This window comes from Xenorhabdus kozodoii (genome assembly GCF_002632875.1).
GTDB classification, from domain to species: Bacteria; Pseudomonadota; Gammaproteobacteria; order Enterobacterales; family Enterobacteriaceae; genus Xenorhabdus; species Xenorhabdus kozodoii.
Genome location: NZ_NJCX01000001.1, coordinates 163866 through 221536, shown reverse-complemented (window position 1 = coordinate 221536; position 57671 = coordinate 163866). Strand labels below are relative to the sequence as shown.

General features: G+C 43.0%; 49 protein-coding genes (1 of these 49 only partly in view). 14 read left to right on the top strand and 35 right to left on the bottom strand.

The features are described 5' to 3' along the window. Positions 1-535: the 5' portion of a beta-N-acetylhexosaminidase gene (gene nagZ / locus Xkoz_RS00955; protein ID WP_099140333.1), read on the bottom strand. Its footprint begins 485 nt before the window's first position; 535 of the gene's 1020 nt are visible here — the first part of the coding sequence; it begins with the start codon at positions 533-535; its stop codon lies beyond the left edge, outside the window. Positions 536-1244: 709 nt separating this feature from the next. Between nagZ and Xkoz_RS00950 the strand changes: the two genes are divergently transcribed. The 3 genes from Xkoz_RS00950 to Xkoz_RS00940 all read left to right on the top strand — a co-directional run bounded on the left by Xkoz_RS00950 (position 1245) and on the right by Xkoz_RS00940 (position 4241). Then, positions 1245-2771, top strand: coding sequence for a hypothetical protein (locus Xkoz_RS00950; RefSeq protein ID WP_099140332.1), 1527 nt, complete (start codon positions 1245-1247; stop codon positions 2769-2771). Positions 2772-2856: 85 nt separating this feature from the next. Next, positions 2857-3828, top strand: coding sequence for an Ig-like domain-containing protein (locus Xkoz_RS00945; RefSeq protein ID WP_099140331.1), 972 nt, complete (start codon positions 2857-2859; stop codon positions 3826-3828). A 14-nt stretch (positions 3829-3842) separates the two neighbouring features. Then, complete coding sequence (locus tag Xkoz_RS00940) at positions 3843-4241, top strand: hypothetical protein (protein ID WP_099140330.1); 399 nt, start codon at positions 3843-3845, stop codon at positions 4239-4241. A 119-nt stretch (positions 4242-4360) separates the two neighbouring features. Here the strand turns inward: Xkoz_RS00940 and Xkoz_RS00935 are convergent, their stop codons facing one another. The 17 genes from Xkoz_RS00935 to yceD all read right to left on the bottom strand — a co-directional run bounded on the left by Xkoz_RS00935 (position 4361) and on the right by yceD (position 22087). After that, positions 4361-9343, bottom strand: coding sequence for an autotransporter outer membrane beta-barrel domain-containing protein (locus Xkoz_RS00935; RefSeq protein ID WP_099140329.1), 4983 nt, complete (start codon positions 9341-9343; stop codon positions 4361-4363). A gap of 297 nt (positions 9344-9640) precedes the next feature. Beyond that, positions 9641-10519, bottom strand: coding sequence for a phosphotransferase (locus Xkoz_RS00930; protein WP_244183358.1), 879 nt, complete (start codon positions 10517-10519; stop codon positions 9641-9643). Further along, entirely contained in the window at positions 10503-11072 is a 570-nt protein-coding gene (lpoB, locus tag Xkoz_RS00925) for a penicillin-binding protein activator LpoB (RefSeq protein ID WP_099140327.1), read from the bottom strand. The genes Xkoz_RS00930 and lpoB overlap by 17 nt, the downstream gene beginning before the upstream one ends. A gap of 66 nt (positions 11073-11138) precedes the next feature. Then, positions 11139-11489 (bottom strand): purine nucleoside phosphoramidase, encoded by a 351-nt coding sequence (gene hinT, locus Xkoz_RS00920; protein WP_099140326.1) that lies wholly within the window; start codon positions 11487-11489, stop codon positions 11139-11141. A gap of 53 nt (positions 11490-11542) precedes the next feature. Continuing rightward, entirely contained in the window at positions 11543-12328 is a 786-nt protein-coding gene (locus Xkoz_RS00915) for a metal-dependent hydrolase (protein ID WP_099140325.1), read from the bottom strand. 22 nt (positions 12329-12350) lie between these two features. After that, complete coding sequence (gene holB / locus Xkoz_RS00910) at positions 12351-13340, bottom strand: DNA polymerase III subunit delta' (protein WP_099140324.1); 990 nt, start codon at positions 13338-13340, stop codon at positions 12351-12353. 19 nt (positions 13341-13359) lie between these two features. After that, positions 13360-13992, bottom strand: coding sequence for a dTMP kinase (tmk, locus tag Xkoz_RS00905; RefSeq protein WP_099140323.1), 633 nt, complete (start codon positions 13990-13992; stop codon positions 13360-13362). Next, a complete protein-coding gene (gene mltG, locus Xkoz_RS00900) occupies positions 13989-15005 on the bottom strand; it encodes an endolytic transglycosylase MltG (protein ID WP_099140322.1) in 1017 nt (338 codons plus the stop codon). The genes tmk and mltG overlap by 4 nt, the downstream gene beginning before the upstream one ends. A 36-nt stretch (positions 15006-15041) precedes the next feature. Further along, entirely contained in the window at positions 15042-15872 is an 831-nt protein-coding gene (pabC, locus tag Xkoz_RS00895) for an aminodeoxychorismate lyase (RefSeq protein WP_099140321.1), read from the bottom strand. Positions 15873-15939: 67 nt separating this feature from the next. Next, positions 15940-17181, bottom strand: a complete 1242-nt coding sequence (gene fabF, locus Xkoz_RS00890; RefSeq protein WP_099140320.1) for a beta-ketoacyl-ACP synthase II — start codon at positions 17179-17181, stop codon at positions 15940-15942. A 74-nt stretch (positions 17182-17255) separates the two neighbouring features. Further along, complete coding sequence (gene acpP / locus Xkoz_RS00885) at positions 17256-17492, bottom strand: acyl carrier protein (RefSeq protein ID WP_012989255.1); 237 nt, start codon at positions 17490-17492, stop codon at positions 17256-17258. A 150-nt stretch (positions 17493-17642) separates the two neighbouring features. After that, the gene (gene fabG, locus Xkoz_RS00880; protein ID WP_099140319.1) at positions 17643-18377 is read right to left on the bottom strand and encodes a 3-oxoacyl-ACP reductase FabG; all 735 of its coding nucleotides are present in this window, start codon (positions 18375-18377) and stop codon (positions 17643-17645) included. A gap of 11 nt (positions 18378-18388) precedes the next feature. Beyond that, on the bottom strand, positions 18389-19318 hold the full coding sequence (gene fabD / locus Xkoz_RS00875; RefSeq protein WP_099140318.1) for an ACP S-malonyltransferase: 930 nt from the start codon (positions 19316-19318) through the stop codon (positions 18389-18391). A gap of 18 nt (positions 19319-19336) precedes the next feature. After that, positions 19337-20290 carry a beta-ketoacyl-ACP synthase III gene (locus tag Xkoz_RS00870; protein WP_099140317.1) on the bottom strand — a complete coding sequence of 318 codons (954 nt, stop codon included), beginning with the start codon at positions 20288-20290 and terminating at the stop codon, positions 19337-19339. A gap of 6 nt (positions 20291-20296) precedes the next feature. Next, on the bottom strand, positions 20297-21349 hold the full coding sequence (gene plsX, locus Xkoz_RS00865; protein ID WP_099140316.1) for a phosphate acyltransferase PlsX: 1053 nt from the start codon (positions 21347-21349) through the stop codon (positions 20297-20299). Positions 21350-21379: 30 nt separating this feature from the next. After that, complete coding sequence (rpmF, locus tag Xkoz_RS00860) at positions 21380-21550, bottom strand: 50S ribosomal protein L32 (protein ID WP_004253223.1); 171 nt, start codon at positions 21548-21550, stop codon at positions 21380-21382. 12 nt (positions 21551-21562) lie between these two features. Beyond that, the gene (gene yceD, locus Xkoz_RS00855; RefSeq protein ID WP_099140315.1) at positions 21563-22087 is read right to left on the bottom strand and encodes a 23S rRNA accumulation protein YceD; all 525 of its coding nucleotides are present in this window, start codon (positions 22085-22087) and stop codon (positions 21563-21565) included. 144 nt (positions 22088-22231) lie between these two features. On the opposite strand from yceD, the gene Xkoz_RS00850 reads away from it, so the two are divergent. Beyond that, on the top strand, positions 22232-22816 hold the full coding sequence (locus tag Xkoz_RS00850) for a Maf family protein (RefSeq protein WP_099140314.1): 585 nt from the start codon (positions 22232-22234) through the stop codon (positions 22814-22816). A gap of 2 nt (positions 22817-22818) precedes the next feature. On the opposite strand, the gene rluC is transcribed toward Xkoz_RS00850, so the two are convergent. Then, positions 22819-23778 carry a 23S rRNA pseudouridine(955/2504/2580) synthase RluC gene (gene rluC / locus Xkoz_RS00845; RefSeq protein WP_099140313.1) on the bottom strand — a complete coding sequence of 320 codons (960 nt, stop codon included), beginning with the start codon at positions 23776-23778 and terminating at the stop codon, positions 22819-22821. Between the two features lie 555 nt (positions 23779-24333). Between rluC and rne the strand changes: the two genes are divergently transcribed. Then, a complete protein-coding gene (gene rne, locus Xkoz_RS00840) occupies positions 24334-27531 on the top strand; it encodes a ribonuclease E (RefSeq protein WP_099140312.1) in 3198 nt (1065 codons plus the stop codon). A 170-nt stretch (positions 27532-27701) separates the two neighbouring features. Beyond that, on the top strand, positions 27702-28328 hold the full coding sequence (locus tag Xkoz_RS00835; protein ID WP_099140311.1) for an SDR family oxidoreductase: 627 nt from the start codon (positions 27702-27704) through the stop codon (positions 28326-28328). A 59-nt stretch (positions 28329-28387) separates the two neighbouring features. Here Xkoz_RS00835 and tmaR read toward each other — a convergent pair whose 3' ends face one another. Then, entirely contained in the window at positions 28388-28708 is a 321-nt protein-coding gene (gene tmaR, locus Xkoz_RS00830; RefSeq protein WP_099140310.1) for a PTS system regulator TmaR, read from the bottom strand. A 355-nt stretch (positions 28709-29063) separates the two neighbouring features. Here tmaR and sbcB point away from each other — a divergent pair, with 355 nt between their 5' ends. Next, positions 29064-30494 carry an exodeoxyribonuclease I gene (gene sbcB, locus Xkoz_RS00825; RefSeq protein ID WP_099140309.1) on the top strand — a complete coding sequence of 477 codons (1431 nt, stop codon included), beginning with the start codon at positions 29064-29066 and terminating at the stop codon, positions 30492-30494. A gap of 89 nt (positions 30495-30583) precedes the next feature. Here the strand turns inward: sbcB and dld are convergent, their stop codons facing one another. Then, the gene (gene dld / locus Xkoz_RS00820) at positions 30584-32329 is read right to left on the bottom strand and encodes a D-lactate dehydrogenase (RefSeq protein WP_099140308.1); all 1746 of its coding nucleotides are present in this window, start codon (positions 32327-32329) and stop codon (positions 30584-30586) included. 319 nt (positions 32330-32648) lie between these two features. On the opposite strand from dld, the gene Xkoz_RS00815 reads away from it, so the two are divergent. After that, positions 32649-34133 (top strand): PhoPQ-activated pathogenicity-related family protein, encoded by a 1485-nt coding sequence (locus Xkoz_RS00815; protein ID WP_099140307.1) that lies wholly within the window; start codon positions 32649-32651, stop codon positions 34131-34133. A gap of 159 nt (positions 34134-34292) precedes the next feature. Here the strand turns inward: Xkoz_RS00815 and Xkoz_RS00810 are convergent, their stop codons facing one another. From Xkoz_RS00810 to yieE, 8 genes are all read right to left on the bottom strand, one after another. Further along, positions 34293-35279: an Rpn family recombination-promoting nuclease/putative transposase gene (locus Xkoz_RS00810; protein WP_099140306.1), complete on the bottom strand. Its 987-nt coding sequence runs from the start codon at positions 35277-35279 to the stop codon at positions 34293-34295. Between the two features lie 481 nt (positions 35280-35760). Further along, positions 35761-37152: an APC family permease gene (locus Xkoz_RS00805; protein ID WP_099140305.1), complete on the bottom strand. Its 1392-nt coding sequence runs from the start codon at positions 37150-37152 to the stop codon at positions 35761-35763. A 661-nt stretch (positions 37153-37813) separates the two neighbouring features. Next, positions 37814-39793, bottom strand: coding sequence for a ligand-gated channel protein (locus tag Xkoz_RS00795; RefSeq protein ID WP_099140303.1), 1980 nt, complete (start codon positions 39791-39793; stop codon positions 37814-37816). Positions 39794-39946: 153 nt separating this feature from the next. Next, entirely contained in the window at positions 39947-40735 is a 789-nt protein-coding gene (locus Xkoz_RS00790; protein WP_099140302.1) for an ABC transporter ATP-binding protein, read from the bottom strand. Continuing rightward, a complete protein-coding gene (locus Xkoz_RS00785) occupies positions 40732-41817 on the bottom strand; it encodes a FecCD family ABC transporter permease (RefSeq protein WP_099140301.1) in 1086 nt (361 codons plus the stop codon). Before Xkoz_RS00785 ends, Xkoz_RS00790 begins: the two co-directional genes overlap by 4 nt. 19 nt (positions 41818-41836) lie before the next feature. Then, the gene (locus Xkoz_RS00780) at positions 41837-42970 is read right to left on the bottom strand and encodes an ABC transporter substrate-binding protein (RefSeq protein WP_099140300.1); all 1134 of its coding nucleotides are present in this window, start codon (positions 42968-42970) and stop codon (positions 41837-41839) included. A gap of 228 nt (positions 42971-43198) precedes the next feature. Continuing rightward, a complete protein-coding gene (locus Xkoz_RS00775) occupies positions 43199-44683 on the bottom strand; it encodes an amino acid permease (protein ID WP_099140299.1) in 1485 nt (494 codons plus the stop codon). 138 nt (positions 44684-44821) lie between these two features. Then, a complete protein-coding gene (gene yieE / locus Xkoz_RS00770; protein WP_099140298.1) occupies positions 44822-45685 on the bottom strand; it encodes a DNA-binding transcriptional regulator YeiE in 864 nt (287 codons plus the stop codon). A 289-nt stretch (positions 45686-45974) separates the two neighbouring features. Between yieE and Xkoz_RS00765 the strand changes: the two genes are divergently transcribed. Together Xkoz_RS00765 and nfo are read left to right on the top strand one after the other, a co-directional pair. Then, complete coding sequence (locus Xkoz_RS00765) at positions 45975-47057, top strand: YeiH family protein (protein WP_099140297.1); 1083 nt, start codon at positions 45975-45977, stop codon at positions 47055-47057. A 107-nt stretch (positions 47058-47164) separates the two neighbouring features. Further along, positions 47165-48007: a deoxyribonuclease IV gene (gene nfo / locus Xkoz_RS00760; protein ID WP_099140296.1), complete on the top strand. Its 843-nt coding sequence runs from the start codon at positions 47165-47167 to the stop codon at positions 48005-48007. Here the strand turns inward: nfo and fruK are convergent, their stop codons facing one another. Next, a complete protein-coding gene (gene fruK, locus Xkoz_RS00755; protein ID WP_099140295.1) occupies positions 48008-48946 on the bottom strand; it encodes a 1-phosphofructokinase in 939 nt (312 codons plus the stop codon). 392 nt (positions 48947-49338) lie between these two features. Between fruK and mtr the strand changes: the two genes are divergently transcribed. Beyond that, on the top strand, positions 49339-50583 hold the full coding sequence (gene mtr, locus Xkoz_RS00750; RefSeq protein WP_099140294.1) for a tryptophan permease: 1245 nt from the start codon (positions 49339-49341) through the stop codon (positions 50581-50583). Between the two features lie 130 nt (positions 50584-50713). Further along, positions 50714-51286, top strand: a complete 573-nt coding sequence (yeiP, locus tag Xkoz_RS00745) for an elongation factor P-like protein YeiP (RefSeq protein WP_099140293.1) — start codon at positions 50714-50716, stop codon at positions 51284-51286. Positions 51287-51350: 64 nt separating this feature from the next. Here the strand turns inward: yeiP and Xkoz_RS00740 are convergent, their stop codons facing one another. Next, positions 51351-51662, bottom strand: coding sequence for a type 1 fimbrial protein (locus tag Xkoz_RS00740; protein ID WP_099140292.1), 312 nt, complete (start codon positions 51660-51662; stop codon positions 51351-51353). A 288-nt stretch (positions 51663-51950) separates the two neighbouring features. After that, a complete protein-coding gene (locus tag Xkoz_RS00735) occupies positions 51951-52280 on the bottom strand; it encodes a type 1 fimbrial protein (protein ID WP_244183357.1) in 330 nt (109 codons plus the stop codon). 460 nt (positions 52281-52740) lie between these two features. Here Xkoz_RS00735 and Xkoz_RS00730 point away from each other — a divergent pair, with 460 nt between their 5' ends. Next, complete coding sequence (locus Xkoz_RS00730; protein ID WP_099140291.1) at positions 52741-53445, top strand: phosphatase PAP2 family protein; 705 nt, start codon at positions 52741-52743, stop codon at positions 53443-53445. 344 nt (positions 53446-53789) lie between these two features. Continuing rightward, positions 53790-54377, top strand: a complete 588-nt coding sequence (gene mepS / locus Xkoz_RS00725) for a bifunctional murein DD-endopeptidase/murein LD-carboxypeptidase (protein WP_099140290.1) — start codon at positions 53790-53792, stop codon at positions 54375-54377. 80 nt (positions 54378-54457) lie between these two features. Here the strand turns inward: mepS and Xkoz_RS00720 are convergent, their stop codons facing one another. The 3 genes from Xkoz_RS00720 to rsuA form a co-directional block, all read right to left on the bottom strand. After that, positions 54458-54802, bottom strand: coding sequence for a YejG family protein (locus tag Xkoz_RS00720; protein ID WP_099140289.1), 345 nt, complete (start codon positions 54800-54802; stop codon positions 54458-54460). Positions 54803-55473: 671 nt separating this feature from the next. Further along, positions 55474-56664: a Bcr/CflA family multidrug efflux MFS transporter gene (locus Xkoz_RS00715; protein ID WP_099140288.1), complete on the bottom strand. Its 1191-nt coding sequence runs from the start codon at positions 56662-56664 to the stop codon at positions 55474-55476. Between the two features lie 34 nt (positions 56665-56698). After that, complete coding sequence (rsuA, locus tag Xkoz_RS00710; RefSeq protein WP_099140287.1) at positions 56699-57406, bottom strand: 16S rRNA pseudouridine(516) synthase RsuA; 708 nt, start codon at positions 57404-57406, stop codon at positions 56699-56701. Positions 57407-57671 lie beyond the last annotated feature (265 nt).

Below are 57671 nucleotides of genomic sequence, written 5' to 3'. Positions count from 1 at the left end.
TTTCTTTATGAGAATCTGCCGTCACTGCGCCATGGCCGGGAAAATGTTTCCCCGTCGAACGCATCCCCGCGGAATGCATTCCTTTGATAAATTTTTCCGCCATTGCTATCGCAGGCTCCAGCTCTTCGTGGAATGAACGTTCACCAATTGCTGTACATTGATGCCCTAAGTCCAACACTGGCGCAAAGCTGATATCAATATCCATTGCGATCATTTCTGATGCCATTAACCAACCTGATTCTTCTGCCAGATGTGCCCCGATAAGCATGTCATTCGTACAAGCAAAAGATTGGGCGGCGGGTAAGCGCGTAAAACCTTCATGAAAACGCTGGACACGCCCTCCTTCCTGATCAACGGCAATCACCAAACGGTGGCGGGAAGCTGCGCGAATTTGGCGAACCAACTCACGTAATTGTGCTGTATCGTGGAAGTTGCGAGTAAATAAAATTAAACCACCCACTAATGGATGCTGTAGAATTTCACGCTCTTCATTATCCAACTCATAGCCAACAACATCTAACATTACTGGCCCCATAACATTCCTCACTTCTCTCTATTGGGTTATCTGTGATTAATTATCGTTAATTTCACTAAAGTACGGCGACTATTTAAGAGGTTTCCCTCGAAAATGGGAATCGATACTATCCGTTCTTGGCACGAGAAAAACAAGATTTTTGCGCTCTTTTTTCGAACCTTACTATCAAGCCTGAATAAAATCAGTGGGCAGTACAAATAATCTTTATTTAATCATTTTGACAAGGGAGTATATTTTTCTTTGGGAAAACATCTTATTTTATTCTATTAATGGAGCACATTCATTCTTTATGTAAAAACGAAGTCACTAATGCTTGGTTTATTTAAAAATATCTGATTGGAACAATAGAAAATAATTAAAAATCAATATTTATCAAAAAGTTAAAATAAATTCGAGATTTATTGAGTATATTTATCGCTTTAATAATCGTTTTCTAATCTTAAAATCTGCATTTACAAGTTGGTTAAGTGTAAAGCAATATATTAATTCTTTTTTATATATACCTATTGACACCTGTTTATTTGGGTATAAGTTTGGTTTGCAAATCTCAGTAAAATTACACCTTTAATTTCAGTGTAATACAGTCCTAGATATAAATTTGTCTCTTCTGTCACTTTCAAGACAGAACCAAAACCTGCTGTAGACCACATTCACAACATGTGGTTTGTGCAGTAAAGAATAAGTTTTATATTTTAAAGAGGTTAATATCATGGCTGGACAACTTACGACAGTTCCGACAAGTGGCAAAAATATTATCAAAGGCCAACCGTTCAGTGTGGTTGTAACTGTAAGCGGTGAACAAAATTATACCAATGCCGAGATCAATATCACTAAATCATCGGGGGTGAAACTCATCAAGGCGTTCCCTGGTACAGTTTTTAAGAATATATTTTCCCAGCAATTTATACTCCAAGCCGGTGAAAATAATAGCGATTACAACATCTCGTTTGCCGCGAATACGGCAAGTCAACCCAAACTGGATGTCAGCTATAAAGCGGCCGACAATCCAGACCTGAAACCAGAGACTTGCGCACTGAGAGGGGCATCGTTTTACCTGTATGACCCAAATCCCGTTGATTTTACTGGCCCTCCCCCGACTAAAACCAACCCATTCGTTTCAGCGTCAATCAATCCGATGTTAGAAAAGGGTGGTCCAATTTCAAACTATGATATTCCGCTTCGTACAACAGCCCGCCTACGAATATTCACAGAGGACAGTGTTGAAATTACACCTTATCATATTGATATGGATAATAATTTTTATTACTACCTGATTCAGAAAACATCAAGCGCGGCGGTGAATCTAAAAATATATGCCACTCAGGGTATCTCTAAGTTCGTTGAACTTGATACGATATTCAGTGATGAGAAATACAATCAAAGACAAATCATATTTATTACGGCTGTTCCAACTAATGTATCTGACAACCTTGAACCACCAGGCATTGAAGAAACATTTTTGTCTTCTACTTTAACAAGGCCAAATGAGGCGGATGATTTTCATTTCATGGTTCCGAGCTACCAAGGCGCTAAAACCGGTGATTTTGTCATCGGGTTTGTGACGGACGATAAAAAAGACGTTTTAAAGAAAGAACTCTTCGTTGGACGGCTAACCGTTGAAGAAAGCGGATATTATAAATTTAAAGTCCCTTACAGCGACCTGTATCCGGGTGATAATCATATCAGCTATGTTGCGCTTAACCAAACAGGTATACCGGAAAGCTCCAAACTTGATTACATAAATTATGATAACGGTGGTATTAACGGTCCAAGCCCCAATGACGGGCACCGTACTTTGGTTGCTCCAAGGGTGTATGACCAGTACGGTTACTATATTGGCATATATGACCCAATTAATAACAACAGCATCGGTACAAAAGGGCTTGAGGTTCGATTGCCATCCGATCCGAATAATCCGGATCACACGATCGCCGTAGGTGATATGATCACGATTACCGCTTATATCTCACACTATGTCGATATCTACCCAGAAGAAGCACGGCCTTTACCGATTGTGATGGTTAAAAATCACCCTGTACAATCGACAGAAATAACAAATGACTATTATAAAGCTACCATCACGCCCGATAAACTAATGGGGTATGACTCCGCAGAGGGTTATGATGTAGCAATACTCACGATAGATTACAGTCGTCTTGCCCAGAACCAGAAATCGAAACTTTTCACCCGAAGTTTTGGTACAGTCGCACCAGGGGAAGGCGGTTCGGTAGAGTAGCACCCTAACCAGAATATGTGACTGCTAATCGTTACTGCTTCTTGGCAGTCACCTCTAAAGGTCATTGATTGTGAAAGGTGATAGCATGTCTACAAAAAACACAATATTGAATGCCATTCTTGTTCCACCGTCTTTACCACAAAGTTACAATGGAATTATTGATGAATCAGAACTAGACCAAGACGAACTAGTAGTCATAGTAAAAAGAAATGAAAAAATTCGTATTGAGTATAAAATTATTGTTCATCTGACTTCGTATCTATCATCAATACCGTTTTTCATCACAAATGAAAATATCAATGATCCAACGTATCAAATAACCATCCCTTTTTCTGTACTCCCTCTCGGTAGCTATGATATTTTCTATACCATCACCGATTTAATAGGGAATATAACTAAATCTGAAAGTACCCACGTCACAATTAAAAAGACAAATTCCCCACAGCCTGCGGTCATTGCCTATTTAAAAAGCGATGTTTTGACAAATGGCATTCCGTCCAATGGTTACACCCCAAATTCTGTCCTCATCACTGCCTTAGATGAAAAAAAGGAGGCAGTATCCGGTGCCCCAATACGTCTTGCTTCCAATAGCAGCCATGTTCATGTTACGCCGTCTACTTGTGTCACAAACCAGAATGGGCAGGCCGTTTTTTATGCAACCTCAGCGGCTGCCGGTATTTTTTCAATACAAATAGAATCAGGGGATATAAATGATAAGGCAGAACTCTATTTTTCTCCGATTAATGAAGCGAACGTCATAATAACTGGCAGTGAAAAAATTGGTGAAGAATATGAAACAATTACAGTCCAGGTTTACGATAAAAAAACATCAGAGCCAATTAAAAACGCGATTGTCTATTATAAAATAGACCAAGCCATAAACATAATCAGTGTACTAGAAATTGCTTTAAATCCCGATACGATACGAACAATGATTACAGATGAAATCGGACAATTCCAAATAAACCTGAAAGGAAAAGTGGGAGGGAGTTGTATTATCAGGGTGACTGCCAATCATTATGTAGGGATCTTAAAATATAGTATTGGACAATATTAAAGAGGTAATTATAAATGGCAACGAAAACACTTTATTTTACAGGCATAGAGAATAATTGGCATGTTTCATATTACTTTATGACACAAGCTGGTTATGATTATACTGTGACATTATCAGATAAAGACACCGGATATATTTACTATACTTGGAGCAAACCATACGATCCATCTGGCGCACCTCATAGCACAGCCAATATAATTCTCTATACAGGATCATCGGGAAATCTTATATGTACTGTTGATTGCCCCCAAAGTACCAGGCTTGAGTTTGACATGGGCAACAGTGATATAACTGCAAATGGGGGGAAAATAACGCTAGGAAAAACCTATACCGCGGCTTTTGAAGATTATGGTGGCTCGATTGATTTCAATGATTTATTTGTCTCTATAGCAGGGTGGAAATTTTACGAATAAGTTCAAAAGATAATTTAACAATTAGAAATTAGAAATTAGAAATTAGAAACAGGGTCTCACCGTGGGGCATCGCATCCCCACGGTTTTCAGTTAATTCCAGTGACAGGCACTTTACTCAATCACCATGTCATCCTTAGACCAATTTTTGCGCCCAGCTCGTAGCTGTCGGCAAAATTATTCAGGCTGGTGTTAACAGAAGTCTGGCCAAAGACAGTATATTTGCCATCCCTCCAACGATAGGAACCACCCGCCCCCAACTCACTCCAGGTCAGATCGCTGCCCCTGCTAAAGGTCACATCGGCCACGTGAGTAACATCATTATGCCCTGGAAGTGCCTGATGAATGTTGAACAGGCCGTAGAGATGTGTCGCTTTCTCATCCTTGTTCAGGGCATCACGCCACTTTTGGTTATAGTCTATCGTCGCACCCACGCGCAACTTAATGTTTTCACTTTGGTCAAAGTGAATTTTGGTTCCAAACGTATCCTGGAAATCGTTCATTTTAACGGAGGAGAAAATGAGTTGTGCCTGCGGGATCAGGGACCATTTTGGATTCAAATCAAGCCGTCGTCCTGTTTCCAGGCTCAATGCATATCCGAGGGCGGACTTACCCGTTCCCAAACGCTGGCCTGCGGTCTTTGAATCCAGATCATTGTCAAAGTAGGTAAACTGAGTTAATCCATCCACATAAAATCCATTATTACCGTACCACGTACTTGTGGCGCCTAGCGTATAACCCTTCGCACGGATTTTACCTTCACCATGCACAGAGCCTACATCTGCATTAATATTCGCATATTGCAGGAAAACACCGCCAACCACTGAGCCTTGGTCATTTTCATAAAATCGGCCATCGACGCCGACTTGAGCACGGGCCATATTATAGGTGATATTACCAGCCCCAGATGTGCTGACACGTGGCGATAACTTGCCATAAGAGGCGCCCATCCGCCCCCAGGCACCCGTGGGCAACTGGCTTGTGTTATCGTCTGCGCGACCCTCGCCAACGGCGGTTTTGAAACCATCGCCCCGTAGCCTACTGTCCTCACGCCCGCTGACCCGACCATGCAAAGAATCAGGCATATTCAGCGTCTGTAAAACCCGTCCATAAGCTTCGTAAATGCTAACGCCTGCATGATAGAGCCGCGTCGGATCTGGATTGGGTTCAGGATTGGGATTCGGATTTGGATTGGGTTCTGGACTCGTCAATGAAGAGCGCAGATACCAATTTCCATCCTGATTATCAATACCATTCTTATAAAGACGATAAGCATAGGCACCGGCTACAACGGCCGGCTCTCCCTTATAGTTATAGTCACCCACCAAATTGAACGTTCCATCCGATGCGCCTTTCACATCAACAACCTTGATGCCTTCATTCGTCGGTGCGCCAGCGCCACCGACATTTTTGATCACGAGATGCGTTGTGCCGGATGTGCCGCCATTCACCACGAGCCTGTCAGTCTTTGAATTATCGCCTCCCAGCACGGTCGATAAACTCACCGTACCGTTATTGCCGCTATAGTGGCCCGCGATCGCCAGTGTATGCCCGACGGCTTTGCCATCTCCGCCAAACAAGACGGTTCCACGGTTATTCAAGGTGGAAATTGTGGTATCAAATCCCCCCATATCCAGCGTACCATTCTGGCCGATTGTATAGGACGAAGCTGCACTGAAAGCGCCCTTCACACCTTGGCGAAGTACGCCCTTCTGGACTTCGGTCAGGCCTGTATAGGGGTTCGCGCCGGTCAGGATGGTCGTACCACTACCCGCCTGTACCAATTGCCCTTGCCCTTTCAGGGAGCCGGAAAATGCCATTTGATCGGCACGGTTGAAAACCAGTTTCGTACCGGTTCCACTCTCGATCAATCCGGCAAGGGTTCCGCTGTCATGCCCGTCACCGACCTGTAAGGCGCCATGACGAATTGCCGTGCCGCCAGAATGGGTATTCGTGCCCGTGAGGACTAACGTGCCTTCACCGTTTTGAACCAGCTTTCCCTCGCCAGTTATATTGTGGCCAAACGTTACCTTATCTGAACGGTCAAAGATCAGCGTACCTTCATGGCCGGTAACGACATCACCGGAAATACGGCCTTTAGTGCCACCATTTCCTATTTGAAGAATCCCCCGCGTCACTTTCGTGCCACCGGTGTAACCATTCTCACCGGTCAAAACCAACGTACCGTAATCCGTTGTCTCAAGTGTCGCCGACCCCGTAAGGGCTGACTCAATCGTGGCCACCTTATCAGCCGTTGACTGATTACCCATTCCAACACGAATTTTGGCACTGCCCGTTCCGTCATTTTCTAACGTCAGAGAGTCGCCGGTGATTTTGTAGCCATCGGTGCTAAACTGCATGCCATTGACAGCGACATTGCCGCCGCTATTATCGACCTGCACAGTGCCTGCGGTTCCTGAGAAAATGGCAAACTGGTCACTATTTTTCCAACTGGCATTGGACGTTCCGGTTTTTGTCGTCCAGTTATCGTTTCCGCCAACCCGCCAAATACCATCACCACCATCAACCTTATTATTGCTGTGTTTGCTGGTGTCACCCCCATCCCAATAGTTCAGGGCCATGCCGCCAGTATTGATGAGGTGGATTGCTTTATCTTTGTTCGTACTAAGCGAGAGTGAACCCGGTTTTCCACCCGCGAATGTCATTCCTTTATTTGTTAAGGTGCCAGCATAGTGGAATATATCGTATTCACCGGCTGAGAAGCCCCCCAGATCCTTGACATTAAGCGTTCCTGCCAGTGTCAAATCACCATGAACATCAAATAATGTCGGTGCGGACGCACTCTCCGCCCCAAGAGAAATATCCACATTTGCGCCGTTGCTAAGAACAAGATCATTGTTAAATGTCAAAGTATTACCTTGTTTGCCCGCAAGGTGACCTCCGCTTTCAATCGTTGTTTTGCCTCCAATGATGCGGGTGCCATTAACGGAACCCCCATTTTTAACATTGAAGGTCGAGGTTGTTGTACCTAGCTGGCCGTCAACGACAAGCGTACCGCCCTCAACACTCGTTGAACCTGTAAAGGCAGATGAATCCGAACTTAGCGTTGTGACACCCGCGCCAATTTTCTGGATATGGCCACTGCCAGAAATAATACCGTCAAAACGGCTGGTTCCATTCAAATTCAGCGTCAAGGTGCCGTTGTTTAAGATGTGGTTCTTCTTGGCAAGGTTTCCGGCTGTGCTGCCATTACCGAGTTGCAGTGTTGCGCCATTGCCAATCGTGGTTTGGCCTGAGTAGGAGCTGTTACCGGTTACAATCGCCTTGCCACCAGTGACTTCCAGTGCGCCCGTCCCGCTGATTTCACCATCAAGTGTCACCACACTGCCACCTGCACCGGCAACAATAACGGTTCCCTTGTTGTCAATGCCGGCGAGTGAGAGTGTGCCAATTTTGGTGCCATCGCCAAATTGCAGCTTGCCTGATGTCACTGCGATCGGCTTAGCCGTGGTCACATTGCCGGTCAGGGTCACATCTGTACCTTGCTGGCTAAGGGAACCGACGCCTTCAATATCAGCGGCAAAAAGGAGGGGATCTGTTCGGTCGAAGGCAAGCACACCGCTTTGCCCAATTGTCACCTTGGACGTATTATCAATGCTTCCCGTTGCCCCTTTATCACCCAGTTGTAAAGTGCCGGATTCAATATTGGTTTCACCGGTATAGGTATTTATGCCCGTCAAAATAGTGTTACCACTACCTATTTGGTGAACAGAACCGGCGCCACTTATAACGTGGCTATGAGTCACCTTATCGTTACGGTTAAAATACAGGTTTCCCGCATTATCAATATCATTGGAGACGCTTCCCGCTTTATTTCCGTTACCCAGACGTAACGCACTTCCCGATAATATTTTCACCGTTCCAACATTCATGTCATCAGTAAATGTAAGATCCAGATTATTGGGGGAGGTGCCGTTGTCCCCGATAGTGACAATTGATTTTTGGGTTCCGCTGACATTACCGTTCAGGCTTGCCTTGGGGCCAGACAGGTAAAGACGGGTATCGCCTAGCTCCACTTTGCCGTCAATCGCGCCTGTATTATAAATACCGTTGGTAATCGTTCCCTGGTTATTGATAGAAAATTGCCCACCCCGTATCACGCCTCCCTCCAGATTTGTGATAGTGTCGACGACGCTTTTATCGTCGATATAAATGCCATTTTGTTTGCCATATAGAGAGGATGCGTTGGTAATTTGTTGAATTTTAGACGGTTTTGCGGGAAGGCTAGCCCCGATGGGAATACCTTCCCCAGAGACCTGGATGGCATTCTGGTCAACCGTGATCCCTTGACTCCCGGAGTGATTATTTAAGTTTTCAAGGTATCCCCCACCTTGGATCTGAACGCCATGGCGAAGCCCAGTCACTGCCCCATTATTATTGAAAGTGCCGACATGACTTCCGGAGTCGATATCAAACGTCGCAGCAATATTGTTCTTATTGTTCTGTGACAGCACTCCATCATTATCAAGCGTATTAAGACTTGAGGCGATAACCGCTATCCCCTCGATCGATCCTTCTTTCCGATTTCGGATGGTATCTATCCGCCCATATTGTCCATTATCATTTGAGTTACTCGCCGGCTGGATCTGTATTGAATTTACTGAACCAGGAGCATCTATGGATTTAATTGAACCATAATTATCCAACGTGGTTATCTCGCCAGAAACCCAAATGGTTCCGCCCACTCCACTTATCGTTCCGCGATTAAGCAGTTGTCCAACAGAACCCGTGTAAGTGACTGTGACTCCAGCACTTCCCTGCAAATCTCCTTTATTCTCAATATCACTAACGGAGATTACGGGCACCTGATTATTGTTACTGCCAACATTGACCGCACTGTAATTCAGGCCATAGGGATCCGAACTGTTTGGTAGCCCTTTAGGGACACTAATCGATGCATTTTGATTGACAATCAGATTTTCACCCTCTGCCAAATTACAGGGTTCTGTTTCGTCATCGGAAATCGTGGTGGTTGTATTCGAAGCGCCGCATGATGAGGCTGCTACTGCATTAACACTTAATCCAGGAAAAAACAGAGCCGCCCTAATAACCATCGATAATACGGAGCGTCTATATATTTTCATGTATAAGATCCCTAAATAACCTGATTCTCGTTTAAGAAGAAAGCTAAAGGACTGAGATTCGATCGAAGTTTTTATCAACGAAAACAAAATAGTAAAGATCCTCAGACTAAAATAACTTTAGAAGGGCTTCTCTGTTACGTCGATTATCCCAGCCCAAAATTTACATTTCATTGCATAGCTTCCATTTGGAGAACGAAAAATACCTTGTGGGCAACTTACTTTAGAATAAAAAAGGGGGGAGGATAGTTTTGCATAATAAACTTTTTAAGGGAGCAGGCGCCAATCCCCTTTATATCATTACGACAAATGAAAAGCCTGACGCAAAGGGTGCGCCAGAGATAAAAATTGTTGTTGTCCAGTTTGCTGCCAACGCACTTCATACCACATCAGCATCATATAACTGACCCACGGCGCCCATCGCTTAATTTGTTGCTGCAATAATTGGATATCTGAATATCCTGATGCCTGGTTACAGTAGTAATCCAAAAAAGTTTTTTGTTCTATTTCACCCCATTGATTTCCCTTGAACAGTACCGCCAGTGAAAAGCCGATATCAACGTCCGCAGCATACTCCCAGTCAATCAATTTTAATCCTGTCTCAGTGATTAATAGGTTATCAGGGTGAACATCCATATGCGCTGGAGCGATCTTTAACGCAGTCGGTAATCGGGTTGCCATAAAAAGCTTTTGCAACCGTAACCAACGAGGAGACAAGCGTTTTCTGTCAATCTGCGGCCACTGGAAGGCAATTTGTTTTTTTAATTGAAGGGGATAGCCTAGTGGAGAATGATGATGAAGCATAGCGAGTGTTTGAGCCAGCCCTTGCAGCAACGCCGGCTGGCTCAATGTATCCGATTTTACTTTTGTTCCAGCGATCCACTCAAGCAATAGCCAGGATTTGTGCATAGCCACCACCTGAGGCGCAATATCCGTGGAAGATAACCGACGCAATATCTGGTTTTCTCGTTGTCGATCCACGCCGAGCGTTCCGCTATACAGCGTTGGTGCGCGCCCAACCATCTGACGCACATCATTTGCAATATGCTTGTTGGAAATAGAATAACTTCCCTGAGTCAAACCCGTTAATGGCCTAATCTCCCAGGTGTGTGCGGGAATATCAGGCCATAACTGACACAATATCCTGAGCAACGCATTGCCGTTAGTTGATGTCACCACGGCCTGACCACAATATCTCGCCAGTTTTAACCAGCATTAACTGCATCTCCAGATCACGCTGACCATGATTATTGGAGACGACAGAATAGAGAACATAATCGGCATTTAAATAACGTGCCAATCCAATGGACTTACTGCGTAATGCCAGACTATCTTCCGCTGATAACCCCAATGCCTCCCTGGCCAGATGGATCTGGGATTTCGGTACAACCTGAAAAACCTGTCGGCTGCTGATTGCATTCGTGATCACATCTGTGGCTTGCAGGGTCCGCAATGATCCATTCGTGTTATTTTTGACAGAATCTACCAGCAGCAGTTTTCCCGCTTCCACGCTATTCGCATTCACCATCTGATCAACTAATGGCTGAACAATACTATCCCAATGGATAGATTGCATTTTAGGCGGTTGTGGGACTTTTTCTGATGGCCCTGCCGGTGGCTCCGGTTTTTTCTCTGGCTCCGTCGGTGTAACAGGAGCAGGCGGTTGTGTTTCTGGAGCGACACAACTCGCCAGCAATATTGCTGATAACATAACAAAGAGAATTCTTTTCATTAATCTACTCCAGTTACATCACTATCTTGTACCGATACTTATAAATTAGGTTATTCGGCCAATTTATTAATTTGCCAATAGCGGTCCCAATGGGCATCCACCCACTAAGTGCATGTGGATGTGGAAAACGACCTGCCCTGAATGGTGATTACAGTTCATGATCAAACGGTAGCCATCTTCTGCAATGCCTTCCTCTTTCGCTATTTTCGCGGCTACGGTAAACAGGCGCCCTAAGGCGAGTTCATGATCAGCGGTAACATCATTAACCGTTGGGATCAATACATTAGGTACGATCAACACATGAGTTGGTGCCTGAGGGGAAATATCGCGGAATGCGGTGACCAAATCGTCCTGATAGACAATATCAGAAGGAATTTCGCGGCGAATGATTTTACTGAAAATCGTTTCTTCTGCCATTTTACTTCTCCTATCGGTTATGAGAGCTAAAAACACAGTGTGACATGACTGACTTAGTTTTCTTTAATATCGATATGAAACAGTTCACAAAAATTTCTTGTCGTCACCGCCGCCAATTCATCAATACTGACACCTTTCAATACAGCCATATATTCAGCAACATCACGCACATAAGCAGGCTGATTCTGTTTGCCACGATAAGGAACCGGTGCCAAATAAGGTGAGTCAGTTTCGACCAGGATGCGATCCAGTGGTACAAATCTTGCGGCTTCACGGATCTGTTCGGCATTACGAAAAGTGACAATGCCAGAAAAAGAGATATAAAAACCCAAATCTAATAACTCTCTGGCTGTTTCTTTATCTTCTGTGAAACAGTGCAACACGCCACCACAATCCTGGACTGTTTCTTCGCGCAAAACCATCAATGTATCATCCCTTGCATCACGCGTGTGTACAATTACCGGCTTATTGAGTTCACGGCCTATGCGAATATGTTCACGAAAAGAGTTTCTCTGGAGTTCAGCATTCTCTTTCTGATAATAATAATCCAGGCCCGTCTCCCCCATTGCGACAACATCTTCATCCGCAGCCAGTCGGGCAAGCTCTGCGAAATCGTAACCTTCATCTAAATTCAATGGATGGATGCCACAGGAGTAGGCTACGTTTTCTCGTTTACCAATCAAGTCTTTCATTTGCTGGAAACCAGGCAACGTTGTCGCCACTGCCAACATATATTTCACATCTCGCTCTGCGGCTTTCGCCACAACATCATCTACACTTTTGTGCAGCGTTTCATAATCAAGGCAATCGAGATGACAATGCGAATCAACTAAAAACATAATATGCTCGTATCTAACTAAGTTACTGTGCGGGGCAAAACTGCCTTTCCCAATTGAGTAATTGTTCCGTTAGCAACAATTCTCGATTAATACCCACCACAGATAATAATTGGTGACGACAGTGTACCCAATCATCAACGGTATTTAATAATGTTTCTACACTTTGGGTAGAAGCAAGATAGTGAATCAAAGCCTGCTGATCTTGGTTAACGCAGTAATTCTGCGCCCGCTGTCGCCATTTCACTGCATCGGATAATAAGCTGATCAACCAATGCAAAGATTGCTGGACGTCATCACGGTTCAGTAAGGGTAAAAGTGACAGGGTATCATATTGATGCAATGCCTGTTCAATTGCCTGACAAAGCGAATTTCTCTGCTGCCATTTTTCAGTCTGGAGCAGTTGCTCTGCTGCCAATGGCGCGCCTTGAGACAGTTTTAGTGCTGTTTGGGCATCCACAGGCGATATCGCTGGAAGCTGTTTTTGTAGCCAATAAAGCCCTATGGAGGATTCAGGTACTGGAATAAAGTAGTAAAAACAGCGGCTGCGTAGTGTTGCCAGCAAATTTACCGGATTTTGGCACTGCAACAAAAAGTACGTGTTTTGCGGCGGTTCTTCCAACGTTTTCAACAAGGCATTAGAGGCGGCATCAGTCAGGGACTCTGCGGATGTAATCCAGGCAATTTTAGCCCCTCCTTGCTGAGAATATTCATAGAGCTTCTCGCTGAGCTGACGTACTGCATCTACCCCAATGGTATTTTTTCCCTTTTCAGGTGCAAGAACATGCCAGTCAGAATGAGTTTCCGCCAACATTAAATGGCAACCGTGGCATTGGCCACAGCTTTTAATACCCTGTTTATTTTGGCACATTAACCAGCGACTCAAACCATACAATAGTGCATCAGCCCCCATTCCTGCATAAGCATGAAGCAAAATGGCGTGATGCCCACGCCCCTGTTGATGAAGTTCAACTAGCTGACGGTATGCATGGTTAAGCCACGGATACCAATTCATGCCTGAGTTTCCTGTGCTTTTAGTCAATGTTCTTTAACCAATCAAGTAAGGTATGGCGAATATCATCCTGCACTTTTTCCAGTGGTTGGGTTGCATCAATTTTTTTGATACTGTCATCTTTCGCCACAAGTTCGAGATACTTTTTACGCGTACGATGAAAGAAGTCTAAGGACTCTTTCTCGATCCGATCCAACTCACCACGCTCAATGGCTCGCTGTAAGCCCACTTCTGGAGGTAAATCAAGATAGAGGGTTAAGTCTGGATAAAAATCACCTAGCGCCGCTTTGCGTAATGACGCCATTAGATGCGGATCGATCCCCCTGCCTCCTCCCTGATACGCCTGGGAAGAGAGATCATGGCGATCACCAATGACCCAAGTGCCTGTTGCCAAAGCGGGCTTGATCACATTTTCCACCAATTGAACTCTGGCAGCATATAACATTAATAGTTCTGCTTTATCCGTCAGTAATTCTCCTTCAACCCCTTGTTTGATAAGGCTGCGTAATTTTTCTGCCAACGGTGTCCCGCCTGGTTCACGGGTAAGGACCAAATCAGAAATACCTTGCTGTTTCAAAGTGTCAACCACTGTTTGGATTGCCGTTGTTTTTCCAGCACCTTCAAGCCCTTCAATTACAATAAATTTGCTACTCATTTATCCTGCTTTAACCTTTGGCGATAAAGGCTTACTGCCTTGTTATGTGCTACCAGATTGGTAGTAAATGTATGGCCGCCATCACCATTCGCAACAAAATATAAATATTCTGTGACGGCAGGATGTGCTGCTGCCTTAATGGCAGCCAAACCTGGCATGGCAATGGGGGTTGGTGGCAACCCATCAATCATATAAGTATTATAGGGTGTAAATGTATTGAGGTTGCTGCGAAAAATCGTACCCGTATATTTGTCTCCCAATCCATAAATAACCGTCGGATCCGTTTGCAGCCTCATCTTTAATCGCAGACGATTCACGAAGACAGAGGCAATTTTGGTTCGTTCAGAGTCAATGGCCGTCTCTTTTTCAATAATGGAGGCCATGATCAACATTTCATAGGCACTTTGATATGGCAGGTTTTTTCCCCTATTTTCCCATTCCTGCTCTACTATCGTTTTCATTTTTTCATGGGCTCGTTTGAGCAATTCCATATCACTCGTACCGGCTGTATACAGATAGGTATCAGGATAAAACCAACCTTCCAGTGATTCCCCCTCTTTCATGTCCAGTGCATCAAGTAACGCTTTTGGTGCCTGATTTTCTATTTCATGCTTTAAGTATGGGGCATTCTGTAATATTTTTGACCAATCAGATAGACGGCTGCCTTCGACAAAGCGAATGGCAAACTGAGCTTCTTTGCCACTGGCAAACAGTTGCAGGACAGCCTTCAAGGTCATGCCTTTTTGCAAGCGGTAAGTCCCAGCCTTAAACTTCACCCATTCCGGCTTAAGGCGAAATAGCCATGGCAGTAATTGTTTGTCTTCAATCAACTTATGCTGAGCCAACAAGGTTTCCAGTCCTGCACGTCCCGTTCCTGCCGGCACAGTAAATATAAGCTCCTGGCTAAGATTAATATCTTGATTAGCAAAGTTTTCTATTTTTTTGATGAAAAAAAACAATGCAAGCACGATAATCAAGCCTGGTAGAATGAAAATACGCTTTTTTAGTTTCATTCGGTAATCACTTTCATTTGTGCTGCTGAATGCTCACTAAGGCTTTAAACATTCAGGTAATAAATACTCATGCAACTCTCTTGATTGATATTGCCACTCTGGCTGATTTTTATGTGCTTGAATTCGGCTTACTGGCACCACTGGCATTAAGGAATTACAGATAAGCACTTCATCTGCATGAGCTAAGACTTCAGGATAGCGCATAACATATGATAAGTTATAATCACTTTTTGCTGCCAATAATTCGATGATCTTTTGTCGCATGACGCCTTCCACGCCACACTGACGGAGATCAGGCGTATAAACATTTTTCCCTTTTCGCCAAAAAATGTTGGCAGTACAACATTCAGCCAAGATGCCATTACTATCAAGTACCAGGGCCTCATCTGCACCAGATTGTTCAATAAATCGTTTGATCAAAACCTGCTCCAGACGATTTAAGTGCTTAATACCTGCCAGATGGGGATTAATTCCCATTGAAATGGGACTCAGCGCCAATGACACGCCTTCTTGGCGCTGAGCAATATAGCGTTTCGGATACGAACTCAGAGACAAAATTTGTGTCGGTTTCATCGTGTCATCAAAACCATAGCCACGGCCTCCCGCGCCTCTGGAAAGAATGACTTTCAAGACCCCGGATTCGCACCTTTCCACGATCTGTTTCATATGGGTTTCAAGTTGCGACCAGTCCAACGCTGGCATAGAGAGTTTTTCAACACCTTTCTGCAACCGTTTTATGTGCAAAGGTAGCAAGGCGGGTAGCCCTTGCTCAACCCTTATGGTGGTAAAACAACCGTCACCAAATTGCACGGCACGGTCATTCACAGGTAAGTGATCGCACTGATTACCATTAATCCAATATGTCATATTAGCTTCTTTTTTTGATAAAAAAGCCCCAACAAATGTTGGGGCTTTTCATAAGCACAAAATGGTTTTAGATCTTGCGAAAAATCAATGACCCATTAGTGCCACCGAAACCAAAAGAGTTACACAATGCGTATTCCATTCCTTCAACTTTGCGTGCCTTACCTGGAACTAAATCCAAACGACAGTTCTCATCCTGATTTTCCAAATTAATGGTCGGAGGAACAATCTGATCACGCAGGGAAAGAATAGTGAAAATAGATTCAATCGCGCCTGCTGCACCCAACAAATGGCCTGTCATTGACTTGGTTGAACTCACCAAGACTTTCGTGCCTTCACCAAAAACAGACTCTACTGCACGCGCTTCTGCAATATCACCAACAGACGTTGAAGTACCGTGAGCATTAATGTAACTCACTTGCTCTGGTGAAATTTTTGCATCTTTCAGGGCATTTTGCATGGCCAAAGCAGCACCTGCGCCATCTTCGGGAGGTGATGTCATGTGGTAAGCATCGCTGCTCATGCCAAAACCGACAACTTCAGCATAGATTTTGGCACCCCGTTTTTTCGCATGCTCATACTCTTCGAGAACGACAATACCCGCACCATCGCCCAGAACAAAGCCATCACGATCTTTATCCCAAGGACGACTTGCACCTTGAGGATCGTCATTACGGGTTGATAGTGCACGCGCGGCTCCAAAGCCGGCAACCCCAAATTCAGTGCTGGCTTTCTCTGCACCACCTGCTAGCATAATGTCAGCATCATTATAGGCAATGATGCGAGCTGCATGTCCGATATTATGTACACCAGAAGTACAGGCAGTTGCAATAGAAATACTCGGACCACGGAGTCCATAAAGGATGCTTAAATGGCCCGCCACCATATTAATGATGGTGGAAGGTACAAAGAATGGGCTGACCTTACGAGGCCCTGCCGACAACAATGTACTGTGGTTTTCTTCGATGAGACCCAAGCCACCAATACCAGAACCAATAGCAGCACCAAAGCGGCTAGCATTGGCTTCTGTTACTTCGATTCCTGCATCTTCAAACGCTTGCTTGCCTGCAGCAATACCATACTGAATGAAAAGATCCATCTTCCGTGCTTCTTTGCGCGAAATATTGAACTCTTCATGATTAAAATTTTTCACTAAACCTGCAAACTTAGTTGCATGGTTAGAGGTATCAAAATGTTCGATAAGGCCGATACCACTCTGTCCGGCACAAACAGCATTCCAAGAAGACGCTACTGTATTGCCGACAGGAGATAACATGCCTAGTCCGGTCACGACTACTCGACGCTTAGACACGGTTATCCTCCAGGGAGGGAAAAAATTAAGGACGAAAAACATAGGCGGTCGAATGACCGCCTAGGTATGTGCGCTTATTTACCTGCGTTTTCAACGTAGTCAATAGCAGCTTGAACTGTAGTGATTTTTTCAGCTTCTTCGTCTGGGATCTCGATATCGAACTCTTCTTCCAGAGCCATTACCAGTTCAACTGTGTCAAGAGAATCAGCGCCCAAGTCATCAACAAATGAAGCTGTGTTCACAACTTCTTCCTCTTTAACACCCAGTTGTTCAACGATGATTTTCTTAACGCGTTCGTCGATAGTGCTCATACTATTAAATTTCCTATCAAAACTCGCTTTTGCGATGGTTTTCGTAGTTTATAAAATACAGGAAAAGATGCAACCAAATCCCGGCTGGTCGAACCACAATCTGCTTTTTTTGTATAAAAAATACATCAAAAACAGTAGGTTCGCTCATTTTTAGATCATGTACATGCCACCATTGACATGCAATGTTTCACCCGTGATGTAAGCGGCCTCGTCAGAAGCAAGAAACGCTACAGCACTGGCTATTTCCTTTGCATCACCAAGACGATTAGCAGGTATTCCAGCAGCAATGCCCGCACGTTGCTCGTCTGTCAACGCTTTGGTCATATCAGTCTCAATAAAACCAGGTGCAACAACGTTAACAGTGATGCCACGAGAAGCGACTTCACGAGCTAATGATTTACTAAAACCAATAACTCCTGCTTTCGCTGCCGCGTAATTCGCCTGCCCCGCATTTCCCATTGTTCCAACAACGGAGCCAATGGAAATAATACGTCCATAACGTTTTTTCATCATAGAGCGCATTACTGCTTTTGACAGACGAAAAATCGAGGAAAGATTAGTGTCAATAATATCTTGCCACTCATCATCTTTCATGCGCATCAACAAGTTATCACGAGTGATGCCCGCATTATTAACTAAAATGTCTATTTCACCAAATTCATCACGAATATTCGATAGTGCATTCTCAATGGATGCTGAATCTGTGACATTTAGTACAAAACCTTTGCCTTTATCACCAAGGAAGGCACTGATCGCTTCAGCTCCCTTCTCACTGGTTGCCGTGCCAACAACGCGTGCACCACGCTCAACCAATAATTCTGCAATCGCGCGACCTATTCCACGGCTCGCGCCTGTGACCAGTGCAATTTTTCCATCAAAGCTCATGTTTTCCTCAGTTATTTGTTCAGAGCAACTGTGAGTGATGATACATCATTTACGGCTACAGCACTTAGAGTATCAACAATCCGTTTTGTTAGCCCAGTGAGTACCTTACCTGGCCCGATTTCCAACAATTGTTCAACACCAAGCCCTGCAATATATTCAACTGATTCCGTCCAACGCACAGGATTATACAACTGACGAACCAAAGCGTCTCGAATAGCATCAGCAGATTGTGCTACTTTTACATCGACATTATTCACGACAGGGAATTGTGGCTGGTTAAACACAATATCTTGCAGTGCAATCGCCAATTGCTCGGCGGCAGATTTCATTAGTGCACAATGCGAAGGTACGCTAACGGATAATGGCAACGCTCGTTTGGCACCCGCTGCTTTACATGCTGCTCCCGCACGCTCTACAGCTTCTTTTTCACCTGCGATAACCACCTGCCCAGGTGAATTAAAATTAACCGGTGAAACAACCTGACCTTGGGCTGACTCTTCACATGCCCTGACAATGGATTCATTATCTAAACCGATAATGGCATACATTGCGCCTTGCCCTTCCGGTACAGCTTCCTGCATCAACTTGCCACGCAACTCGACAAGTTTAATGGCCTGCTGGAACTCAATCACACCCGCACAGACCAGTGCGGAGTATTCACCAAGGCTATGGCCTGCCATCATGGAAGGCGTCTTACCACCTTTCTCCTGCCATATACGCCAAATCGCCACCGAAGCTGCCAGCAACGCAGGTTGCGTTTTCCACGTTTTGTTCAGTTCTTCTACCGGCCCTTGCTGAACCAGTGTCCATAAATCATATCCCAAAACCGCAGAAGCCTCTGCGAACGTCTGCTCAACCAGCGGAAATTCTGCGGCTAAATCTGCCAACATCCCCAGAGATTGGGAGCCTTGACCGGGAAACACCATTGCAAAATCAGACATGTCTTTTTTCCTGTTAAATTAAAAACGTACTAGCGCTGAGCCCCAGGTAAAGCCACCGCCAAATGCTTCAAGTAAAATCAATTGACCGCGTTGGATCCTGCCATCACGTACCGCTTCATCAAATGCTGTCGGAACCGATGCTGCCGAGGTGTTACCATGACGATCCAAAGTCACGACCACTTTATCCATGGTCATATCTAATTTTTTGGCCGTTGCCTTAATGATGCGCAAATTCGCCTGATGAGGGACTAACCAATCAAGTTGAGAATGAGGCACGTTGTTGGCTTCTAATGTTTCATCGACAATATTGGCTAATTCACGAACAGCAACTTTAAAGACTTCATTGCCAGCCATAGTCACATATTCTGGTGTATCATATTTTATTCGGCTTTGATGAGGCAATGACAGTAAATCGCCATAACGACCATCAGCATGAAGATGGGTAGATAAGATACCAGGTTCATCTGAAGCCCCAACGACCATTGCCCCTGCCCCATCGCCAAAAAGAATAACGGTGCTGCGATCTTTAGGATCGACCACTCTTGAAATAATATCAGAACCGATCACCAGTGCATGTTTAGCCGCACCCGTTTTAACAAATTTATCTGCGACGCTCAATGCGTAAGTGAAGCCGGCACATGCTGCTGCAACGTCAAAAGCTGCAACGCCTTGAATATCCAACAACTGCTGAATTTGGCAAGCTGCGCTTGGAAAGGCGTGAGTGGAGCTTGTTGTAGCAACAACGATTAAGTCAATTTGTGTTTTATCGATGCCGGCCATTTCAATGGCCTTTTCCGCAGCTTTAAAACCCAAAATGGCAACATTTTCATCTTCTGCTGCAATACGGCGTTCACGAATGCCCGTCCGAGTGACAATCCACTCGTCAGACGTATCTACCATTTTTTCTAAATCTGCGTTAGTACGCACCTGCGCAGGCAAATAACTGCCCGTACCTAAGATCTTTGTATACATTTATGTTTATTCACTCTTGGGTAATACTGCATCCAGCCGGGCAGCAATTCTGTCAGGAACCTGCTTCTCTACAGCTTGTATGGCTTGATCAATAGCAGCCTTGAAAGCACGTTCATTAGCAGCACCGTGGCTTTTTATGACAATGCCGCGCAATCCTAATAACGTTGCTCCGTTATACTGATCAGGGTTTAGATGGCCAAACCGTTTGGTTACTTGTTTTAGCAACCATTTTTTAAATATTTTCATCTTGAATAATTTCAATAACCAAGATGATTTTTTTTGCTGACCATCCGGTGACTTAACCAGAGATAGAATCGCTCTAAGCGCACCTTCCATCGTCTTCAGCGTAACATTACCTGCGAAGCCGTCACATACGAGTACGTCCGTTTTCCCCGTCAATAACTCATTTCCTTCCACATACCCTATATAATTAATCGCTGGGATACTGCGCAAGGTTATAGCGGCTTCGCGGATATTATCCAGCCCTTTGGATTCTTCTTCCCCGATATTGAGTAACGCAACACGTGGATTATCTATCCCAGCAACATATTCCGCCATTACGGAACCCATAATCGCAAACTGAACTAACATGCTGCTATTACAATTAATATTAGCGCCTAGATCTAATACAACTGTCTTCTGCTGTTTTAGATTAGGTATCACTGTCATCAATGCCGGCCGTTCAATTCCTTCAATGGATTTCAGCATCAGTTTAGCCAATCCCATCAACGCACCGGTATTTCCCGCGCTGACACAAGCCTGTGCTTTGCCCGACTTCACCAAGTCTAATGCCATACGCATTGAAGTACCATGACTGGAACGAATAGCTTGGGATGGCCTTGCATCATTGGAAATGACATGTTCCGCAGGAACAATTTGCAAACGGTTAAGCAGCTCGGCATTTTGATTTGCAAGCAAAGGAAAGATGGTTTCGGGATTACCGACCAACAATAGCTTCAGTTGTGGATTAGATGCCAGTGCCTGCAACGCGGCAGGCACCGTAACACGAGGACCAAAGTCCCCGCCCATAGCATCTAACGCTAAGGTTAGATTAGCCAAGATATCAACTTGCTAATTGATTAGCTGAAATTACTTGTTGATTACCTTGCGACCACGGTAGTAGCCATCAGCAGTCACGTGATGACGCAGGTGAGTTTCACCAGAAGTTTTGTCTACAGAGACAAGTGTTGCAGTCAGTGCGTCATGAGAACGACGCATACCACGTTTAGAACGAGTTGGTTTATTCTGTTGTACGGCCATTGACCTTACTCCTTAAGTACTTTTCTTTAAACTGGCTAATACGGCAAATGGGTTTGGTTTTTCTGCTTCAGAAGGCAGTATACCAAACACCATATCCGCGTCGGACACTTCACAGTGTTCAGAATCATGTACCGGAACCACCGGCAAAGAGAGAATTATTTCATCTTCAATCATTGCCAGCAAATCTATTTCGCCAAATTCATTAACATTTATTGGCTCATACTCTTCCGGTAATGCCTCAGCCTGCTCATCTTTGACGACCGGGCTAAAACAATACGTTGTGTGAACATGATGACTGAAATTACTGCCACAACGCTGACAGGTAAGCGTAACATCCACTGTGGAGTGCCCTTTTACAACTGCCAGACGCTGATTATCAATTTCAAATGATAATGAGCTATCTACATCACTATCCACACTGACCACGGAGCCTGCTATACGGGAAACTTGCCCAGCAGAATAGCTACCATGGTAGTCCAATCTTTTCTGGGCTGTTCGAAGCGCATCGATGGTCAGGGGTAATTTTACCTTTTGCATAAGGCGCGCATATTATCTTTGTAATGAGACATAGTCAAAGAAAAAGGCCACACATCTGCGCCTTTCCGTCAAATATTCGCTTATTAAGCGACGTATAGTTTAAAATGACTACAAACATTTCTCCACGTATTTTATGGAAAAAAGATGCTTCCGATTGTTTTATCGTCAACTTCTGAATATCGCCGCCTATTGTTGAAAAAGTTGGGGTTACCTTTTACTTGTGCTTCCCCCAATATTGATGAAAGCCCGCTGGAAAATGAAAGTCCAAAACAATTGGTCATGCGGCTGTCACAGGCAAAAGCCCGCGCATTACAGTGGGAATACTCTCGCCATCTCATTATAGCGTCAGATCAAGTTTGTGTTTTAGATGCCAAAATTACCGGCAAACCTCATCATTTTGAGAATGCTTTTCTGCAATTAAAACAAGCCAGTGGAAAATGTGTCACGTTTTATACTGGCATTACCTTATTCAATAGCAAAACAGGGGAAATCGATACTCGTTGCGAGCTATTCCATGTCTATTTCAGAGATCTCACAGAAACAGAAATTATTCATTATCTAAACAAAGAAAAGCCCTTCAATTGCGCGGGTAGTTTCAAAAGCGAGGGCTTAGGCATTACATTATTCGAAAAACTTGATGGCAAAGATCCAAACACACTTATCGGCTTACCATTAATAACTTTAACAGAGATGCTTATCCGCCAGGGGATAAACCCACTGACGGTGTGATCTCAATGGTTATTATGTCGCAATATTCTTAAACAATTTCGCAACCTATCATCCATTGGGGCTTCGAAGCGTAGAGATTCCCCTGTGGATGGATGGGTAAATTTTAATGAACTGGCATGCAAAAACAATCGATTAAGTCCTGTTCCTGCAAGCTGGGCATCAAATGTGCTATCACCATAACGATCATCAAATGCAATGGGATGACCCGCATATAAAGTATGCACGCGGATCTGGTGAGTCCGCCCCGTCACTGGGCTAGCTCGCATCAATGTCGCAATCGCATATCGTTCTTCAACTTTAAAACGGGTTTCAGACGGTTTGCCTTCTTTATTGACTTTAACCACCCTTTCCCCACTTTGCAGGAGGTTTTTTAATAAAGGGGCTTCGACGACTTTGCAATGGGATTGCCATTGCCCGCGCACTAGCGCCAAATAGTCTTTTTGCATCTGTTTCAAACGTAATTGTTCATGCAATGCTCGCAATGCAGAACGTTTTTTCGCAATCAACAAAATACCAGATGTATCGCGGTCAAGCCGATGCACCAGTTCAAGAAAACGGGCTTCAGGACGCAGAGCCCGCAACCCTTCTATCACACCAAAACTCAGGCCGCTGCCCCCATGTACGGCGGTTCCTGAGGGTTTATTTATGACTAAAATATGGTCATCTTCATACAAAATACACTCCGCCAGAGCAGCAACCTTACCCAGCTTGGCGGATATAGGTGTTGTTTCTTGCTTTTCTGCTACCCTAACCGGTGGAACCCTGATGATATCACCTGCTGCCAATTTATATTCAGGCTTGATTCTTCCTTTGTTAACGCGGACTTCACCTTTACGCAAGATCCGATAGATCAAGCTCTTAGGTACACCTTTTAAACGCGCCAACAAAAAGTTATCAATTCGCTGGCCGGCCTGGTCGTCATCAATCGTGACAAACTGTACAATTTGATTATCTGTTTTCATGGACAAGATTCTAATTATCCAACAAACAGAGCGCCACTCATTTTTAACTCTGTCTAAATAACACCCATTTTTTCTACTTGATTGTTTCAATTGACTTAGGATAAAGACTAAATATTAACAACCTATCACTATTTCCTAATAAAAAACCCGTAAAGCGACAAAGTCACCTTGCTATCACCCCAATAGCAATGGAATAATGCTTTCTGGCCACGGTTTACTAAACTATGAATGGCAAGATTGAAATTGTTTGTTGTCTGTTTGATCGAGCAAAAACGCAGCAATGGCGTAAGACGTAATGTTTGATCAAATAATTTATGGGCTGCAAGTGGCAGCTTACTGGATTGGGTAAAATCTGTACCGATTTATTACAACCCCAATGAAAGAGTACTGTATTCAAATGAAATTCAGACTCGCCGACAAATAGGCGCCTCTATACAGACGATAGCCGTGAGGCTGGCGGTTTTGTAAAAGACACGAGGCCATCGGTAACCCAGTAGCTCACCTCTTTTTTACCCGCAGCTCTATATTAATGTAAAAAATAATGAGTAAGTTAGAATGAAAAGAATGTTAATCAACGCGACCCAGCAGGAAGAGTTGCGTGTTGCCCTTGTTGATGGGCAACGTCTTTATGATTTGGATATTGAAAGCCCAGGACACGAGCAGAAAAAGGCAAATATATATAAAGGTAAAATTACGCGAATTGAACCTAGCCTGGAAGCTGCTTTTGTTGATTACGGTGCGGAACGTCATGGTTTCCTCCCCATAAAAGAAATTGCTCGCGAATATTTCCCAAGTAATTATCACTCCCATGGTCGCCCTAATATTAAGGATATCCTTAAAGAAGGTCAGGAAGTCATCGTCCAAGTTGATAAAGAAGAACGAGGCAACAAAGGCGCAGCTTTAACAACCTTTATTAGTTTGGCTGGCAGCTATTTAGTTTTGATGCCAAATAATCCAAGGGCAGGCGGAATTTCTCGCCGCATTGAGGGTGATGATCGCATCGAATTAAAAGAAGCGCTTTCTTCTCTCGAAGTTCCAGAAGGCATGGGTCTTATCGTTCGTACTGCAGGTGTAGGCAAGTCAGCCGATGCCTTGCAGGGAGATTTGAATTTCCGCCTGAAGCATTGGGAAGCCATCAAAAAAGCCGCAGATATCCATCCTGCCCCTTTCCTGATCCACCAGGAAAGCAATGTTATTGTGCGCGCATTCCGTGATTATCTGCGCCCGGACATTGGGGAGATTTTAATTGATAACCCTAAAATCCTTGATTTGGCACGCCAGCACATTACCGCGCTGGGACGTCCTGATTTTGCCAGTAAAATCAAACTATACAGCGGCGAAGTCCCTCTGTTCAGCCATTATCAAATCGAATCGCAAATTGAATCAGCTTTCCAACGCGAAGTCAGATTACCTTCGGGCGGTTCTGTGGTCATCGATACGACTGAAGCCTTGACTGCAATCGATATCAACTCATCCCGTTCAACGCGTGGTGGAGATATTGAAGAAACCGCATTTAATACCAATCTGGAAGCCGCTGATGAAATTGCACGCCAATTGCGTCTACGTGACCTTGGTGGCCTGATTGTTATCGATTTCATTGATATGACCCCAGTGCGCCATCAACGTGAAGTTGAAAACCGGCTGCGTGATGCGGTGCGCCAAGATCGCGCCCGTATTCAAATCGGCCGAATTTCCCGCTTTGGCTTACTGGAAATGTCGCGTCAGCGTTTAAGCCCGTCTCTGGGCGAATCCAGCCACCATGTTTGCCCTCGTTGTAGTGGCACCGGCACAATTCGTGATAACGAATCATTGTCTCTGTCAATTCTGCGCCTAATCGAAGAAGAAGCACTAAAAGAAAACACGCATCAAGTTCATGCGATTGTTCCTGTGCAGATTGCTTCCTACTTGCTGAATGAAAAACGTCAGGCAGTCAGCGCCATTGAGCACCGACAAGGCGGTGTTGGGGTGGTCATTGTTCCAAACGATCAAATGCAAACCCCGCATTTTTCGGTCTTACGTGTCCGTAAAGGCGAAGAAATTTCCGCTTTAAGCTATTTGCTTCCACAATTGCATGAAGCAGAAATGATCAATGTTCAGGACGACGTTCAGCATGAACGTAAGCGTCCAGAACAACCCGCCATTTCAACTTTTGATTTGCCGGCAGCAGAAGCATCTGCACCGTTACCAGCAAAAGCAAAAGAGAAAAAAGCCGTCGCTAATAACCCGCAGCAAACAGAAAAACCCGGTTTGTTCAGCCGATTCTTAAAGGCCCTGAAAAAAATGTTCAGTGGTGAAGAAGAAGCTCAACCTCAAGAAAAGAGCAAAAAATCTTCTGCCAATGATAATCGCCGCCCATCAGATCGCCGCAACCCACGCCGCCAGAATCAACGTCGCGAACGTGGCGAGAATGAAACACGTAACAACCGTGAACGAGATGAGCAACGCAAAGGCCGTAATAATGGCACTGTCCAGCAGAAAAATCCTGTTCAGGATAACGCAGCGGTAGATAACGAAGCTCGTGAAGCACAACAGCAGCAACGTCGTGAACAACGTGTTGAACGCCAACGCCGTCGTCAGGAAGAAAAGCGTCAGCAGCAACTGGAAACTAAAGCTCAACAGGCCATTAATCAACCTGAGATTGTCGAGGAAGAGGTTGAAGAACGTCAGCCAGTCATGCCTCGCCGCCAACGCCGTCAACTTGAGCAAAAAATACGTGTCACTGACGAAGTGAAGCAAGAAACTAATATTGTGGCCTTACCGGCAGTGATGCCTGAATCTGTATCAGAAAACGCGAATAAAGAAGCAAAAGCATCTGTCCCCGTCGTTGTTGATACTCATATTGCAGCGGCTAATCAACCGGAAATGCCGCAAGATACCGTTGTACAAAATACAGATTCACAAAATTCCGTATCACAACCTGTTGTTTCACAAAATAATGACCAGCAAGATAACACCATGCCACGTCGTTCCCGCCGTTCCCCACGCCACTTGCGTGTCAGCGGCCAGCGTCGTCGTCGCTATCGTGATGAGCGCAATCTGTCCCAATCGCCAGTCCCATTGCAAATGGCTGTCGTCTCACCAGAGCTGGCGTCAGGCAAAGTGTGGGTGCGTTATCCTGTTACTCCTGTGACGGTTACTGAACCTGAGCTTCCTGCTTTTGTTGATGTAATGAGCGAAACGATTGAAGAAAAAACAGCACCTGTACAGCAGGAAAAAGTTATTCTGATGCCATCAATCGCAGAATCAGCATCACTTGTCGCAATACCTGACTCTCAGGTTGCAACAGCAGAACAGAAAGTGACAGAGCAAGAAATAACCGAGCAACAAGGTAGCATCGCTTATGATGGCAATGCTAAACCTGCTATCGATGGTGTTTCCATCGTCACACCAATAGAACCGGCATTAGAAATACCTAAGGCAGATCACGCAGCAGATGCCATCATTGTGACGTCTATTGTTGAACAGGAACATCATGAAGAACAACCAACTGTCACAACGGAAATATCTCCTAAGACAGAGGAAGTTAAAACGGAAGAGACAAAAGTTGCTGAATCTTCGATCATCGTGGAAAAAAATCATCATGCCTATTCCCCAATGACGAAAGCACCGGCACCGGATATGGCGACCAAATCTGTGATTATCACTGAATGGCAACGCCCTGCTTATCCATTCAAAGGCAAAGGCGGTGCAGGCGGGCATTCTGCAACAAATATTGCAACCTCTGCTATGTCTAAACCACAGCCATCCGAATAATTGGATACTGTGATTTGGGTTAAATGGCTCCCCCGGTTGGGAGCCATTTTTTTACCTTATTCATAACAAAAACAAGTTAATCTCATTCCTTTCAATTATCGATTTCAATAAACTGAGATAGTTATCATTATCATTTAAACTGGTTAATTTTTATGGAGAACTTCCTGTTTATGAAACCTTGGCTAATTTTTGGTGCTGGAAAAGGTGTTGGACGCCATTTGGCTACTATTGCACTAAAACAAAACCACCCTGTCACGGCCTTAATTCGTAATACACAACAAGCGGTGGAGCTCAGTGCAGCAGGGGTTAACGTCATACACGGTGACGCTTGTGACAGAGAAAGCATAAAAAAAGCGATTGGGCTGGCGGGAGAAAATCCTGTTGTTTTCTCAACTATTGGCGGAGGGGATGCTGATCACCACGGGAACATGGCAATAATAGATGCATTGGAACAAGCCCAGATTTCCCGCATGTTATTGGTGACATCCATTGGATGTGGTGAAAGTTGGAAAACATTATCAGCACGAGCCAAGTCATTATTCGGGCAATCGGTCAGGCATAAATCACTGGCCGAAAGCTACCTGCAAACCAGCACACTGGATTTTACCATCATCCGCCCTGGAGGTCTTACGGATCAACCGGGTACTGGACATTGCAAACGTTATCAGGAAGAAGTTCATGGCATGGTAAGCCGAGAAGATGTGGCAAAGCAATTGGCACAAATGGCGGAAGATGAACAAACTTACTATCAAATCTATGCCCTGGCAGATCCTGAACTAAAACCTCGTTGGAACTGAAACCCAAAAACAACCACGCCATTAGGCGTGGTTAAGCACTAAACAATGACCTTTTTAACTTACTTCGCCCCACCATCCATTGCCTTAAGTTTTTTGGATAACTCACGGCGCTCTTTAGATAGCTCGGCATTTTTAATGATATATTCATCAACCCGCTCTTCATAATCACTGCGCATATGGGCAATAATGCCTTGGATATCTTCAATCGACATGCCCGGTTTTATGTAGTCACCCAGGTTATCAAGCAGAAGTACACGCTTCTGGTTATCTCGGATCTTTTTCTCATTGTCTACAATTTCGCGCTGTAATTTGTTTTTACGACGAAATATACGCACAAACTCCAGTACATTTTGGAATGTTGGTTTATTTGTGTTGTCCATTTTTCACACCTTTTTAATCAGACCGATAATTTATTATGCTGACTACACAATACAATTTCAGGCAGCGCATAGACAAGTCAGTTTCGACAATTTATTGATATAAACTGTCTCCCAGATATATTCCTTAATCAAATCTCTTTTCTCGCTGCACAGTTAGCGACCAATGACGTGCATACCCAATAATTCAGATCCACCATAATATGGTTTACCATGTATAACACGTAACTTAACATCATTGGGTATGATCGCTTTTGGTGTACAGCCTGGCAACAGAACCAGATAAATGAGACACCAATGGAAATATAATTCATTGATTAATAAAACTTAAATTGGCGACAACGGAGAATACACAACTTTGAATACCAGTAAAGAAAGCCAAAGTTTCTACTTTCACGATTATGAAACTTTCGGTAAGCATCCGGCCCTGGATCGCCCCGCACAATTTGCAGGAGTTCGCACTGACTGTGATTTCAATATCATCGAAGAACCTTTGGTCGTGTATTGTGCTCCCGCTGACGATTATCTTCCCGATCCTGAAGCTGTCATGATCACGGGGATTACCCCCCAGTTGGCATTGAAAAAAGGCGTCCGTGAGGCCGAATTTGCCCGACAGATCCATGAAGCATTCAGCCAACCCAATACCTGTATTCTTGGATATAACAACATTCGCTTTGATGACGAAGTCAGCCGTCATCTCTTTTATCGTAACTTTTATGATCCTTATGCTTATAGCTGGCAAAAAGGCAACTCACGCTGGGATTTGCTCGATGTTTTACGTGCCTGCTATGCCTTGCGCCCGGAAGGCATTGTCTGGCCAGAAAATGAGGATGGATTACCCAGCTTCAAACTGGAACATCTGACAAAAGCCAATGGGGTTGAGCATACGCATGCCCATGATGCCATGTCTGATGTTTATGCCACGATTGCAATGGCAAAACGGGTGAAAAAAGCCCAACCTAAATTGTTTGATTACTTTTTCCAGTTAAGAAATAAACAGAAAGTCAGTCATCAAATTGATATTCCACAAATGAAACCCTTGGTTCATGTATCGGGCATGTTTGGGAGCCTGCGCAGCAATATTAGCCTTATCGCCCCCCTAGCGTGGCATCCGACTAATCGTAATGCGGTAGTCATGTGCGATCTGGCAGGCGATATCACCCCGCTTCTGGAACTCAGTGCAGATGAATTACGCGAACGCTTATATACCCGACGAGATGAATTGCAGCCAGATCAAAGCCCAGTCCCCATTAAGCTCGTGCATATTAATAAATGTCCCATCATTGCGCCAGAAAATACCTTGCGACCAAAAGATGCGGAGCGAATAGGTTTAGATCGTCACCAATGTGAGCAAAATCGGGTTATCTTACGCAATAATCCGCAGATCAGAGAAAAAGTTGTTGAGCTGTTTTCTTATTCAGAAACGTTCCCAGAATCTGATAATGTTGATACGAAACTATACAGTGGTTTTTTCAGTGATGCTGATAAGACTGCCATGGAAATTATCAGAGAAACTTCTCCCCAAAATCTACCTGCCTTGGATTTAACCTTCCAGGATGAACGCATTAAGCCACTATTATTTCGCTATCGTGCAAGAAACTATCCCACTACATTAGATTATGACGAGCAACAACGTTGGCTACGCCATCGCCAGGATACATTGACACAGGAAAATATCAGCCAATATCTTACAACTATTGAAGCGCTTTTTATTGAATACCAATCTAATGAAGAAAAGTGCCGCCAGTTAAAAGCACTGGTTGATTACGCAATCCAGATAGCCGAATAAGGCTTTTCTATCCGTTCATCACCTAAAAGAAAAAGACAAACCCTGATGTTTGTCTTTTTCTATTTTTACGTTGTCATCATCACAGCAAACTAATCATGTTGATGCTCAGTAACCTGGCAACCACACCCTCTTCCCCAATTTTTCAGCTTGGAGGTTTTCCCAATTCCAGGGTTTAAAGTATTGGTTGGATCAATGACTTGGTAGAAACGTTTAAGCTGTGGTTTAGCTTTATACAAGTGACCAACGTTATGTTCGGCAGGGTATTCCGCCCCACGCTGATTCAAAATTTCCAGCATTTTTGTTTTCAATGCATGGACATCTGTCCCCTTTTTAACAATATAGTCCTGGTGAAAAACATGGCACATAAAATGCCCGTAATAGAGCCGATGGACTAACGCGGCATTAATCTCGGCGGGTAAAGTTTCAAACCATTCACGATCATTGCGTCGTAAGGCAATATCCAATGCCAAAATATCTTCCACTTCATTACTATGAACAGCCTGATAACGGATCGCTGCGCCGGCAGCCGCAAAACGATGCAAGAACGCTTTCGCCCCCTCTTCTGGAGTACAAACAAAATACTCGCCCTCAGCCTGCTTGAAGTAACTTTCCAGCCACTCCCCCGCCTCTTTTATCCCATCGCCTGACATTTTCAGCATCAAGTGATGTTCAAAACGATTTCGGTACTCTTTCAGGCGAGTGGGTAAATGGGAGGGCAATAAGCGACTGATCCCCTGCATAACACGATCTGTAAAATGTGATGGTAAAAATGGCACTTTGCCTAATATCGCATCCACCCGTCCTTTCAAATTAAAAAACAGTGGCATTTTATCTGTGCCGAGTTTATCAATCATAATGAAGGTGTCTTTCCCATATATTTCTGTAATATCAAATACATCACGATGCATATATTCTCCGGCGACGGGCAAGTGCTGGAAATGCGATAGAATATGACGACGCAATTCTGTCAATACTTCGGGTTGATTAGTGCCGATATAAAAAACTTGTGAAGATGGCTCTGCTGGGAAAGTATCAAGGCGAACGGCAAAAACAACCAATTTACCCGCACAGCCGGAGGCTTCAAACAACCTGCGCTCATCGGCATTAAACCGTGATGGTGTATCGGCATCAACATTTCGAACACGCCGTGAATATTCATGATCAGAAGCGGCTCGGTCACTGTGCTGAATATCTTCGGTTCGATAACCTTGCTCTTCCAGACGAGTCAAAATCGCCTCAGGATGTTCACCTAACGATATCCCCAAGTGGTTAATCAGTTCGGCTTCCCCCTGTTCATTGACACGGCCATATAGCGCCATCTCAGTATAAGCTGGCCCACGCTGAACCAAAGATCCCCCTGAATTATTACAAATTCCCCCAATAATGGATGCACCAATACAGGATGAACCAATAACTGAATGAGGTTCACGTCCCAATGGTTTCAACACTTTTTCTAGATGCCACAATGTGCTGCCAGGGAATGCAATAACTTGATTGGTTGATTGAAGAACCTGAATTTTATCCATGCGTAAGGTATTAATAATGACAATATCGCGATCATAATCATTACCACTCGGTGTCGATCCTTCCGTTAACCCTGTATTGGCCGCCTGCATTAAAATAATTTTGTCGGCATCCACACAGGCTTTGAATATTTTCCACAACTCCAATAATGATGCCGGAAATACAACTGCAAGGGCATCCCCTTGTCCAGACCGAAAGCCTTTACGGTAACGTTCCGTTTTTCGAGGCTCTGTTAAAAGATAAGAAGATCCAACAATATTCGTGAGAGTGGCGATTAATCGCTGATTTTGGGGATTTTTAGCATCATTCATAATAATTCTCTTACCTTACTCAACCAGACAAAAAAGTTCTTAATGAAATCAGGCACGGCAAATTTCCTTATTATATGATGCCTTTTGATAAAGTTTGTATGATTTACACTCTCTTTTCTCATTACAAATAAAAATAACACCCGAAGGTGCACTCCATTCGACAAAGTTAGGGCATGTAGGAGCTAAAGCCACATCTCCCATTTTGGCATAGCACGAACTGAATCAGCAGGAAAGCAATTTAGTCGCCCACTGAAACTAAACCTGGAACAACAAACAGCAGTAGCAACATTATATTTAACTTTTAAATTAAGGATAAAAGATGAAAGTAAAAAGCATGATTGTCACGCTAATGATATTGGCTTCCACGGGAAGTTTTGCTCTGGCTAAAGACAATAAAATGAGATGGCAGAACAACAGTGATGGTCGTTTTTATCACGTTATACCGGATTATCGAGAAAAACTGTCGACAGAGCCGGTTAATTACTCGCTTACCAGTAAAGAAACACGATCTCAGATTAAATTAAATAGATACAAGATGACCTCACAATCATGGTCTCCTGATAATCTGGTCAGCCCTGACCAATGGCAACATAATGTTGATATGTATATTCCGAAAACGCCAAAATCACAGCGAGCGCTTGTCGTGGTGAATAATGGAATAAACTATGGCGATGGTTCACAAGAGGCCAATAAACCTACCGATTTTAGTGAGGAGGTACTGGCAAATATTGCCCGCTCAACGAAGACTATAGTCATTTCAGTCAGTAACATACCTAATCAGTATTTAACGTACCAAAATGATAAGAAGCCACTTAAAGAAGACTACAGCGTTGCCCGTAGCTGGGCACTGTTTATGGACGCCCCTGAGCAGAGAGAATTGGTGCCATTACACATTCCAATGGCTACCTCAGTATCTCAGGCGATGAGAGTAGCAAAACAAGAACTGACAAAATGGGATGTCAACAAATTCATCGTTACAGGCGCATCCAAACGCGGATGGACGACCTGGTTAACGGCTATCTCCGATCCAGACGTTGAAGCCATTATCCCATTTGTTATTGATTTACTTGGAACCACTTCAGGATTGGAACATATGTACCGTTCCTACGGAGGAAACTGGCCTGTTGCTTTTTACCCCTATTATCAGCAAGGTATCGACAGGTTAATAAAAACACCCCGTTTTTCGAAATTAATGGAGATAGAAGATCCATTACAATATATGAACTCAACTTACCAATCACGCCTCGCCATACCTAAATATATCATCAATGCTAGCGGGGATGATTTTTATGCTCCTGATAATACCCGATTTTATTATGACAAACTGCCAGGCGAAAAGTCCCTACGCATTGCACCAAACACCGATCACTACGGCATCAAGAAATTTACCGAACAATCGATTATTTCTTTCGTAAATCGCTTTCAGAATAAAGAAGCATTGCCGCAGATCAAGAGTCTTATTCATGATAATACCCTCACGGTAAGTTTTTCAGAAAAACCGGTGAAAATCACCCGTTGGACAGCGATAAACCCTGTAGCCAGAGATTTTCGCTACGCATGTGGTATTAGATATATACCATCATTACTTGATATTCCCTCAGACGAAAAAATTGATATTCCATTGAACTATACAAGCCCAGGGTGGGAGGCTACGTATATAGAAGCAACCTTTGATGATGGTTATGTAGCAACAACACAAGTTTATATTACACCAGACGAAAAATACTCACAGGTAGCTCCCCCTTCGAATGGGGCAACTTGCCAGACTCTGCCTGGTCGCGGATTAGGGGATAATACCCCGTAAGCCGCTGAAGCTCGACGGTGCCAAACTTTGTGAGGTTAGGCACCGTATTATGAAGGTTCAATAAGCTAAATGGCGCGTTTTTCAGCTTCGCCCCGCGTGCCCCTTACCCGCGCCGAAAAACGCAGGCAAGACAACACGAAAAAGGGGGGAAATTGGGGGTTATTGCAAGGAGAGCAGTTCATCACGGCTCAAACCAGTACTTTCCATAATCAGCTCGATATTGACACCGTTTTTTAACAGGCTCCGCGCCATTTCTAATCGTGCTTCACGTTGACCTTCTTTCCTACCTTGCTGAATGCCTTGTGAAATACCTTGCTGAATGCCTTGTGAAATACCTTGCTGGATACCTTGTAAAAGTCCCTGTTGAATGCCTTCTTCTCGGCCTTTTTCCTGTAATCGTTGAGCAATACTCATAATCACCTCCTGATGACTATCTGCCTGTCCAATTAGTTGCTGGATCACCAGCTCAAAATGCGGTGAATCCATCGTGATAAACAGGTAATTAAGGATAGTAACCACATCGTTGTCACTATTATAATTGTGTTTAAGGGCCTGTGCCAATAACGTGGTCACGACCTTAAACCCCTCCCGCAAATTTTTATGCTTCATTGCCAGTTCCATCACGGCGATTTTGCGATGATTCACCAATTCGTTATCATCAATCACGGTCACATCAACTAACGGAAACGGATTAAAATACATCTCTTCCGCCAACTCTGGCAACGAAAAACATTGTGTCCAGGTCTGCTGGAAAGGGTAAGGGCTGCTATTACCGTGGTAAAACAAAACAGGCACAACCAGCGGCAATGCCTTATTTCCCTGTTGTAAATGCTGATTCATTGCCATAAACGAATAATGCATCATTCGCCATGCCATCATTTTATCTGGGGTGGACTGATGTTCAACAAGGACATAGATATAACCATCCCCTTGTTGAGTTTTCACCGAATAGAGGACATCCGACATTCTCGAGCGCAACTGTCGGTCAATAAATGAAGAGTTGGTTAATGTTAATGTACTAAGGTCACACAATCTCTTAATTTTTTCCGGCAGATGGATGTCAAAAAAATCTTTGGCATTTTCAATCTGAGTCATGAACCCTTTGAAAGCCGCATCATGGGGTGTAGGTGTGGTCTTTTTATTCATTACTCGCCCGTCAAAAGATTACTGTTCCAAAGGTTACTCTGTTGGAAACAATAAAAATTGCTGATATCTTACGTTATGTCTATTCATTTTTTACTCTATTTGTGATCATTTTTCAATCTCCAAACCTGTTATCTGAAAAATCAACATATTCATTAGGTTATTCACACCGTTTAATCGGTATTATCCCCCATTAAAAGGGGATATATGACCAGGTTTCTTATGCTTAGATTATTTTTTCATTAAATAGCGGGACGACTGATATTGTGGCAACACAACGGAGAATAATCTTATTAAACGAGAAATTTTTTTGTGGGTCAATCTGGGGAGGAAATGTTCTTAACTTGGCGGCAAACTCCGTTGGATGAACAGAACTTGACTAAGGCAAAGTGCCGGTAAAATACATACACTTCATCTCTACCGAGAAACAGCACCCGAAGGTGCTGTTTTTTTAGCAATAATAGTAACCTAAGATACTTTCTGACTATGATTCAGTAAACTGCGGCATGGGTTGACGGAAGTTACGAGTCAGGAAGAACATGTAAATAAGGCCAATTCCTCCCCAAGCCAAGCCCAACTCCATAGAGTCTGCTTCCAAATTTACCCATAAAACACCCACTGTTGCAGCTCCAAGAAGCGGCAAGATCAAAAAGTTCAAGGTGTCTTTCAAGGTATTATTGCGACGTTCACGAATGTAGAATTGAGAAATCACTGATAAGTTAACGAACGTAAAGGCAACCAACGCACCAAAATTAATCAGTGCTGTAGCCGTCACAAGATCCAGCCAGCATGCTGATAAGGCGATAATACCAACCAAAATGACATTGATAGCGGGAGTACGCCATTTAGGGTGAATATAAGCAAATACTTTTTCAGGCAGTACGCCATCACGTCCCATAACATAAAGCAGACGAGATACCCCTGCATGAGCAGCCATACCCGAAGCCATGACTGTAACACTGGAAAATATGAGGATCACATATTGGAATAACGCACCAGCAACATAAAAGATAATTTCTGGTTGGGAAGCATCTGGGTTTTTAAACCGAGAAATATCCGGGAAATAGAGCTGTAAGAAATAAGAGACTGCAATGAAGATCACACCGCCAATTAATGCGGTCAAAAAAATCGCTTTAGGCACAACCTTGCCAGCATTGGGTGTTTCTTCAGACAACGAGCTAATGCCATCAAATCCAAGAAATGAGAAACAAAGTATTGTCGCGCCAGTGATCATCGGGATTAATTGGGCTTCTTCTGATGTAAATGGCTGAATACTCAGTAAGGTTCCTGCACCTTCTCCATTATAAACACCGCGAACCATCAACCCAACGAGTATGACCATAACAGCAATCTGGACAATCACAACGATGCTATTGATATTTGCAACAACATTGATGCCACTCAGATTGAATATTGTCATCAGTGCAGTCAACACGACCACAAAGAGCCATGGATCAATGCCAGGAAAAAGCGCCTGTAGATAGATCTTTGCCAATAAGACATTGATCATTGGCATCAACATATAATCCAGTAACGAAGACCAGCCCACCATAAATCCAAGATGGGGGTTCATTGATTTTTGTACGTAAGTATAAGCAGAACCCGCCGATGGAAAGCGCTTGATTAGTTTTCCATAACTTAGTGCTGTAAATAAAATTGCGGTCAATGCGATAGCATAAGATGTCGCAACATGCCCGCCAGTCAAACCAGAGACAATGCCAAATGTATCAAAAATAGTCATCGGCTGCAGATAGGCAAGCCCCATCATGACGACTTGAAACAGGGTCAATGTTCTTCTGAGTTGAACGCGATTGTCTGTACTGGTTTGGTTAATACCCAGCGCGGTTGCCGTAGTGGTGGTGGTATTATGCAACATGAGCGAAACCTCCCATAACTTCGATCTGGGTACTAATACAACTACTTAATCGATAGTTACTGGGTAGACTTCGCATCTGTCTATAAACAGAAAAGAAAGAAGAGTTGGAGGATCGTGAATTGACAGAGGACCATGCCCCATAGTCATCGTTGCAGCAACGAGCGCCAATTGGCACAAGTGCAAAAGAGAATAATTGCTCCATGTTTGCATTCCTCAGTACAGCAACCCAGTTTCAACTATGATTGCTTATGGTCAATATTGATCCGGACAAGATCCGGCTTCTTGGTGTTGTAAAAAATAATTCAAAGCAAAAAAAATAACTGATGCATATTTACACATCAGTTATTTTTAGTGCACGCATTTTGCACGTCAAGTCCAGAAATAGCAAGCGCGATAGCACCAAAAATCTATTATTTTTTACGACACTACAGAGCCTTATGGAGTAGGCCCTTACTGAGTTAGTGCTAAAACTAAATGCCATCATATCCATTGATCAGCCTTTGATAAATTTTTAGCACAGAGGAGAACTATTTACCATTGAATCACGATTTTTTGATAGTAAAAAATCATCCCATCATGACAAAAATAATGACGGGATGATTCTATATGATGTCAGGATGACAGGTATAATGATTAATATTTATAGAAAACGAAATATTAATTAAAAGTCATAATTAATGCCGATGTTGTAGCGGCGGCCATCCAGGACTGCACCGTGTGTTTCAGAAGTAACTTGTTTATCAAAAATGTTATAAACACCTCCTAATACACGAAGATTTTTCGTTACCTTATAAGTCATACCGAGATCAAAGAAAGTGTAGGATGGATGCCCATCTCCCATTGAGAGAAACATTTTATCACCTATTATCTTGGTCCTACGAGACAGATAATCCGATGATTTACTACGGAAATTCATACGAGCCCAAGTTTGCATCCCAGGTAGTGTTTGCCAATTCAAGGTCGCATTTGCCATATGTTTTGGCATTTCATTTAATGGCTTACCTTTATATTCCCCACTTTTTTGTTCTGTATTGGTATATGTATAGTTCATTGCCAATGACCAATTGTCTGTAATATCCCAGTTCATTGTCGTTTCTACACCAAACATTGCTGCTTTAGAAACATTAGTACGGCCTCGAACTATATCGAAATTACCAGTACCTAGAGGACATTTTGGGGAGTTTTTCAAACAGATCACATCTTCGGTTATCTTGTCTTTAAAATCAGTATGATAAATCGTAACACTTGCATTTAGGTTATCTTGATTATTCCAGATAACACCAATTTCTTTAGTGACACTTTTCTCAGGCTTCAGATTTGGATTACTCATAATAATCTGATTTCCTCCAGCCCCTCCAGTTGCTTGCCACCAATTAGGTGCTACTTGTCGCAAGTTAGGTGAACGATATCCTGTAGACACTCCACCTTTAATTGTCCATTGCTCATCAGCATGCCATACGCCATACAATCGAGGAGTCCAGTGAGTACCAAAAATCTCGTCCTTATCTAAGCGAATACCACCTGTTAAAGCTAAATCATTTGTCATCTTCCATTCATCTTCAGCAAATAATGACCAACTCCAGCGAGTAAGTTTATTCACTCCTTTGGAAGACATCATTTTATTTTCGTTATCACGCAGGCTTTCATAACGATATTGTCCCCCTGCATTTAATGTATGATCATCAAGAGTGAATGTTGTCTGATTACTAAAGAGTGTATCCGCAAATTTCATCTCACGCTCTGGATTGTTCGATTCATCCCGTTGAATATAAGAAGTCATTGAACCAAAATCATAAACACCTGTGTGAGTAATTGAATAGTTATTACGCTTATAACGGCTTATATCATTTGTTTTACTACTCTTACCAGCCGTTGTATCACGATCTTGTTCATAACGCCCAATCTCAAAATCAAAACTATTTTGTTCATCAGGTGTCAGAGAGAAAGTTGCCGCACCATTACGTATTTCTTGTTCTTTAAATCCACCAATAAATTTATCTTCATTACGGTGAGAGAACAAACCACTGACTTTCAGCCCCAATATTCCCTCAATGAGTGGCCCAGCAGCATAAGCACTAGTCTGATAACTATTACCTGAATTTTTACTTTCTGTGAACGTGGTATCGCCACGCAAACTAACATACCATTCTTTTTGTGCCTTACGGGTAATAATATTGATTACCCCACCCATAGCATCTGAGCCATAAAGGGAGGACATTGGCCCGCGTACAATTTCCACACGCTCAATGGATGACAACGGCGGTAACCACCCCTGCTCAATACCAGAACCATCACTATTTGGACGAGTATTACGTGTATCCACGCGCTTGCCGTCAACTAAAATCATAGTATATTGTGATGCCATACCACGAATACTAATATCGCTACTGCTACCACCACCAGTAACAACCACTCCCGGTACATCTTTCAATGCATCGGTCACATCACGGTAGGCTTTTGTTTCCAACTGTTCGCGGCTAACAACTGAAATAGACGCAGGTGCATCTTCAATCTCTTGCTGGAAACCTGACGCAGTGGTGACAACAATTTTATCTTCTCCATGATGAGTCGCTAAAGCCGTGCAGGATGAAATAGCAGTAATAATACCTAATACAATTTTTTTCTTTGCAAAGACAGCCATTCCCGATTCTCCAAAGGTAGAATAGAATTATTTAAATCGATATAGATAACCGACACTTGCCCGCAACACAGGAGTCATTAATTTATTCCTGTCAATGTTATATTGTTCAAATGTCACTTTACTTTTATTAAAGTGACATTTGTTTTAATTATTCTAACTTGTTAATTCTGTCACTAAACCATCAATTAATACTTGTGGTATCCCTTGAGAACAATGTTCAATTCGTCCTTTAATACCATAAACTTCCGCCAAACTACTGGGTGTAATAACCTGCTCTGGCTTACCTTCGGAAATTAATTTGCCTTTTTTTAGCATTAATACATGGTCACCATGACGCAATGCAATATTAATATCGTGAACAACAACAATCGTAATAATATTACGACGTCGCGTTTCACGGGCAACTAAATCCATAACATGGTATTGGTAATTTAAATCCAGTGCACTTAATGGTTCATCCAATAACAATAACGTCGGACGGCGGATTAATGATTGAGCTAATCCAACTAACTGCTTTTGACCACCAGATAATTGATCCAAATAGCTCAGCGCCAAATGTTCAATACCTAGCTGGCGTAGCAGCGCCATGACATCTTGTTCACACTGGCTATTACTCACGCCACCCGATGCTCGTTGGGCAACGATCACCGATTCCAGTACGTGAAGATGCACACCGGCTGGTAATGATTGAGGCAAATAAACGACGTTTTGAGCACGTTGGGCAAAATTCATCTTCATCAGGTCTTGCCCATCCAACAACAGCTCACCACTGGCTTTATTCAACCCCGCCAGCGAACGTAAAAGCGTGGATTTACCACAACCATTCGGCCCCAGTAATACCGTGATTTGACCACGCGGCAAGGCGTTAACATCCAGATTTTCAATCACGGTGTGTTTTGGATATCCTGCCACCAGGCGATTGATTTTTAATCCCTGACTCATACATTTCCCCTATTGCGTAAAATTATGCTAAGGAAGAAAGGTACGCCAACCAACGATGTCACGATCCCGACCGGAATAATAATGCCTGGGATCAGGTTCTTGGAAGCAATGGAAGCCATGGACAAAACTAATGCACCAATCAACGCACTTGCAGGCAAGAAGAAACGGTGATCTTCACCAAATATCATTCTGGCAATATGGGGAGCCACTAAGCCAATAAATGCAATAGGACCAACAAATGCAACCGCCGATGCCGTCAGGATGCTGATACGCAACAATGTTCCCAAACGAAGGCGGCTAATATTGATCCCAAAGCTGATTGCACGATCCTCTCCCAGACGCAATGCGGTCAATCGCCAAGAATTGCTCAATGAGAACGGTATAATGATGGAAAAAACTAACATCATAATGCCCAATTTTTCCCATGTCGCTCTGGCAAGGCTTCCCATTGTCCAGAAAACTAACCCCTGTAAAGTATCTTCCGTAGCGATAAATTGCATCATCGAAACTAAGGCTTCGAAGGTAAATACCATCGCAATTCCGAATAACACAACGCCTGAGGTTGCAACTCTTGTCCAACGGGTAATGCCATCAAGCATCAAGGCAGCCAAGAACGCAAAGAAAAAAGCGTTTGCAGAAATAACCCACTGATCCGGTATTCCAGGAATACCAATGCCTAGTACAATGGCTAATGCCGCACCAAAAGAAGCGGCATCGGAAACCCCCAGAGTTGATGGGCTGGCGAGTGGGTTATTCAAAATTGTTTGCATTTCAGCACCGGCCAGCCCAAGAGACAAGCCGATCACTACCGCCATCAAGGCATAAGGTAATCGAATATCCCAAACAATCACCCGTGTTGCTACGTTAACATTTTCTGGTGAAACCAGCGTTTGCCAGAGGGTTTGCAGTGATAACCCTGATGGTCCCATGGTAAAATCCAGTACAACAGAAGTCCCAATCGCCAGAACGATAAATACTATCCATGCAATACGTCGGCGCAGGATATAACGATAGTGTGCTTTGATATCGCACTCACTCAATTGCTGTTTTACCATTGGCATAGGCTCGGTAGTGACGCTCATGTTTATTACCTGTTACTGCTTATTTCCCGTTGACCCAATATGTGCCTACCGGTTCAATAGCCAAGAATTTATTGTGAAGTTCTTTCAATGTTTGTTGCGGATCTAAATCAGCGAATTGTTCAGGATAGAACCATTTAGCGAAAACTTGAGTAACAACAACATTATAAGGAGAGTTATAGTAGTGATGCCAAATAGCATAGCTACGCCCTTCCTTCACGGAAGTTAAGTTATTGATACCTTTACGCTCAGTAATTTCTTTCAAGCCAGCACGGGCAGTATCGACAGAAGTTTGGGCGCCCATTTTGATCCCTTCACCTTTGTCACCTGGGTCTTGTGCACCACTTGCGATGTAAATATAAGGATCTTCAGCAATGACTTTTTCCAGATTCATTGTACCCAATGGCGCAGGCAGTACTCCTTTGGCGATGTTTTTGCCACCCGCCAAATCAATGAAATTCCCCATATTGCCGTTGCCTGCTGTACCACAGCAATCTTCACTGGAACCGGCTCTCAGTTCAATAAATACGGAAGGCTTCTTAGCATCGGGTATACGATCCGTAATATCAGTGACCAATTTTAGATTTTTTTCGTAAAAATCGGTGTAAGCATTCGCCTGCTCTTCACGATGCAAAACTTTACCCAGCATACGAATGCTAGGTAAGGTGTTTTTCAGGGGATCATTACGGAAATCGACAAAAACAACAGGTACACCCGCTTTTTCCAACTGCTTCACTAACTCACTGTTTTTTCCTGGCCCGTGTCCAGACAGACCAAAAATTGCAACGTCAGGGTTGAGCGTAAGCACTTTCTCAGAGCTAACACTATCAGCACTGGTGTTACCAATCAGGGGGATATTATCGATTTCAGGAAATTTAGCTTTATAAATAGCGTAAGTTTGTGGATCCAGTTTACGGAAATCACCTTGCCAACCGGCAATACGAGCCAGAGGCTTATCCCCTTCCAATATGGCAATAGAATGGAATAGACGACCTTCACCCAATAAGATACGATTGACCTTCTCTGGTACCTCAACAGTACGTCCAGCAACATCAGTGACTGTTTCAGCCCACGATGCAAAACTTGCCATCATGGCAGAGCCTGCCATCAGGCTGACACTCATACTTTTCACGACTGCTCGAAATACAAATTTCACTTTAGTTAGCCTCTTCATACAACAATTGTGCCGCTAACAATAAAGCAAATAAGAATACTTATCAATGCGATTGGATTGGTATCTCCAAAATTTACGGTCGATATTTCTTCCCTAAGTCCATGAAAAACAAAAACTGCCAATTCCATCACAGAACAGGCAGTTTATGTAAAACAAAATCAATAATACTTTAATTAATAAGCATCAATTCATCGATAATTTGTTAACAAATTATTCTTGATCATATTTGAATTTTGGGAATTCCATCTCACTATACTTAACAAAGCGGGTTTTCTTTTTCAGCTTATAACCAAACCAAATAAGCAGGAATAACGGGATGCCAATGTAGGTCGCAGTGACGCCATACCAATCGATCTTATCTTGCAAAAACGCCTGATAATTTTGGCCCAAAGTGATAGTCAGGCATAAAATAAAAGCAAAAATCGGCCCTACAGGGAAGAAATTTGAGCGATATGGCAGCTCGTTCATATCCAAACCTTGGGCGACATAACCTTTGCGGAAGCGGTAATGGCTGATCGCAATGCCAAGCCACGCAATAAACCCGGTCATACCTGAGGTATTCAATAACCACATGTAGACGGTTTGATTACCAAACATAGAGCTAAAAAAGCACAGCCCTGCGACCACAGTCGTGGCATAAAGCGCGTTACGCGGCACACCACCTTTAGATAGATGGCTAAAAATTTTTGGTGCCTTACCCTCTTTTGCCAGCGTAAATAGCATACGGGTAGAAGCATACATGCCCGAATTTCCTGCTGACAGTACAGCCGTCAATATCACTGCATTCATTATTGCCGCCGCTGATAATAAGCCAGCATTTTCAAATACCAGCGTAAACGGACTAACACTGATATCTTTCACACCATTGCGCAATAAATTAGGGTCAGTATAAGGAATGATCAGGCTGATAATTAAAATCGCAAACACATAGAACAACAGGATACGCCAGAATACCTTGCGCACAGCACGAGGGATATTTTTCGCTGGATCTTTCGATTCCCCCGCAGTAATACCGATGAGTTCTGTCCCTTGGAAAGAAAAACCGACAATCATTGCCACCCCAATCATGGCAGCAAATCCCCCCGCAAAAGGAGCGTCATCGATTTTCCAATTATGCCAACCCGCACCTTCGGCACCTTTCATAATGCCGACAATCATTAGAATGCCGACAATGATGAATACAATCACCGTAGAGACTTTGATCAAAGAGAACCAATATTCTGCTTCACCAAATCCTTTGACGGAAATGAAGTTCAACAGAAAAATCAGGCCCAGGAACAGCGCACTCCATACCCAGCCAGGAATATCATTAAACCAATACCCCATAACCAATTGCGCAGCGACAAGGTCAACCGCAATCGTCACCGCCCAGTTGTACCAGTAGTTCCATCCCAATGCGAAGCCGAAACCTTCATCGACATATTTAGAGCCATAAGTTGAAAACGATCCTGAAACGGGCATGTAAGCTGCCAACTCGCCCAAACTGGTCATCAAGAAGTAGACCATTAGGCCAATTAATGCATAGGAAAGTAAGGCGCCACCAGGGCCTGCCTGCGAAATTGTTGCACCAGAGGCAACAAATAGTCCTGTGCCAATTGATCCCCCTATGGCAATCATTGCCATATGTCGTGCTTTTAATTCACGACGCAAGGTTTGGGGAGCCTGATCCCGCGGCATATTTTCTTCTTGAGACATTCTGTTCCTATATCATTTGAAATGAATTTAATGCGGAATTGTAACAAATCCTCGTCCCCAGAATAGCGGCGATTCGTGGTTATAAGATACCTTCATAATCCATAGCCAATTATTAGCTATACGATTATATTCTCAATATTAGTTGCAGTAACTCAGCAACTTCCGTAACGCATTGGACATATGTTTCTGGCGATGGTAAATCAGATACAGGGTACGATTGAGACTCAGCCCAGGGATGACGAGTTCAGATAAAGTCCCATTTTTCAATTGCTCCTGGACAACTCGCCGTGAAAGACAACTGATCCCCATGCCGTATTGAACAGCATGTTTGATAGCTTCCGAATTACCCAATTCCATCGCAATATTAAATCGGGGCAGTTGTGAGAACAGAAGATGATCCAAAACCTCTCTTGTTCCTGAGCCTTTTTCCCTCAATATCCAGGGGGCTTTGATCAAATCTTCTATCTTCAGCTCATGTTGCAACAGTGGACTTCCTGGGGCAGAAAAGATGATTAGCTCATCTTTCATCCACGGCTGGGTGATCAATTCAGGATCGTGACACAATCCTTCAATCAACCCCAAATCGACACGAAATTCAGCAACGGACTTAATCACATCGCCAGTATTACTGATATTCAATTCCAACGGTGTCTCTGGGTAGTCTTGACGATATCTCGCCAGCATTTCCGGCAACATATAATTGCCAATCGTGCTGCTGGCCGCTAAGCGTAGCGCTCCCAATTCAAGTTTGAAAAGTTGTTCAATTTCACCAGCCTGTTCAAGTAATGCCAATGCCTTCGGATAGAGCAAACGCCCATGTTCATTGGTAACCAGACGTTTTCCGACTCTATCAAACAGTTGTACTCCCAACTGTCCTTCGAGATCGGTCAGTGAAGCACTTACCGCAGATTGTGATAACGCTAATTGCTGAGAAGCCTGTGTCGTTGAACCACTTTTCAGAACTTCTGCAAAAATCTCCAGTTGTCTCAGAGTGATACGCATATGGCCTCGCGGGAAGCAAAATGAAAGAGAAGTAGTCTTGATTTTAGACAGTATTATGCAACTTAACAAAAGTTACCCTTAATCAATCTAATTTGGTAGTTATATATATAAATATTATCAATTTTATTGATTTATAAATCTTCTATATTCTTATTCCTAAAATGTATATACCCGTCGCCTCTCAAGATGCATCTGGTCTCTCCCCGCGGCGCGGGGAGAGACCAACACTCACATTGGTTTGCAAGCGGCAACTTGAAGTTGGATTGGTATAAGTAATAGAGCCGCCATTATGCCTGAAAATCAAGCTGGAGAATTTACCGAAACTCAGCAAAATACCGCATTAAAATTCATTCCCGGCATCATATTAGCCGCACTGATGACGGCACTCGCCATCTATATTGGGGCTACTCCTTGGTTGATAAATTTGGGATTGGGGGCTCTGACGCTTGCCATTTTATTGGGGATTATCATTGGTAACACACTGTATCCTTTCTTAAAATCCACCTGTGATAGCGGTATCCATTTCTCCAAACACTACCTACTGCGAGCAGGCATCATTCTTTATGGATTTCGTCTGACGTTCCAACAGATCACTGATGTTGGTGCAACTGGGATATTGATTGATGTCCTCATGCTTGCTTCAACATTTTTTATGGCATTATGGATTGGGCGTGTTTTTTTACGACTGGATAGCCAGACCGTGATCTTGATTGGCGCAGGCAGCAGTATTTGTGGAGCCGCGGCAATTATGGCAACAGAATCGGTTGTCAAAGCGCCGGCCAGCAAAGTTGCGGTTGCTGTCTCTACAGTCGTCATTTTTGGCACACTGGCCATTTTTATTTATCCGTGGTTCTATCAACTCAATGACCATTATCAATGGCTTACTTTCTCTCAGGAGACATTTGGCATTTTTTCTGGTTCGACGGTTCACGAAGTCGCCCAGGTGGTTGCTATTGGACATACATTAGGAAGTGATGCAGAAAATGCCGCCGTTATCAGTAAAATGATCCGCGTCATGCTACTGGCACCTTTTCTGTTGCTCCTTTCCGGCTACCTCAGCCGCACGGCAGTTAAAAATTGCAATATCCGTCAAGAAAAATCACCGATCACGATTCCGTGGTTTGCGGTGTTCTTTATCATCACAGCCGGTTTCAACTCTTTTCATTTATTACCTGAATCCCTTGTGAACGCTATCATTGTCGCTGATACCATCATGTTGACCATGGCAATGGTGGCTTTAGGGTTAACCACCCATATTAGTGCTATTCGTCAAGCGGGGGTTAAGCCTATTTTGTTGGCACTCATTTTATTTGTCTGGTTAATCGTGGGGGGGCTTGTTGTCAATCAAGGCATTCATTATTTATTGCGCTAATTCAGCACGAAGAGGGCGTTAACACTCAATCAAATTGACTTCTTCTACCAACATTTTATCAACCAGGCGAACAGTGCCATAATGACGAAAACACAGGAGAAAATAATATGAAATTTGTTGGAGCCCATGTGAGTGCCTCAGGGGGTGTTGATCAAGCCGTGATCCGCGCCCATGAATTAAACGCAACGGCATTTGCCCTGTTCACAAAAAACCAGCGCCAATGGCATACCCCGCCACTATCGACAGAGGTCATTGATAAATTCAAGGCGAACTGTGAACGTCATGGTTATGGTAGCCGACAAATTCTTCCCCATGACAGCTACCTGATTAACCTTGGTCATCCTGAAACAGAGGGTCTGGAAAAATCCCGCTCAGCGTTCCTTGACGAAATGCAACGCTGTGAACAGTTAGGCATCGACTTACTGAATTTTCATCCAGGCAGTCATCTCAATAAAATTGATATTGATAAGTGCCTCGCCCGGATTGCGGAATCCATCAATATTACTTTGGACAAAACACAAGGTGTCACTGCCGTTATTGAAAATACTGCGGGGCAAGGCACTAACCTTGGTTTTAAATTCGAACAACTGGCGACCATTATTGACGGTGTCGAAGACAAAACCCGTGTTGGCGTCTGTATTGATACCTGCCACGCTTTTGCGGCAGGTTACGATTTACGCATTGAAAAAGATTGTGATGAGACTTTCAAGGCATTCGATGAAATCGTTGGGTTCAAATATCTTAAAGCCATGCATCTGAACGATGCCAAGAGCGAATTTTCCAGCCGCGTTGATCGGCATCACAGCCTGGGTGAAGGCAATATCGGTAAAACGCCTTTTCGCTATATCATGCAAGATGACCGTTTCAATGGCATTCCCTTAATTCTTGAAACGATCAATCCAGATATTTGGGCTGAAGAAATCGCCTGGCTAAGATCCCAACAAAAGTAATTATCTGACCGAAATTAACGCGATCTTCGCCATCATTGATGCAAGCTCAGTACGGCTCTTAATCCCAACATTCGACTGGCTAACCGTGAGTGCAGAAACTGCGGTTGCCAGACGCAATGTGTGTTCGCTGGATTCTCGCATCAGCAAGCCATAAACTAATCCACCAACCATAGAATCCCCTGCCCCAACCGTACTGACCACTTCACAATGTGGCGGTTTTGCCAACCATGCCCCAGAAGCATTGACCCATAATGCGCCCTGCTCTCCCAGTGAAATAACAACGTGGGCGATCCCTCCATGACGCAATTCATAAGCGGCATCAATCACGCTGTCCAAATCTGGCAATGGCTTACCCGCCCAAATCTCCAACTCATAACGGTTGGGTTTTACCAGCCAAGGTGATGCCTTAAGACCCGCGACAAGTGCTTCACGGCTACTGTCGAAAATAACACAGGGACAAAACTGCCGTAATTGCATCATCCAATCCGCAAATGACTCTGCGCTAATCCCTTCAGGCAGACTGCCACTGACGACAACCATATCGAATTGCCCCAGCCAGGACAAAGAATCACTGACAAACCGATTCCACTCTTCTTCTGTCACATGGAAACCAGAAAAATTGAAATCCGTCACCTCCCCATATTTTTCGGTCAACTTGACATTAATGCGCGTTCGCCCAGAGACTAAATGGAAACGATTTACCATACCGTTTTCGCTAAAAAACTGTTGGAACCCTTGCTGATTCTCCCGTCCCAGAAAACCGCTGACAGTAACATCAATGCCTAAATCACGCAGTACCTTTGCGACATTGTTCCCTTTACCCGCGGCGTGCAACCCTGCCGTCTGTACACGGTTAACATTTCCCTTAATAATATTTGGGCATAAGCCAACTAAATCATAAGCTGGATTTAAGGTAATTGTGGCAACTCGACGGCTCATCTTGCCCGATGTCTCCTGAATAAACAGTCATAAGTAACATTACGTTTTATCTATTATTTATAACATCAAAATTGAATCGTTTCAGTTAAAATTACTGCTTGAACGATCATTGTGTTACCACAATCTCAAAGTAAGAATATGCAACGGAACCATTTCTTATTAGATGACTAAAATCAATCTGAACCAATGTAAGCAGGAACTCATTGAAGAAATATCAGTTTCAGTCGTGGTATTTCCTTCAAACAGATTTTCCCAAATAATCTACCCTACTTTTGTATGCAAAATACGCCAAAAACAATTTAGTTATTTTCCTTAATTATTTGTTTACACATATAATTTATTAATGTATCTTCGCGCTAGTACAAGGTAACACCTTTCAACAGGGAGTCTATATGACCATTGAGGTAACGCAGAATTTAAAACGCCCCTCTATATTTGGTGGCGCTATGATCATTGCCGGTACGGCGGTCGGCGCGGGTATGTTTTCCATTCCAATTGTCACATCAGGTGTCTGGTTTACAGGATCAATTATTTTGCTGTTGTATACCTGCGCATGTATGTATTTCTCTGGTCTAATGATCCTGGAAGCCAATATGAACTACCCCGTGGGTTCCAGTTTTCATACCGTCACTAAGGATTTGTTAGGCAAAGGTTGGTGTTCCCTCAATGATTTATCTATCGCCTTCGTTCTGTATATCTTAACTTATGCTTATGTTTCAGCAGGTAGTTCAATTATCTCTCATAATATCGAGAATATTATTCCGCTACCTCAATCAATATCTGGCTTGTGCTTTGCCTTTATCGTCGCCTTTATTGTTTGGTTATCCACCAAAGCAGTAGATCGATTAAGCACCATCTTGATAGGCGGAATGGTCATTACCTTTATTATGTCTGTCAGTGGCATGTTTACCGAAGTTAAGCCTGCCATCTTGTTTGATCAAGCCAATACCAATTCAAACTATTTACCCTATGCTTTAATCGCCTTACCTTATTTGCTGGCCTCATTCGGCTATCATGGCAATGTTCCGGGACTGGTTAAATATTACAATAAAGATAGTAAAGCCGTCACACGCAGCCTGCTATACGGGACATTAATAACATTAGCGATTTATATTTTGTGGCAGTACGTCATTCAGGGAAATATCCCGCGTGAAGACTTCAAGCAAATCATTGCTGATGGCGGTAATATTGGTAACTTATTGCAACAGATGGATAATAATTCTGATAATGCGGCAATACCCCAACTCTTAAACACCTTCTCATACATGGCCTTGGCGAGTTCATTCCTGGGCGTATCATTAGGTTTATTTGACTATCTGGCAGACTACTTTAAGTTTGATGACACTAAAGGAGGCCGTTTCAAAACCGCACTGATTACATTCGTTCCCCCGACGGTATTGGCGTTAATTTTTCCAAACGGTTTCCTGTATGCAATCGGCTTTGCGGGATTAGCCGCAACGATTTGGGCAGTTATTGTCCCAGCCTTAATGGCCAGAGCTAGCCGTAAACGCTATCCAACATCTAGTTATCGGGCGCCAGGCGGCAATTTTTTGATTGGCTTTGTTATCTTATTCGGTTTGATAAATGTGCTGGCACACACATTCTCTTTGTTTGATTTGTTGCCAGCTTATCGTTAATATTTTCCTTCCGCCTCAGTATTTTTACTGGGGCATTCATTCCCCTCTTGCCTAATAGCCCGACTGCGAGTAATTTTGTCGCCACTTAAGTATTCATTCCCCTATTTCCTTGTTTTTACGGAAGGTATCTATGGCTAAAGCCAATGAAATTAAGCGCGGCGCAGCAATCAGCTACAACGGAAAGTTATTATTAGTTAAAGACATCGATATTCAGTCACCCAGCGCACGCGGTGCCAGCACGCTATATAAGATGCGTTTTACTGATATTCGTACTGGTCAGAAAGTGGAAGAACGTTTCAAAGGTGATGATATTCTTGAAACCATTACATTAACACGCCGCAGTGTCAGTTTTTCCTACATTGATGGTGATGAATATATCTTTATGGATAATGAAGATTTCACCCCTTATCATTTCAAAAAAGATCAAATCGAAGAGGAATTACTCTTTATTCCTGACGAGGGTTTACCAGGAATGCAAGTCCTGACAATGGATGGCCAATTGTTAGCTCTTGAGTTACCCCAAACTGTTGATATGGTCATTGAAGAAACATCACCGGGCATCAAGGGGGCATCAGCAAGTGCTCGCACTAAACCCGCTAAGATGAGTACAGGATTAACGATCCAAGTTCCTGAATACCTGAATTCAGGCGAAAAAATCCGCATTCATATTGCAGAGCGTCGCTATATGGGACGTTGTGACTAATTCTTTACTCCTTAACATGAGTTGCTCTTATTTTCGCTAAAAGAGCAACTCATCATCTATAAAGTTAGAAATAATCCACATTGACAATTGCCACACGTTTCTGATTGTCAGTCCACTTCACTTTGGAAACACCGATGTTACCAGGAAGCAAGACGTTATCTTTCTTTTTGTGAGTTGATATGGTTTGTTTGACGGTGAGACTTTTACCTAATCGATAGCAAGAGATATTGGCTTGATTGTTTGACACAACGACTTGACATCCGGGATCAACAATAGCACCTGAAAACCGAATCACTCCTCCATTAGATTCGGCATATCCATAAGAAAGCCATGAGACCAATAAACCACTAATAAACAGCTTAAGATAATTTTTCATGGTTACCTCACTTTCGTTTTTCCATTAACTAAAACTCAGCTACCTTTTATTCCTTCATCTCCATAATAACTATTTCATGTGAAAAAAATACGACATTGAGAGCTTTTATTGATAAATATCAAAGGTGATTTTTTAACTAAGAAATAAAGATATCCCTCTTATTGATTGATTAATAAAACTGCTATTAACATACATTATTTGAACTAACTCACAGATAAGTTTATTGATTTTTCTTTTATATTATTTCGCTGAAACAAAAGAAATAATTATTATACTTTTATATAACATTTAATGATAAGTTATAGTAACAATACCCAATTCCTTATTTTTCCCCACCCATTTTATTTCTTCTTTTCCAATATGTTTTCCAACCGATAATGATGATTTCCTATCCTTTTGATATTCTAGTATTTTTTCTTGAATTAACTGTTTACCATTATACCAACAAACCACTTCCGTATGATGGTTTTCATTCCAGCGAAGTTGGCATGGAGGTTCAACGATAGCACCATGAAAATAAATCGTTCCAGAGCTGGAGGCTGACGGAGAATTCGCCATGACAGGATAATAAGATAAGGACATGAATAAGAAAGTCGTCATTTTTCGTAACATAAGCATTCAACCTCCACTACAGGTGTTATTATCTTTTTTCAACTTTAGCCTCGCGCTAATTTGAAACCAGATAATGGTGCAACGCTCTGCTATCTATATAACGTCAAATGAAACTCTTTCTTTATGTTTTTTATTAATCCAGACTACAATTCGATATAATATTCTGATAAGTTAGGGTATGATAAAATCAATTGGCGGTTATTTAATAATAGTCAGTCATCAACATTAACCCAAATATATATTTTCGGTACTGCCGTGGCGATTTAGCGCTTTTGTCGATATCATAAAACAAGTTACATATTTAACAACAATAAAGTTCAGTGGTAAATTATATAAATATGCTGATATAATCATACCTTAGCCTCAGCTTCCAATGGCGATTACGCTTTCCTATAAATTTTGTTATAGTCCTTTCCCTAGTTAATTTGTCTACAAAACTCCACTTTACGTGTTAAATAGGTATCCCATGACTCGCAGTCACCCACTCGCTATACTGATTCTCAATATCCTTGGTATTGCCCTGTTTTTCTCATGGTATTTGCCTGAGAACCACGGCTTTTGGTTCCACATTGACTCCGCTATTTTTTATTTTTTTAACGAAAAATTGTTGCCAAATTCGAAATTTACCCTATTTGTCGCTATCGCGAATATCAGGGCATTTGATGTCATATCACTTATATGCATGGGCCTGCTGTATTACAGCGCATTTCGCAAACAAGACTATGCTGGCAAACGCCGACTTTTCATGGTTGGCCTGGTGATGCTTATCTCCGCTGTTATCATTAACCAAATAGGTCATCAAATCCCCGTCAGCCGACCTAGCCCAACACTGACATTTGAAAATGTCCATCGCATAAACGAAATGACCCGTTGGCATACAAAAGATGCATCCACAGGCAGTTTCCCTGGTGATCACGGTTTAATGCTCTTAATTTTCAGCAGTTTTATTCTGCGTTATATCTCCCGCGGTGCATTCTGCATTGCCCTACTGATTATGGTCGCTTTTGCCCTTCCCCGTATTATGGCTGGTGCTCACTGGTTTACAGATATTGCAGTTGGCTCTTTGTCCTTGACACTCATCGGCATGAGCTGGGTATTACTAACCCCATTAAGTGATATCATGGCAACATGGCTAGACAAAAAATTACCACATATCAGACGCAATAATTAACGTCATAATATTGAGGAGATAACCGTTATCTCCTCAATATCGTGTTATATTTCTCAGGGCAGTACAAAATAGCAACAAACCATTCTAACCCCTTAGTTCATAATCTAATTTTTTGTAAAGAATTCTTATTGTCTCTCGCTTTTTACGCCTGATTTCAGTAATCTTTCCTGCACCCTGTTTATTAAAATAACAGGTTTTGTAAAGATAATAATAAAATGTGTTTCTTCGCACACTTTATGGACAAAAAATTTGTTAATTCACCCTATTCTGACTAGGCTTTAGGATATTTAGTGTTTTCACAACAGTGATAAATCACGTTAAGGACTGCAAGGGAAAATCAATAAATGGTTAGAGTTACACCAATGCTGAGGTACACCTTGCGGCTGATACCCGCAATTATAGCGGCAGTAGCACTGACCGCATGTAGTTCACCAGATTCCAACCTACGCAATAAACAAGCTGAGACACATGCGGTAAACACGCAAAAGCATTATTTACTGCAAGCATCTCAGGATGAATTTGAAAATCTGATCAGCAAATTAGATATTAAATCTAAGATACTCAATCAATACGCAGACTGGAAAGGTGTAGCTTATCGGCTTGGTGGGAATACCAAACGTGGTATCGATTGTTCTGCTTTTGTACAGCGTACTTTTCATGATCAATTTGGCGTGGAGTTACCACGTTCCACATCAGAACAACAGAATATAGGGCAAACCGTTAGTCGCTCTAAATTGCGGGCGGGTGACTTGGTACTGTTTAAGACAGGGCGTCGCATGCGTCACGTCGGTATCTACATCGGCAATAATCAATTTGTCCATGCTTCAACCAGTAACGGGGTTATCGTTTCCAAATTAACTGACACTTACTGGAGTAAACGTTACTACGATGCCAGACGAGTGTTATCAGATAGCATAAAAACCTCAGTATAATCAGCACCTAACGTATTTTTTCCCCTTGCAGACATTAAAAAACGCTTCTTAACTAGAAGCGTTTTTTATAATGGGTAAAATTATAGTGGATACAGCGCTGTTATATTTTCTGCAATTGCAGCGCCTAACGTCTTTAAGCGACATATCACTGCACTCTCATCTTCCTTAGCAAAAAACAAACATGGTTCTCCTTCCCACTCAATCACTGCACCCGGTATCTGCATATCAGCGATAGACTGATTGATAACATGCAATATTTCCCGTGCTTCTTCGCCTTCATGACTCAATAATTTCAGCCCCATCAGGCTATTTCCTAAATCTGTTTCTTCCGCTGGTAAAATCTCAACTTTTGTACCAACGAAGCCAGCCGACCACCGATAACTTTGCGGCAGCCTGTGTACTACCGAAAGTTGGATATTATTCACGTATCATTCCTATCAGAAACAACATTAATACATCTAACCACCAGCTGTAGATTATCGATTCGTCAAAACCGAATAACCACCCAACAAAAAAGTAAACAAAAGGTTAAAATAAAAATTACGTTACCGCACTTACTCCATTTCCCATCTCAAAAAAAGTGCGACCTAGCTCGCATTTTGTATATATTTATACTGTTTAGGTAAAAAATTCAACTTATTTTTATGCAAAACAGCAACTTTTTGTTCAATTTTTATTTACATCTTTGTTTCTTTCAAACGTAACTAAATGCCAATGAAATAATAATCTTTATATTTACAATAAGTTAAATAATAACAATCCTATCCCTTCCATAACCATAAAGCCATTGTGAAAAGTTAACAAAAAAACAACACTTCAGGACTGAATGAGGGTGATAGAATTAACAAATACCGCCATTTGTTTGATGATTGCTCGATATTTCCTGTTGATCAGGTTAATCAATAGTACTTTAAAGCCTCAAAGCACGTTGGGAAGGGCACTTAAATAACAAAATTTTTTATTCAATATGGGAAAAAACATCCGATAAATAAACAAAAGGCCATCTTATATTGGCAGATGGCCTCTAAAAACATTTTATGCCTGATCTTGATTACTTTCGGCTTATGACTGTTTTTTCGACTATGTATGCTACTGATTATTTGTGCGATTTATCACGTGCATAGATAATAAGCAACATTGCTAATGTCACGCATAATGCCATTGAACCGACCATCGGCCAGGCACTTTCCTCAGGTAATAAAGACAAAATAGCCCCTACCGATGCAGCAATACCAAAACGGATAGTGCCTGCCAGTGAAGAAACTGTGCCAGCCATATGAGGATAATCATCCAACACCACAGCCATCGTGTTAGATGTGATCATAGAAATTCCACTGATATAAATGGCAACCCCGATAACCAGAGAAATAAATCCCAGATCAAACAGAGTACTAAACAGTAACCACAATCCCATGACAAATTGAACGAACAACCCAATATGCAACATTTTCAATGGGCCATATTTACGAACAAATTGACTATTGATAGTGGCCATGATGAACAGAAAAATAATATTCAGCCCAAAATAGTAACCGAAATGCTGCGCAGGCACGCCATTTAGCTTAATGTAAACAAATGCCCCCACACTGAGAAAAGAGAACATGCCAGAAAAAGAAAAACCACTCGCTAAGATGTAGCAAAGTACCTGGCGTTGCCGAAACAGCATGACAAACTGCCTTAAAGTGGTTTTTAAGTGAAATTTCTGTCTTTTCTCTTTTGGTAGGGTTTCTTCTATGAAAAGAGCAACCAAGGCAACAGCAATGACCGCAACAATAGCAATCGACCAGAAAATGGCGTGCCAATTAAACCATACCATCAATATCCCACCTAACATGGGAGCCAATAACGGTGCGATAATCATTACCAATGTCACAAAAGACATGCTGCGAGAAAATTCCTCTTTTGTGAACCTGTCACGCATCAGGGCGTTGATGACAACACCAGCCGCCGCAGCAGAAAATCCATGCAAGAAACGCATGGAAATAAAGGTATCAATATCTTGTGCCAACGCACAGGCAGCAGAAGAGATGGCAAAAACAATGACTCCCCCCAAAATGACAGGCTTGCGCCCTAAGCTATCCGACATTGGCCCATAAATCATTTGGCCAATAGCAAAGCCCAAGATATAGCTACTCAGTGTCATTTGTACCAAACCATCACTGACACCAAAACTCTCAGCAATGGTTGGCATACTCGGCAAATACATATCAATTGCCAATGGCATTAACATAGAAAGCAAACCAAGGATCAACACTAATCCCAAATAGGACGAACGCTGTTGTTGCACGTAGTGACTCCTGAATCAGTCGAAAGATAAAAAATTAAGCCGTTGGCATTTGTATGCTGTTTATTTCACTATCAGTCAGCGCTCGATACTCTCCTGGCCCTAATTTTGGATCGAGATAAATTTCGCCAATTCGCTCCCGATGAAGTACAACAACATGATTCCCTACTGCGGCAAACATCCGTTTTACTTGATGATAGCGCCCTTCACTGATGGTCAGGCGGACAAGTTGAGGCTCAATAATCTCCAGTTGTGCCGGTTTTGTTAGCGTTTTTTCCCCATTTAGCGGCACCCCGGCCAGAAATTTTTGCTCGGTATCCTCAGAGATTGGATGTTCCAATGTGACAAGGTAGGTTTTTTCACAGTGATGTTTGGGAGAGGTAATACGGTGTGACCATTGGCCATCATCAGTCAACAAAACCAATCCTGTCGTGTCGATATCCAAACGCCCTGCTGAATGTAATTTATGGGCGACAGGTTCATCAATAAAATACAAAATCGTCGGGTTTGACGGGTCCTCTGTCGAACATATATATCCCTGGGGCTTATTCAACATGAAATAACGCGGGCCATTGAGTTGTTGCAATATCGTGCCATCAAAAGCCACTTGCTGATCGGACTTTAATTTATAGGCCCCTGTTTTGATGATCTCATCATCGACAGTCACTCGCCCTGCCCGCAACTCTCGCCCCACATTGTTGCGGCTAATACCTAATTGTTGTGATAAAAATTTATCCAATCGCATGAATAGATGTACCTGACAAAAATAAACACATATGAAATGTCCTTGATATTGTGAACAACGACAAGGCCATTATTGGGATACAAGATTAAGCAGAAAATTCATAGAAAAATCGTCACGCCTGTAACTATAGCAATAATAAGCTACACGTTATAGCCATATAATCCTAGAAAAATAATGACATGCTATTTCTCAACGGCAGGATTAAATGAAAAATGTTATTCTCTATACCCATTATCTTTTACCTGATATTTGTGACAGTAACATA

Coding starts and splice junctions, on each gene's coding strand:
- Xkoz_RS00950 (WP_099140332.1), top strand. CDS start 1,245: ATGGCTGGACAACTTACGACAGTTCCGACAAGTGGCAAAAATATTATC.
- Xkoz_RS00945 (WP_099140331.1), top strand. CDS start 2,857: ATGTCTACAAAAAACACAATATTGAATGCCATTCTTGTTCCACCGTCT.
- Xkoz_RS00940 (WP_099140330.1), top strand. CDS start 3,843: ATGGCAACGAAAACACTTTATTTTACAGGCATAGAGAATAATTGGCAT.
- Xkoz_RS00935 (WP_099140329.1), bottom strand. CDS start 9,343: ATGAAAATATATAGACGCTCCGTATTATCGATGGTTATTAGGGCGGCT.
- lpoB (WP_099140327.1), bottom strand. CDS start 11,072: ATGAAAAGAATTCTCTTTGTTATGTTATCAGCAATATTGCTGGCGAGT.
- hinT (WP_099140326.1), bottom strand. CDS start 11,489: ATGGCAGAAGAAACGATTTTCAGTAAAATCATTCGCCGCGAAATTCCT.
- Xkoz_RS00915 (WP_099140325.1), bottom strand. CDS start 12,328: ATGTTTTTAGTTGATTCGCATTGTCATCTCGATTGCCTTGATTATGAA.
- holB (WP_099140324.1), bottom strand. CDS start 13,340: ATGAATTGGTATCCGTGGCTTAACCATGCATACCGTCAGCTAGTTGAA.
- tmk (WP_099140323.1), bottom strand. CDS start 13,992: ATGAGTAGCAAATTTATTGTAATTGAAGGGCTTGAAGGTGCTGGAAAA.
- mltG (WP_099140322.1), bottom strand. CDS start 15,005: ATGAAACTAAAAAAGCGTATTTTCATTCTACCAGGCTTGATTATCGTG.
- pabC (WP_099140321.1), bottom strand. CDS start 15,872: ATGACATATTGGATTAATGGTAATCAGTGCGATCACTTACCTGTGAAT.
- acpP (WP_012989255.1), bottom strand. CDS start 17,492: ATGAGCACTATCGACGAACGCGTTAAGAAAATCATCGTTGAACAACTG.
- fabG (WP_099140319.1), bottom strand. CDS start 18,377: ATGAGCTTTGATGGAAAAATTGCACTGGTCACAGGCGCGAGCCGTGGA.
- fabD (WP_099140318.1), bottom strand. CDS start 19,318: ATGTCTGATTTTGCAATGGTGTTTCCCGGTCAAGGCTCCCAATCTCTG.
- Xkoz_RS00870 (WP_099140317.1), bottom strand. CDS start 20,290: ATGTATACAAAGATCTTAGGTACGGGCAGTTATTTGCCTGCGCAGGTG.
- rpmF (WP_004253223.1), bottom strand. CDS start 21,550: ATGGCCGTACAACAGAATAAACCAACTCGTTCTAAACGTGGTATGCGT.
- yceD (WP_099140315.1), bottom strand. CDS start 22,087: ATGCAAAAGGTAAAATTACCCCTGACCATCGATGCGCTTCGAACAGCC.
- Xkoz_RS00850 (WP_099140314.1), top strand. CDS start 22,232: ATGCTTCCGATTGTTTTATCGTCAACTTCTGAATATCGCCGCCTATTG.
- rluC (WP_099140313.1), bottom strand. CDS start 23,778: ATGAAAACAGATAATCAAATTGTACAGTTTGTCACGATTGATGACGAC.
- rne (WP_099140312.1), top strand. CDS start 24,334: ATGAAAAGAATGTTAATCAACGCGACCCAGCAGGAAGAGTTGCGTGTT.
- Xkoz_RS00835 (WP_099140311.1), top strand. CDS start 27,702: ATGAAACCTTGGCTAATTTTTGGTGCTGGAAAAGGTGTTGGACGCCAT.
- tmaR (WP_099140310.1), bottom strand. CDS start 28,708: ATGGACAACACAAATAAACCAACATTCCAAAATGTACTGGAGTTTGTG.
- dld (WP_099140308.1), bottom strand. CDS start 32,329: ATGAATGATGCTAAAAATCCCCAAAATCAGCGATTAATCGCCACTCTC.
- Xkoz_RS00815 (WP_099140307.1), top strand. CDS start 32,649: ATGAAAGTAAAAAGCATGATTGTCACGCTAATGATATTGGCTTCCACG.
- Xkoz_RS00810 (WP_099140306.1), bottom strand. CDS start 35,279: ATGAATAAAAAGACCACACCTACACCCCATGATGCGGCTTTCAAAGGG.
- Xkoz_RS00805 (WP_099140305.1), bottom strand. CDS start 37,152: ATGTTGCATAATACCACCACCACTACGGCAACCGCGCTGGGTATTAAC.
- Xkoz_RS00795 (WP_099140303.1), bottom strand. CDS start 39,793: ATGGCTGTCTTTGCAAAGAAAAAAATTGTATTAGGTATTATTACTGCT.
- Xkoz_RS00790 (WP_099140302.1), bottom strand. CDS start 40,735: ATGAGTCAGGGATTAAAAATCAATCGCCTGGTGGCAGGATATCCAAAA.
- Xkoz_RS00785 (WP_099140301.1), bottom strand. CDS start 41,817: ATGAGCGTCACTACCGAGCCTATGCCAATGGTAAAACAGCAATTGAGT.
- Xkoz_RS00775 (WP_099140299.1), bottom strand. CDS start 44,683: ATGTCTCAAGAAGAAAATATGCCGCGGGATCAGGCTCCCCAAACCTTG.
- yieE (WP_099140298.1), bottom strand. CDS start 45,685: ATGCGTATCACTCTGAGACAACTGGAGATTTTTGCAGAAGTTCTGAAA.
- Xkoz_RS00765 (WP_099140297.1), top strand. CDS start 45,975: ATGCCTGAAAATCAAGCTGGAGAATTTACCGAAACTCAGCAAAATACC.
- nfo (WP_099140296.1), top strand. CDS start 47,165: ATGAAATTTGTTGGAGCCCATGTGAGTGCCTCAGGGGGTGTTGATCAA.
- fruK (WP_099140295.1), bottom strand. CDS start 48,946: ATGAGCCGTCGAGTTGCCACAATTACCTTAAATCCAGCTTATGATTTA.
- mtr (WP_099140294.1), top strand. CDS start 49,339: ATGACCATTGAGGTAACGCAGAATTTAAAACGCCCCTCTATATTTGGT.
- yeiP (WP_099140293.1), top strand. CDS start 50,714: ATGGCTAAAGCCAATGAAATTAAGCGCGGCGCAGCAATCAGCTACAAC.
- Xkoz_RS00740 (WP_099140292.1), bottom strand. CDS start 51,662: ATGAAAAATTATCTTAAGCTGTTTATTAGTGGTTTATTGGTCTCATGG.
- Xkoz_RS00735 (WP_244183357.1), bottom strand. CDS start 52,280: ATGCTTATGTTACGAAAAATGACGACTTTCTTATTCATGTCCTTATCT.
- Xkoz_RS00730 (WP_099140291.1), top strand. CDS start 52,741: ATGACTCGCAGTCACCCACTCGCTATACTGATTCTCAATATCCTTGGT.
- mepS (WP_099140290.1), top strand. CDS start 53,790: ATGGTTAGAGTTACACCAATGCTGAGGTACACCTTGCGGCTGATACCC.
- rsuA (WP_099140287.1), bottom strand. CDS start 57,406: ATGCGATTGGATAAATTTTTATCACAACAATTAGGTATTAGCCGCAAC.